Annotated in this window: 57 protein-coding genes, 3 tRNA genes, 1 pseudogene and 1 CRISPR repeat array (1 of these 62 cut by a window edge); of the genes and pseudogenes, 38 read left to right on the top strand and 23 right to left on the bottom strand. The window is 57.2% G+C overall.

The genetic code is table 11. The annotated features are described in order from the left end of the window. Window positions 1-271, top strand: the 3' portion of a protein-coding gene (locus tag Q668_RS17360; protein WP_022987840.1) for a hypothetical protein. Its footprint begins 461 nt before the window's first position; the window shows 271 of its 732 coding nt (coding positions 462-732); its start codon lies beyond the left edge, outside the window; the stop codon is at window positions 269-271. Between the two features lie 327 nt (window positions 272-598). On the opposite strand, the gene Q668_RS01620 is transcribed toward Q668_RS17360, so the two are convergent. Beyond that, a tRNA-Leu gene (locus Q668_RS01620) sits at window positions 599-685 on the bottom strand. 253 nt (window positions 686-938) lie between these two features. On the opposite strand from Q668_RS01620, the gene rnr reads away from it, so the two are divergent. From rnr to alr, 8 genes are all read left to right on the top strand, one after another. Beyond that, a complete protein-coding gene (gene rnr, locus Q668_RS01615) occupies window positions 939-3392 on the top strand; it encodes a ribonuclease R (protein ID WP_022987839.1) in 2454 nt (817 codons plus the stop codon). Between the two features lie 25 nt (window positions 3393-3417). Continuing rightward, window positions 3418-4155, top strand: a complete 738-nt coding sequence (rlmB, locus tag Q668_RS01610; RefSeq protein ID WP_022987838.1) for a 23S rRNA (guanosine(2251)-2'-O)-methyltransferase RlmB — start codon at window positions 3418-3420, stop codon at window positions 4153-4155. Between the two features lie 241 nt (window positions 4156-4396). Further along, window positions 4397-4813: a 30S ribosomal protein S6 gene (gene rpsF, locus Q668_RS01605; protein WP_022987837.1), complete on the top strand. Its 417-nt coding sequence runs from the start codon at window positions 4397-4399 to the stop codon at window positions 4811-4813. A gap of 24 nt (window positions 4814-4837) precedes the next feature. Beyond that, window positions 4838-5068, top strand: a complete 231-nt coding sequence (gene rpsR / locus Q668_RS01600; protein ID WP_008937282.1) for a 30S ribosomal protein S18 — start codon at window positions 4838-4840, stop codon at window positions 5066-5068. 25 nt (window positions 5069-5093) lie between these two features. Beyond that, complete coding sequence (locus tag Q668_RS01595) at window positions 5094-5960, top strand: hypothetical protein (protein ID WP_022987836.1); 867 nt, start codon at window positions 5094-5096, stop codon at window positions 5958-5960. A gap of 20 nt (window positions 5961-5980) precedes the next feature. Next, window positions 5981-6427, top strand: coding sequence for a 50S ribosomal protein L9 (rplI, locus tag Q668_RS01590; protein WP_022987835.1), 447 nt, complete (start codon window positions 5981-5983; stop codon window positions 6425-6427). A gap of 146 nt (window positions 6428-6573) precedes the next feature. Then, window positions 6574-7980, top strand: a complete 1407-nt coding sequence (gene dnaB, locus Q668_RS01585; protein ID WP_036218876.1) for a replicative DNA helicase — start codon at window positions 6574-6576, stop codon at window positions 7978-7980. After that, window positions 7980-9053, top strand: coding sequence for an alanine racemase (gene alr, locus Q668_RS01580; protein ID WP_022987833.1), 1074 nt, complete (start codon window positions 7980-7982; stop codon window positions 9051-9053). Before dnaB ends, alr begins: the two co-directional genes overlap by 1 nt. On the opposite strand, the gene Q668_RS01575 is transcribed toward alr, so the two are convergent. Next, window positions 9028-9384 carry a hypothetical protein gene (locus Q668_RS01575; RefSeq protein WP_022987832.1) on the bottom strand — a complete coding sequence of 119 codons (357 nt, stop codon included), beginning with the start codon at window positions 9382-9384 and terminating at the stop codon, window positions 9028-9030. The genes alr and Q668_RS01575 overlap by 26 nt on opposite strands. Before the next feature lie 156 nt (window positions 9385-9540). Between Q668_RS01575 and Q668_RS01570 the strand changes: the two genes are divergently transcribed. After that, window positions 9541-10434, top strand: a complete 894-nt coding sequence (locus Q668_RS01570; protein WP_022987831.1) for a sugar nucleotide-binding protein — start codon at window positions 9541-9543, stop codon at window positions 10432-10434. A gap of 26 nt (window positions 10435-10460) precedes the next feature. Here the strand turns inward: Q668_RS01570 and fnr are convergent, their stop codons facing one another. Both fnr and ylqF read right to left on the bottom strand, forming a co-directional pair. After that, on the bottom strand, window positions 10461-11210 hold the full coding sequence (fnr, locus tag Q668_RS01565) for a fumarate/nitrate reduction transcriptional regulator Fnr (RefSeq protein ID WP_022987830.1): 750 nt from the start codon (window positions 11208-11210) through the stop codon (window positions 10461-10463). Window positions 11211-11295: 85 nt separating this feature from the next. Continuing rightward, entirely contained in the window at window positions 11296-12219 is a 924-nt protein-coding gene (gene ylqF / locus Q668_RS01560; RefSeq protein ID WP_022987829.1) for a ribosome biogenesis GTPase YlqF, read from the bottom strand. 235 nt (window positions 12220-12454) lie between these two features. Between ylqF and Q668_RS01555 the strand changes: the two genes are divergently transcribed. After that, window positions 12455-12895, top strand: a complete 441-nt coding sequence (locus Q668_RS01555; protein ID WP_022987828.1) for a Spy/CpxP family protein refolding chaperone — start codon at window positions 12455-12457, stop codon at window positions 12893-12895. A gap of 254 nt (window positions 12896-13149) precedes the next feature. After that, entirely contained in the window at window positions 13150-15201 is a 2052-nt protein-coding gene (locus Q668_RS01550; RefSeq protein ID WP_022987827.1) for a BCCT family transporter, read from the top strand. A 125-nt stretch (window positions 15202-15326) separates the two neighbouring features. On the opposite strand, the gene lipA is transcribed toward Q668_RS01550, so the two are convergent. From lipA to Q668_RS01515, 7 genes are all read right to left on the bottom strand, one after another. Next, window positions 15327-16373 (bottom strand): lipoyl synthase, encoded by a 1047-nt coding sequence (gene lipA, locus Q668_RS01545; RefSeq protein WP_022987826.1) that lies wholly within the window; start codon window positions 16371-16373, stop codon window positions 15327-15329. A gap of 131 nt (window positions 16374-16504) precedes the next feature. After that, a complete protein-coding gene (locus Q668_RS01540; protein ID WP_022987825.1) occupies window positions 16505-17782 on the bottom strand; it encodes an O-acetylhomoserine aminocarboxypropyltransferase/cysteine synthase family protein in 1278 nt (425 codons plus the stop codon). A 117-nt stretch (window positions 17783-17899) separates the two neighbouring features. Beyond that, a complete protein-coding gene (locus Q668_RS01535; protein WP_022987824.1) occupies window positions 17900-19111 on the bottom strand; it encodes a serine hydrolase domain-containing protein in 1212 nt (403 codons plus the stop codon). 25 nt (window positions 19112-19136) lie between these two features. Beyond that, a complete protein-coding gene (locus tag Q668_RS01530) occupies window positions 19137-19580 on the bottom strand; it encodes a PACE efflux transporter (RefSeq protein WP_022987823.1) in 444 nt (147 codons plus the stop codon). Window positions 19581-19971: 391 nt separating this feature from the next. Beyond that, window positions 19972-21039, bottom strand: a complete 1068-nt coding sequence (locus tag Q668_RS01525; protein WP_036218854.1) for a DUF262 domain-containing protein — start codon at window positions 21037-21039, stop codon at window positions 19972-19974. Then, on the bottom strand, window positions 21039-21626 hold the full coding sequence (locus tag Q668_RS01520; protein ID WP_022987821.1) for a hypothetical protein: 588 nt from the start codon (window positions 21624-21626) through the stop codon (window positions 21039-21041). The genes Q668_RS01525 and Q668_RS01520 overlap by 1 nt, the downstream gene beginning before the upstream one ends. Before the next feature lie 160 nt (window positions 21627-21786). Next, on the bottom strand, window positions 21787-22053 hold the full coding sequence (locus tag Q668_RS01515; protein WP_022987820.1) for a hypothetical protein: 267 nt from the start codon (window positions 22051-22053) through the stop codon (window positions 21787-21789). A 631-nt stretch (window positions 22054-22684) separates the two neighbouring features. On the opposite strand from Q668_RS01515, the gene Q668_RS01505 reads away from it, so the two are divergent. From Q668_RS01505 to Q668_RS17175, 7 genes and pseudogenes are all read left to right on the top strand, one after another. Continuing rightward, window positions 22685-22894, top strand: coding sequence for a hypothetical protein (locus tag Q668_RS01505; RefSeq protein WP_022987818.1), 210 nt, complete (start codon window positions 22685-22687; stop codon window positions 22892-22894). A 2-nt stretch (window positions 22895-22896) separates the two neighbouring features. Beyond that, window positions 22897-23175 carry a hypothetical protein gene (locus Q668_RS01500; RefSeq protein WP_036218870.1) on the top strand — a complete coding sequence of 93 codons (279 nt, stop codon included), beginning with the start codon at window positions 22897-22899 and terminating at the stop codon, window positions 23173-23175. Continuing rightward, a complete protein-coding gene (locus Q668_RS01495; protein WP_022987816.1) occupies window positions 23172-23435 on the top strand; it encodes a hypothetical protein in 264 nt (87 codons plus the stop codon). Before Q668_RS01500 ends, Q668_RS01495 begins: the two co-directional genes overlap by 4 nt. After that, window positions 23432-23782 (top strand): hypothetical protein, encoded by a 351-nt coding sequence (locus tag Q668_RS01490; protein ID WP_022987815.1) that lies wholly within the window; start codon window positions 23432-23434, stop codon window positions 23780-23782. The genes Q668_RS01495 and Q668_RS01490 overlap by 4 nt, the downstream gene beginning before the upstream one ends. Further along, window positions 23779-24045: a hypothetical protein gene (locus Q668_RS01485; RefSeq protein WP_022987814.1), complete on the top strand. Its 267-nt coding sequence runs from the start codon at window positions 23779-23781 to the stop codon at window positions 24043-24045. Before Q668_RS01490 ends, Q668_RS01485 begins: the two co-directional genes overlap by 4 nt. A gap of 134 nt (window positions 24046-24179) precedes the next feature. Beyond that, window positions 24180-24677, top strand: a pseudogene (locus Q668_RS01480) (integrase); the annotation flags it as partial. A gap of 68 nt (window positions 24678-24745) precedes the next feature. Continuing rightward, window positions 24746-24907: a hypothetical protein gene (locus Q668_RS17175; protein WP_161628520.1), complete on the top strand. Its 162-nt coding sequence runs from the start codon at window positions 24746-24748 to the stop codon at window positions 24905-24907. Between the two features lie 91 nt (window positions 24908-24998). Here the strand turns inward: Q668_RS17175 and Q668_RS01475 are convergent. The 9 genes from Q668_RS01475 to Q668_RS01435 all read right to left on the bottom strand — a co-directional run bounded on the left by Q668_RS01475 (window position 24999) and on the right by Q668_RS01435 (window position 32091). Continuing rightward, window positions 24999-25075, bottom strand: a tRNA-Met gene (locus Q668_RS01475). A 91-nt stretch (window positions 25076-25166) separates the two neighbouring features. Beyond that, window positions 25167-26258 carry a redox-regulated ATPase YchF gene (gene ychF / locus Q668_RS01470; RefSeq protein WP_022987812.1) on the bottom strand — a complete coding sequence of 364 codons (1092 nt, stop codon included), beginning with the start codon at window positions 26256-26258 and terminating at the stop codon, window positions 25167-25169. Window positions 26259-26342: 84 nt separating this feature from the next. Next, on the bottom strand, window positions 26343-26933 hold the full coding sequence (gene pth / locus Q668_RS01465; protein WP_022987811.1) for an aminoacyl-tRNA hydrolase: 591 nt from the start codon (window positions 26931-26933) through the stop codon (window positions 26343-26345). 21 nt (window positions 26934-26954) lie between these two features. Next, window positions 26955-27593, bottom strand: a complete 639-nt coding sequence (locus tag Q668_RS01460; RefSeq protein ID WP_022987810.1) for a 50S ribosomal protein L25/general stress protein Ctc — start codon at window positions 27591-27593, stop codon at window positions 26955-26957. A gap of 164 nt (window positions 27594-27757) precedes the next feature. Next, window positions 27758-28708, bottom strand: coding sequence for a ribose-phosphate diphosphokinase (locus Q668_RS01455; RefSeq protein WP_022987809.1), 951 nt, complete (start codon window positions 28706-28708; stop codon window positions 27758-27760). A gap of 52 nt (window positions 28709-28760) precedes the next feature. Continuing rightward, window positions 28761-28835 (bottom strand) — tRNA-Gln (locus Q668_RS01450). Between the two features lie 22 nt (window positions 28836-28857). Beyond that, complete coding sequence (gene ispE / locus Q668_RS01445) at window positions 28858-29718, bottom strand: 4-(cytidine 5'-diphospho)-2-C-methyl-D-erythritol kinase (RefSeq protein ID WP_022987808.1); 861 nt, start codon at window positions 29716-29718, stop codon at window positions 28858-28860. 4 nt (window positions 29719-29722) lie between these two features. Next, window positions 29723-30349: a lipoprotein insertase outer membrane protein LolB gene (gene lolB, locus Q668_RS01440; protein ID WP_022987807.1), complete on the bottom strand. Its 627-nt coding sequence runs from the start codon at window positions 30347-30349 to the stop codon at window positions 29723-29725. Then, on the bottom strand, window positions 30346-32091 hold the full coding sequence (locus tag Q668_RS01435) for a tetratricopeptide repeat protein (RefSeq protein ID WP_022987806.1): 1746 nt from the start codon (window positions 32089-32091) through the stop codon (window positions 30346-30348). The genes lolB and Q668_RS01435 overlap by 4 nt, the downstream gene beginning before the upstream one ends. A gap of 236 nt (window positions 32092-32327) precedes the next feature. Here Q668_RS01435 and hemA point away from each other — a divergent pair, with 236 nt between their 5' ends. From hemA to Q668_RS01415, 4 genes are read left to right on the top strand one after another with little or no spacing between them, the layout of a single operon-like run. Beyond that, on the top strand, window positions 32328-33617 hold the full coding sequence (gene hemA / locus Q668_RS01430; RefSeq protein ID WP_022987805.1) for a glutamyl-tRNA reductase: 1290 nt from the start codon (window positions 32328-32330) through the stop codon (window positions 33615-33617). Then, on the top strand, window positions 33614-34702 hold the full coding sequence (gene prfA / locus Q668_RS01425; RefSeq protein WP_022987804.1) for a peptide chain release factor 1: 1089 nt from the start codon (window positions 33614-33616) through the stop codon (window positions 34700-34702). Before hemA ends, prfA begins: the two co-directional genes overlap by 4 nt. After that, on the top strand, window positions 34692-35546 hold the full coding sequence (gene prmC / locus Q668_RS01420; protein WP_022987803.1) for a peptide chain release factor N(5)-glutamine methyltransferase: 855 nt from the start codon (window positions 34692-34694) through the stop codon (window positions 35544-35546). The genes prfA and prmC overlap by 11 nt, the downstream gene beginning before the upstream one ends. Window positions 35547-35557: 11 nt before the next feature. After that, entirely contained in the window at window positions 35558-36301 is a 744-nt protein-coding gene (locus Q668_RS01415; protein ID WP_022987802.1) for a HesA/MoeB/ThiF family protein, read from the top strand. 149 nt (window positions 36302-36450) lie between these two features. Here the strand turns inward: Q668_RS01415 and phrB are convergent, their stop codons facing one another. Continuing rightward, complete coding sequence (gene phrB, locus Q668_RS01410) at window positions 36451-37842, bottom strand: deoxyribodipyrimidine photo-lyase (RefSeq protein WP_022987801.1); 1392 nt, start codon at window positions 37840-37842, stop codon at window positions 36451-36453. A 138-nt stretch (window positions 37843-37980) separates the two neighbouring features. Between phrB and Q668_RS01405 the strand changes: the two genes are divergently transcribed. Genes Q668_RS01405 through astD form a run of 6 tightly spaced genes read left to right on the top strand, consistent with a single transcriptional unit; the run spans window position 37981 to window position 43664 of the window. Then, on the top strand, window positions 37981-38799 hold the full coding sequence (locus tag Q668_RS01405; protein WP_022987800.1) for a hypothetical protein: 819 nt from the start codon (window positions 37981-37983) through the stop codon (window positions 38797-38799). Window positions 38800-38822: 23 nt separating this feature from the next. Then, on the top strand, window positions 38823-39710 hold the full coding sequence (locus tag Q668_RS01400; protein WP_022987799.1) for a mechanosensitive ion channel family protein: 888 nt from the start codon (window positions 38823-38825) through the stop codon (window positions 39708-39710). Further along, entirely contained in the window at window positions 39691-40182 is a 492-nt protein-coding gene (locus tag Q668_RS01395; RefSeq protein ID WP_022987798.1) for an ATP-dependent zinc protease, read from the top strand. The genes Q668_RS01400 and Q668_RS01395 overlap by 20 nt, the downstream gene beginning before the upstream one ends. Window positions 40183-40184: 2 nt before the next feature. Next, on the top strand, window positions 40185-41090 hold the full coding sequence (gene rimK, locus Q668_RS01390) for a 30S ribosomal protein S6--L-glutamate ligase (protein ID WP_022987797.1): 906 nt from the start codon (window positions 40185-40187) through the stop codon (window positions 41088-41090). Between the two features lie 6 nt (window positions 41091-41096). Next, a complete protein-coding gene (locus tag Q668_RS01385; protein WP_022987796.1) occupies window positions 41097-42164 on the top strand; it encodes a succinylglutamate desuccinylase/aspartoacylase family protein in 1068 nt (355 codons plus the stop codon). A 30-nt stretch (window positions 42165-42194) separates the two neighbouring features. After that, a complete protein-coding gene (gene astD / locus Q668_RS01380; RefSeq protein WP_022987795.1) occupies window positions 42195-43664 on the top strand; it encodes a succinylglutamate-semialdehyde dehydrogenase in 1470 nt (489 codons plus the stop codon). Between the two features lie 6 nt (window positions 43665-43670). On the opposite strand, the gene Q668_RS01375 is transcribed toward astD, so the two are convergent. After that, the gene (locus tag Q668_RS01375; RefSeq protein WP_022987794.1) at window positions 43671-44624 is read right to left on the bottom strand and encodes a biotin-dependent carboxyltransferase family protein; all 954 of its coding nucleotides are present in this window, start codon (window positions 44622-44624) and stop codon (window positions 43671-43673) included. Next, on the bottom strand, window positions 44621-45310 hold the full coding sequence (pxpB, locus tag Q668_RS01370; protein WP_022987793.1) for a 5-oxoprolinase subunit PxpB: 690 nt from the start codon (window positions 45308-45310) through the stop codon (window positions 44621-44623). The genes Q668_RS01375 and pxpB overlap by 4 nt, the downstream gene beginning before the upstream one ends. A gap of 177 nt (window positions 45311-45487) precedes the next feature. On the opposite strand from pxpB, the gene Q668_RS01365 reads away from it, so the two are divergent. The 9 genes from Q668_RS01365 (at window position 45488) to cas2 (ending at window position 54411) form a co-directional block, all read left to right on the top strand. Next, window positions 45488-46447: a helix-turn-helix transcriptional regulator gene (locus tag Q668_RS01365; RefSeq protein ID WP_022987792.1), complete on the top strand. Its 960-nt coding sequence runs from the start codon at window positions 45488-45490 to the stop codon at window positions 46445-46447. 84 nt (window positions 46448-46531) lie between these two features. Beyond that, window positions 46532-48811, top strand: coding sequence for a CRISPR-associated helicase/endonuclease Cas3 (locus Q668_RS01360; protein WP_022987791.1), 2280 nt, complete (start codon window positions 46532-46534; stop codon window positions 48809-48811). 8 nt (window positions 48812-48819) lie between these two features. Further along, window positions 48820-49479 carry a type I-C CRISPR-associated protein Cas5c gene (cas5c, locus tag Q668_RS01355; protein WP_022987790.1) on the top strand — a complete coding sequence of 220 codons (660 nt, stop codon included), beginning with the start codon at window positions 48820-48822 and terminating at the stop codon, window positions 49477-49479. Continuing rightward, the gene (gene cas8c, locus Q668_RS01350) at window positions 49476-51263 is read left to right on the top strand and encodes a type I-C CRISPR-associated protein Cas8c/Csd1 (RefSeq protein WP_022987789.1); all 1788 of its coding nucleotides are present in this window, start codon (window positions 49476-49478) and stop codon (window positions 51261-51263) included. Before cas5c ends, cas8c begins: the two co-directional genes overlap by 4 nt. After that, the gene (cas7c, locus tag Q668_RS01345) at window positions 51260-52132 is read left to right on the top strand and encodes a type I-C CRISPR-associated protein Cas7/Csd2 (RefSeq protein WP_022987788.1); all 873 of its coding nucleotides are present in this window, start codon (window positions 51260-51262) and stop codon (window positions 52130-52132) included. The genes cas8c and cas7c overlap by 4 nt, the downstream gene beginning before the upstream one ends. Window positions 52133-52219: 87 nt before the next feature. Continuing rightward, complete coding sequence (locus Q668_RS01340) at window positions 52220-52444, top strand: type II toxin-antitoxin system MqsA family antitoxin (protein WP_022987787.1); 225 nt, start codon at window positions 52220-52222, stop codon at window positions 52442-52444. A gap of 18 nt (window positions 52445-52462) precedes the next feature. Next, window positions 52463-53089 (top strand): CRISPR-associated protein Cas4, encoded by a 627-nt coding sequence (cas4, locus tag Q668_RS01335; protein ID WP_022987786.1) that lies wholly within the window; start codon window positions 52463-52465, stop codon window positions 53087-53089. Continuing rightward, window positions 53086-54105, top strand: a complete 1020-nt coding sequence (gene cas1c, locus Q668_RS01330; protein ID WP_022987785.1) for a type I-C CRISPR-associated endonuclease Cas1c — start codon at window positions 53086-53088, stop codon at window positions 54103-54105. Before cas4 ends, cas1c begins: the two co-directional genes overlap by 4 nt. Window positions 54106-54117: 12 nt before the next feature. Further along, window positions 54118-54411 (top strand): CRISPR-associated endonuclease Cas2, encoded by a 294-nt coding sequence (gene cas2, locus Q668_RS01325; protein ID WP_022987784.1) that lies wholly within the window; start codon window positions 54118-54120, stop codon window positions 54409-54411. 178 nt (window positions 54412-54589) lie between these two features. After that, a CRISPR array of direct repeats spans window positions 54590-56279; the repeat unit is 32 nt; unit sequence GTCGCGCCCCTCGCGGGCGCGTGGATTGAAAC. Between the last annotated feature and the right edge of the window lie 53 nt (window positions 56280-56332).

The following is a 56332-nucleotide window of genomic DNA, read 5'->3' as shown; positions in this document are numbered from 1 at the left end:
GGAGATCTACAAGAAGTACTTAGATGACTTGAGCGTATCAAGAGTTGAACTCCTGAAGGCTGAAATTTATGTGTCACTCCAAATGGTCTATGAGGACGGAGAGGCGCCTAGCTGGAGTAACGTCGGTGCCTACCTCTCGGAGGATTTGCACAAACGGTTTTCGATGGCGGAAATGGCACGAGTTCGAACGGAGGCGATTCCAGATGTGTTCTCTGGCAGATACCAAGAGAGTGTCCAGAAGGTAAAGAGGAAGAAGGGGTTGGTGCAGTGAGGATTTTGGAGGCGCGTTTCTACGGATTTCTCTGCAGATAAAAGCTTGAGCTTATAAGGTGGGGTGTGATGAACTTTTGGGTTCAGTCCGTGAACTATAAAATTTCCTCAGTTGTTGATAATTGAGGGTTGCAGGTGTCGAGCCCATAACCTTTCCGTAACGGAATAAGTTCTGTAAGTCGATGAATCTGATAGGCATTCGATGCGCTGCGAGCGATGAGATAGTAGTTCGTAGTCAGACGGATGAAGTTGTTTGAGAACAATAAAGCTTCAAATAAGGAAAGGTTACGGTTCAGATGACAATCTTGCCATTTCCTGGGGGAGGAAATGGTGCCGAGGAGAGGACTTGAACCTCCACGGGGTTGCCCCCACTAGCACCTGAAGCTAGCGTGTCTACCAATTTCACCACCTCGGCAGGTGATTTGCAGATTCGCTGTTAGTTTGTTGAAAACTTAGCGTTTCTGCCAGCCCGGTGAGGTGTTCCCCTCAACCGATGGCGCGTACTTTAATGATTCCGTTCGGGGCTGTCAAACATTTTTTCAAAAAAAGTTTTCGCCGTATTTGTGCCTATTAATTGTCCCCTGGTTAGGCAGGTTCGACATACCAACGTTATACTGCAGGGATAATGAATTCCGCCGCAGTATCGCGGCCAGATAGCAAGGATCCGAATGGTTTCCAGGAAGAAAGAACACAAAGACCCTCACGCCAGTCGCGAGGCTCAGAAATACGAAAACCCCATCCAGAGCCGGGAGTTTATTCTCCAGCACCTGAAAGAGCGGGGGGCACCGGCCACCCATGAGACTCTGTGCCAGGAGCTTGAGCAAACTTCCGAGGAAGGTATAGAAGCCCTTCGCCGCCGGCTGATTGCCATGTGCCGCGACGGGCAGCTGATTTGTAACCGCCGGGATGCGTTCCTGCCTATAGAAGAAGCAGACCTGGTAACCGGCCGGGTGGTCGGGCATCGGGACGGCTTCGGTTTCCTGATTCCTGATGATGGCGGTTCCGACCTGTTTCTCACCGCGCGCCAGATGCGCCAGGTGTTTCACGGTGACCGTGTAGCTGCGCGGGTTGACCAGGTGGATGACCGTGGTCGCCGGGAAGGCAAGATTGTTGAAGTGCTCGAGCACCGTACCGAACAGATCGTTGGCCGCTTCTTCAAGGAAAGCGGTATTACCTTCGTGGTGCCCGAGAATGCCCGTATCAACCAGGAAATCCTGGTTCCGGACGAGCACGTAGGCAAGGCGGTGCATGGTCAGTATGTAGTCGTACAGATTCTGCGTCAGCCGACAATCCGTACCCAGCCGACAGGGCAGGTTGTCGAAATCCTGGGTGAGCACATGGCGCCCGGGATGGAAATTGATGTAGCCATCCGTTCCTACGAGATTCCCCACAGCTGGCCGTCCGCCGTGGGTGAGCAGGCAGCAGCGATTCCTGCCGAAGTGGCAGAGAAGGACAAAGCCAACCGGGTGGATATCCGCAATATGCGGCTGGTGACCATCGACGACGAAAGCGCCCGGGATTTCGATGACGCCATCTATTGCGAGCCGCGCCCCCGTGGCGGCTACCGCCTGGTAGTGGCGATTGCCGACGTATCCCACTATGTGCGTCCGGGTTCCCCGCTCGACGAAGAAGCCATTCAGCGTGGCAACTCGGTGTACTTCCCGGATCATGTCGTGCCCATGCTGCCGGAGAAGCTCTCCAATGGCCTGTGCTCCCTGAATCCGGGCGTGGATCGCCTGTGTATGGTGGCGGATATGACCATCAGTGCCGCTGGTAATATCAGTGGTTACACCTTCTACCAGGCGGTGATGCGCAGCCATGCCCGGCTGACCTACAACAAGGTCAGTGCCATGCTGGAGCATCCGGATACCGAGCAGGGCTACAAGCTCAGCAGCCATTACGCTGATTTGTTGCCGCACCTGCATAACCTGTATGAACTGTACAAGCTGCTGCGCCGTGCCCGCACCGAGCGGGGCGCCATCGATTTCGAAACCACCGAAACCAAGATTGTGTTCGATCCCGAGCGCAAGATTGAGGAAATCGTTCCGGTGCACAGGAACGATGCCCACAAGATTGTGGAAGAGTGCATGCTTTGCGCCAACGTGGCGACGGCGCGGTTCCTGAAAAAACACAAGATGCCGGCGCTTTACCGGGTACACGATGGCCCGTCGGAAGAGCGTCTGGGTAACCTGCGCCTGTTCCTGGGCGAGCTGGGTTTGCAGCTGGGTGGTGGTGACAAGCCCACCTCCGGTGATTACCAGCAGTTGCTGGAGCAGGTGGCGGATCGCCCGGATGCCAACGTCATCCAGATGGTGATGCTGCGTTCCCTGAGCCAGGCGGTCTACAGCCCGGAAGAAGCGGGCCACTTCGGCCTGGGCTTCCCCAGCTATACCCACTTTACGTCGCCGATTCGCCGCTACCCGGATTTGATTGTGCATCGGGCTATCAAGTCCCGCATCCATAATCCGGAAGTGACCAAGGATGTGGTGTCACCCAAGGTGGCGGATCCGCAGCTGGCAGAGTACCCCTACGACCTCGCCAAAATGGAACAGCTCGGTGAGCATTGTTCCATGACCGAGCGCCGGGCCGATGACGCCACCCGGGATGTGATGGCGTGGCTGAAGTGCGAATTCCTGCGTGACCACGTGGGCGAGGAGTACAACGGTGTGATTGCCGCCGTGGTGCCTTTCGGTTTCTTTGTGGAACTGTCTGATATCTACATTGAAGGCCTGGTGCACGTTTCCACCCTCAGTGGTGACTACTTCCACCACGATGCCGCCAAGCATCGCCTGATCGGCGAGCGCACGGCAGTCAGCTTCCGCCTGGGTGATGAGGTGCGTGTGAAGGTGGTGCGGGTCGACCTGGAAGATCGCAAGATTGACCTGGAGCTGGTCAGCACCCCGAAGAAGCGCACGGCAGACCGCGATGCCCTGGATATGTCCAAGCGTGAGTCCCGTGGTCGGGGCGATCGTGCAGGCAAGGGTGGTAAAGGCGGTAAGCGTACCGGCAAGCCGGCCAGTGCCAAGGAAAAGCTGGCGGCTGAAGCGGCCAGGGACGCAGCGCGCAAAGGTGGCAAGGGCAAATCTCCGGCGGCAGGCAAGAAGCGCAAGCCCCGCAAGTAACCAGTTACACAGGAATTGATCGTTAGTGTCTCAGGAATATGTATTTGGCTGGCACGCCGTGGATGCGGTGCTGAAGCGGGAGCCGGAACGGCTTCGGCAGGTATGGATCCAGACCGGACGGCAGGACAAGCGCGTAAAATCGGTGACCGATGCCCTGGATGGCCTGGGTGTGCGCTGGAAAGTAGTGCACCGCCGGGAGCTGGATGAACGCGTGTCCGGCGTCCACCAGGGTATTGTGGCGGCCGTGGCGGAAAGCCGTGAATGGACGGAAGATGACCTGCTGGCCCAGCTGTCCAATAGCGACAAGCCGCCGTTTTTGCTGGTCCTTGATGGCGTAACCGATCCGCACAATCTCGGTGCCTGCATGCGCACCGCAGATGCGGTTGGTGTCCAGGCCGTTATTGTGCCCAAGGACAAGTCCGCCTCGCTCACACCGGTGGCCCGTAAAGTGGCCTGCGGTGCGGCAGAAACCGTGCCCTTTGTACGGGTCACCAACCTGGCCCGCTTCCTGCGGGAGCTGAAGGACCTGGGGGTGTGGCTGATCGGCACCGCCGGTGAAGCCGATGCCGGCCTGTACCAGGCTGATTTCAAGGGGCCGGTCGCGCTGGTGATGGGGGCTGAAGGCAAGGGCATGCGCCGGCTGACCCGGGAACACTGCGACCAGCTTATCAATATCCCCATGCAGGGCCATGTCGACAGCCTGAACGTGTCGGTGGCTACCGGCGTTTGCCTGTATGAGGCCCTGCGCCAGCGACTCGGTTAATCCTTGCACTGCAGGCCCCTTGGGCCTAGAATACGTGACCCCTTTTTTAAGGGGCGGTTTTGTATTGCCTGTATTCCGGGCTGCAAAACGCCGCTTTTGATCTGGCCTTACCCGTAAGTGCCTAGTTGATAAAGCAAAAAAGAAGCCGGCAGCTTTGCTGTCACCTCCTTGCTTTCACGCTGGGTCGCGGTCCGGAAGGATCGCCGAAAGAAGAAAGCTGTTTAACCCGTAGGGAGAACTCATGCGTCACTACGAAATCGTTTTCATGGTACATCCGGATCAGAGCGAGCAGGTGCCCGCGATGATCGAGCGTTATACCAGCGTCATCACTGAAGATGGCGGTAAGGTACATCGCCTGGAAGATTGGGGCCGTCGTCACCTGGCTTACCCGATCAACAAGATTCACAAGGCTCACTACGTGCTGATGAACGTTGAATGTTCACAGGCCGCTATGGACGAGCTGACTCATAACTTCCGGTTCAACGATGCCATCATCCGTGACCTGATTCTGCGTCGCGACGAGGCTGTTACCGACATGTCTCCGATGAAAGCCGCTGAGTCCCGCGAGGACCGTCGTTCCGGCGGAGACGATCGTCCGCGTCGTTCAGCTGATTCTGACGACCGTCAGAGCAGCGCATCCCAGGACGAAGAAGAGTAATTAACCGGAGTTAGGAGTTACGTTATGGCTCGTTTTTTCAGACGTCGTAAGTTCTGTCGTTTCACGGCAGAAGGTGTTAAAGAGATCGATTACAAAGATCTGGACACCCTGAAAGGCTACATCACTGAAACCGGCAAAATCGTGCCCAGCCGCATCACCGGCACCAAAGCACGTTATCAGCGTCAGCTGGCTACCGCTATCAAGCGTGCCCGCTACCTGGCACTGCTGCCGTATACGGACAGCCACGATCACTAAGCACAGATAGACAGGACCCGGGACCATGCGTGCACTGGCACAGTATGTAATGCGCGGTCCCATGCAGGCCGGCGGGGTTGCGGCAGTTGCGACTGCATTACCCTTGCTGTTCTGGATTGGCGCAGCAGTTATCGGCCTGGTCATTTTACGACTGGGCATCCGGCAGGGGCTGAACATCGGTCTCTGGGCAGTACTACCCGCACTGGGTTGGGCCACCTTCGGGCAGGATCCGACCGCGTTGGTGGTGCTGTTGCAGGTGATGCTGATGGCGTCGATTCTCAGAACATCGCTGTCCTGGGAGAGAGCGCTGCTGTCGGGCGCCTTTCTGATGATACTGACAGGGCTGATGATGCCCTTGATGTATCCGGCACTGCTGGACGAACTGGTCCAGGCCGGTGTCGGGTTTTACGAGCAATACAACGCCGAGGTGGCGCGGTCACTGGGCAGCGAACTTGAGCTGATCATCCGCAACACCATGAACGCCAGTATGGCGGGCACCTATTTCGCCACGGCCATTGGTATGACAATGCTGGCGAGGGCATGGCAGGCGGGGCTGTATAACCCCGGAGGTTTCCGCAAGGAATTCCATGCCCTGAGGTTGTCGCCGGCCATTGCGGTTGTGTGCGCTGTCACCATGGTGATAGGCCCGCTACTGGGGCTCAATTCCATGCTGCTGGCATGGGCTGCGGGAACACCGCTGTTCATCGCTTCGCTGGCACTGGTGCACGGGTTTGTTGGTCGTAAACAGTGGGGCGGGCAGGCATTGGTAGCATTCTACGTGCTACTGGTTCTGCTGGGTCCGAGTCTGATGATGCTTTTGTTGGTTCTGGCTTTTGTGGATAGCTGGCTGGATATCCGGGGGCGAATAAAACCCGCCGGGCCGGCTGAATAAAGCACGAAGAGGTTAACGAGATGGAAGTTATTCTGCTCGAGAAAGTAGCAAACCTTGGCTCCCTGGGTGACAAGGTAAAGGTTAAGGCCGGTTACGGTCGTAATTTCCTGCTGCCGTATGGCAAGGCTGTTCCTGCCACGGCTGCAAACGTACAGGCGTTCGAAGAGCGTCGTGCCGAGCTGGAAAAAGCTGCCGCTGAGAAGCTGGCCGCTGCCCAGGCCCGTGCCGAGGCTCTGGAAGGTGCGTCCTTCACCATCAGCTCCAAGGCTGGTGAAGAAGGCAAGCTGTTCGGTTCTATCGGTGTTCGTGACATCGCAGAAGCTGTTTCTGCCGGTGGCACTGAAGTCGAGAAGAGCGAAGTTCGTCTGCCAGAAGGTCCGCTCCGGACTGTCGGCGAGTTCGACATCGAACTGCAGCTGCACACTGATGTTGAAGTTACTATCAAGCTGGCGGTTGTTGCCGAGTAATCGGTAGCCGCTACAGGTAGCTTCAAAGGAGCTGAAACCCCGGGTTTCAGTTTCCCCAGACGGGCCCGAACCGGAGACGGTTTCGGGCCCGTTGCTTTCTGGTATTCTTGTACTCCCGTATTCCCATTTCAATGTTGTCGGTATTTATGGCCAATCCCACTCTGAAACCTGCGTCGATGGATCCCGAAACCAGCCGGATCAAGGTTCCCCCTCATTCGGTCGAGGCAGAACAGGCTGTTCTCGGTGGTTTGATGCTGGATAACCGCCGTTTTGACGAAATCTCCGAAGTTATTTCTGCCTCCGACTTTTACCGGCAGGATCATCGGCTGATCTTCGGTGCGGTGGAACGGCTGGCCAGCGAAAGCGAGCCGCTGGATGTGGTTACCCTGGCCGAGTTCCTGGAGCGGGCCGGCGACATTGAAGATGCCGGCGGCTTGTCGTACCTGGCCGAGCTGGCCGAGAAAACCCCGGGCGCGGCAAATATTCGCGCCTACGCTGACATTGTCCGCGAGCGTTCGATCCTGAGGAAACTGGTGGAAGTTTCCGGCCAGATTTCCGACTCGGCCTTTAACCCGCAGGGTCGCAAAAGCAGCGAGATTCTGGACGAAGCCGAGCGCAGCGTGTTCCAGATTGCAGAATCCCGCAGCAAGGAGGGCTCTGGTCCCAAGGCCATCAACCCGATCCTGGCCACCACCCTGAGCCGTATTGAAGAGCTGTTCGAATCCGGCGAGCAGACCACCGGCCTGACCACCGGTTTCCGGGACCTGGACGACCAGACCTCCGGAATGCAGCCGGCAGACCTGATTATCGTGGCGGGGCGGCCCTCGATGGGTAAGACCACCTTCGCCATGAACATTGTTGAAAACGCACTGATCAGCACCGGCACCCCCATCCTGGTGTTCAGTATGGAAATGCCCGCCGATGCACTGGCCATGCGTATGCTGTCTTCACTGGGCCGGATCGACCAGACCAAGGTACGAAGCGGCAAGCTGGAAGAAGACGACTGGCCGCGGTTGACCTCGGCGGTCAGCCTGCTGAAAGACAAGCCCCTGTACATAGATGACACCCCGGGCCTGAGCCCCACGGAAATGCGTTCCCGTGCGCGCCGTATTGCCCGGGAAAACGGCGGCAAGATCGGCCTGATCATGGTCGACTACCTGCAGCTGATGCGGGTGCCCGGTAACACCGAGGGCCGTACCGCCGAGATCTCGGAAATCTCCCGCTCCCTGAAGGGCATTGCCAAGGAGCTGAGCTGCCCGGTGGTTGCACTGTCGCAGCTGAACCGGAGCCTGGAGCAGCGGCCCAACAAGCGCCCGGTGAACTCGGACTTGCGGGAATCCGGTGCGATCGAGCAGGACGCCGACGTCATTATGTTTGTATACCGGGACGAGGTGTACAACGAAGACACCCAGGATAAAGGCATTGCCGAGATCATCATCGGTAAGCAGCGGAACGGCCCCATCGGCACCATTCGCCTGGCGTTTATCGGCAAGTACACCAAGTTTGAGGACCTCGCCCACGGGGATTACGGTGACTACGGTGGTGATTACTGATGCCACGCCCCACCGTTGCCCGTATCGACCTTGAGGCGATCAGGTTCAACTATCGACTGGCTCAGCAGAAGGCTGGCAACGCCCGGGCCATGGCTGTGGTCAAGGCCGACGGTTATGGCCATGGCATCCAGGCGGTGGCCGGTGCCCTGGACGGGCTGGCCGGGAAATACGCCGTAGCTTGCCTTGAAGAAGCGGAAGCCGTCCGTGAGGCGGGCCTGCAGCAACCTGTGGTGTTGTTGCAGGGCGTGCACGAAGCGAGAGACCTGGCCAGTTGTGCAGCCATGGACTTCGAGCCGGTGTTGCACTGCCGGCAGCAGCTGGACTGGCTGTCTGAAGCCTCGGTGCCGAGCTTCTGGCTGAAGGTAAATACCGGTATGAACCGGCTGGGTTTCCGGCCCCGGGAGTTACCGGAGGTAGTGGCCGGCCTGGAGTCCATGGGCGCCCGAACCCGGTTACAGGGCTTTGTCACCCACTTTTCCTGTGCGGATGACCTGGCCAGTGATTTCACCGGCCAGCAAACCCGCAGCTTTGAAGCGGCGGTCGCGCCCTGGCCGGATCTGATGCGCAGTGTCGGTAACTCGGCGGCCCATTTCCGGCCCAACCAACCCCTCTACGAATGGAGCCGGCCCGGCATTATGCTGTACGGTGCCTCACCGATGATTGGCAAAACCGGGCTGGAGCTCGGGCTGAAGCCGGTGATGACTCTGGAAGCACCGCTGATAACCACCCGTACCGTGCGTGCCGGCGAAGCCATCGGCTATGGTTGCAGCTGGGTAGCCGACCGGGACACCCGCATGGGTATGGTGGCGATCGGCTATGGCGACGGCTATCCGCGCCATGCCGGCACCGGTACGCCGGCGGCCATCAATGGCCAGCGCATTCGGCTGTTGGGCCGGGTATCCATGGATATGCTGGCGGTGGACCTGGGCAATGCGCCACAGGCCCGGGAGGGGGACAGGGTGGAACTGTGGGGCCCCACCGTCAGCGTTGACGAAGTGGCGGACTGTGCCGGCACCATCGGCTATGAGTTACTGACCGGGGTTTCTGCTAGGGTGCCTCGGGTTCATGAATGATTTCCTCGATGAAATCGAGGATGGCGGCCAGGCTGCGGTCGTCCAGTTTTTTCAGAACCTTGTGAATCACCATCTTGCTGCCTTTGAGCATGCTGCTGATGCCCATTCTGGCCATGCCCATCATCATGCTGCCGGCTTTCAGGCGGCGCAGCGGTTCGATGAAGAAAAAGTCCAGCCCGGCTTCGGTCAGTTCGTTGATCAGGTCGTACAGTTGTTCGATGGCCTGCTTGTCGGCCTTGCCGCGGCTTTTCAGCTCGCTTACCGTGTACAGCGCGCGGGTGCGGAGTTCATCGGGAATCGGGGCAACAATATGGCTCTGTTGTTTCAGCATAGAGTGTCCTGTTGTTGTATGCTCGCAAGTGGGACTTTAATTAACACCGGCGTTCCAGGTTGCAGGAATAGTGCAGCAACCGTCCGCTACGGCCATTGGCCTGAGTGGTTCCTTACAGCCGTCATATCAGTGATATTCCGGAGGCGTTGATTCCCTGTGCATGTACTTGTTGTTCACGACTACGGCCCCCTGGGAAAAGTGCTTCTGGAGCGCTTGCGTAAAACCCATCTGCGGGTGAGCCCGCTGCTGGTCAGCGATCCGGCCAATGCCGACCTGAAAGCGCTGGAAAGCTGGATTCCGGAAGATGCAGACCTGATTGTGAATGCGCTCTGGCTGGCAGACCCGGAGAAAGCCGAGGCCAACCGGGAAGCAGCCCACGATGCGGCCTTTTCGTTGCCCTTGTGCCTGGCGGAACATGCCCGGGACAAAGGCATGGCGTTGCTGCAGTTGTCGTCGTGCTATGTCTTTGACGGTCGCAAGCAGGGCGCCTACCTGGCGTCTAACCCGGGCCAGCCGATCAACGAGCTGGGGCGCTGGCAATGGGAGTGCGAGCAGGCGCTGCGCACCTTGTTGCCGCGGCATATCCTGCTGCGTGCCGGCTGGTGCCTGGGGCGTTTCATTCGTAAGCTTTACCACAGTACCGGGCACTCAGACACCCTGTCGCTGCCTGGCCGCTGTCAGGGCCAGCCGGTGGCGGTGCAGGATCTTGCCCGGGTAATAACGGCTATCGTGCTGCAGATAGACTGTGGTGCGGAAGTCTGGGGCACATACCAGTACGCCGGCTCCGAGGAGATTGACCTGTACGAACTGGGCCTGGCCATTGCTGGTATGCCGGGTATTCCTGAAGGCATTCACGTGGTGGACGGGGTGCCGGAGTGGGGCCACCTGGAGCCGGTGAACACCACCATGGTGTGTACCAAGATCAAGCATACCTTCGGTATCAAGCAGCTGCCCTGGCGTACATGGCTTAACGAGGAGGTTGCGATGATCAAGGAGCCGGAGGGCAAAGAGGAAAAGCCGGAACAGAAAGCCGAGCCGACGGGTTTGTAACCCGCCGGCCCTTGATTAAGATAGGGTTACTGGCAGCCCTGTCGGGCGAAGTCCCGGGTGACCAGCTGCAGGGCTTCAACGTCCAGCAGCTCCACTTCCCGGCCACGGGCCCGGATGATGCCCTGGTTCTGGAAGCGGGTGAACACCCGGCTGACGGTTTCCACAGCCAGGCCCAGGAAGTTAGCAATGTCATTCCGTGCCATGGGCAGGCTGAAATTGGTCGGCGACATGCGACGGCGACGGAAGCGGCTGGACAGTGACAGCAGCAGGGCGGCAATGCGCTCTTCTGCGGTGTTCTTGCTCAGAAGCATAGCCAGCTGGTGGCTGTTCTGGATTTCCTGGCTCAGCAAGTGGTACATGTGATGCTGAAGCTCGGGCAGTTTGCCGGTGAGCTCTTCCAGCTTTTCGATCGGGAACTCACACACACTGGTGCGTTCCAGGGCCTTGGCCGTACAGGCGTAGGTGTCGCTGCTCATGCTGTCGAGCCCGACCAGCTCGCCGGGCATAAAGAAGCCGGTCACCTGCTCGTCACCGCCTTCGGTAATGATCGAGGTCTTCACTGACCCGCTTTTCACTGCAAAGCAGGACCGCATCGGGGTGCTCTGGTCAAAGATGTGCTCGCCCCGGTTGTAGATTTTGCCCTGTTGGACAATGTCTTCCAGCCGCTCGAGATCGTTCTCTTCAACGGCAAGGGGAAGGCAGAGGTTGCTCAGGCTACACTGCTGGCATGAGGCTTTGAGCGGAGATACTTGGTGGAGATGAATTGCCTGGGCCATAATTGATAAACCATCCGGGTTGATCCAAATCAAGCATAGCAGAATGGTAGCCTGATAGGTAACTCTTGAACAGCGGCTGAGCGACTCAGCGTTTCTTTCGTTTGCGCTGTTCGGCTTTGAGGGCTTTTTCCTTCGCTTCCTGTTCTTCCGTGATGCGCGCTTCGGCCAGTTCCCGTTCAACCATGTCAGGTGTTTCCAGGGAAATCTGCCCCAGTGTGCCGGCCCGGAATTCGTTCAGCAACACCTCGGAGACCTTGTGCAGGTCTGGTACGCCGCCGCGGCCCAGGAAGCGCCGCTTTTCCGCAATCGCGTCCATCAGCGCCAGCCCGTCCCGAGGCTTCTGGTCGAGGCCGTAGCGTGCCATGACCAGTTCAGGGTAGGCCTGCACCAGGTAGTCGGCTTCGAACATCGCAACATCTTCAAAATCCAGTACCGCGCTTCGGATGGCGCCGGTGACCGCCAGCCGGTAGCCGCACTGCTCCGGTGACAGCTTGGGCCAGAGAAAGCCCGGGGTGTCGTACAACAGCACGTTATCCGGCAGCTTGATGGCTTGCTGGGCCCGGGTAACCGCCGGCTCGTTGCCGGTCTTGGCGGCGGGGCGGCCGGCCAGGGTGTTGATCAGCGTAGACTTGCCGACGTTGGGGATGCCTAGAATTATCACCCGCAGGGCGCTTTTCTCCCGGTTGTGGGTCGGGGTCATTTCCCCGGCCAGCTTCAGGATGCCCAGGGCTTCCTGGCGCTGGTTGTGGGTGAGGGTGATGGCCCGCACTCCGCGTTCCTTTTCAATCCAGGCTAGCCATTGTTCGGTGATCGCCGGGTCTGCCAGGTCTCGCTTATTCAAAACCTTGATCAGCGGCGTGTCGCCACGCAGCGACGGCACCAGCGGGTTCTCGCTGCTGAACGGGATTCTGGCGTCTACCACCTCGATGATCAGGTCCATCTGGGGCATGACCTGTTTGATCTCCTTGCGAGCCTTGTGCATATGCCCGGGAAACCAGTTAATCGCCATCGGTGTTGCTCCGCCTTTTGCTGAAAGGCGCCATTATGCAGGGGAATGACTAAACTTTCACATTTATCGGAAGCCCCGTGATGTCTGGGCTGGCAACGGTTTTTCTGTGTGCTGTGTACAGAAACGCGGGATATCGGGATGAAATCCGGTGTGTGATTGTTTTAGGGTGTGGGGTCTCAAACGTTAAGCCAATAAACGGCGGCTCTGGTAATGGCCGTCTGCGATGGAGAAAATTATGCAGCAAGTTGTAAAAGTTATCGGTTCTGCCCTGATTGCCCTGAGCCTTTCGGCCACCGCATTCGCCCAACAGGCCAGCCAGCCGGACCAGGTTGCCCAGCTTGCCGAGATGGTGGGCCTGTCTGACGATCAGCAGAGCGAAATCCGCAGCATTATTGATGATATGCAGGGCGAGATCGGCGAGTTGCGCCAGAGTGCCCAGAACCTGCAACAGAAGCTGCAGGGTGAAATCAAGCCGGACTACAACGAATCCGCTATCCGCGACAACGCCGAAGAGCTGGGTGATGTAACCGGTGAAATTGCGGCGCTTTCAGCGCTGATGCAAGCGAAGGTGGATGCCGTTTTCACTGAGGAGCAGCGCGCAGAGCTGGACCGCCAGATGCAGGAGATGCAGCGTCAGATGCAGCAACAGCGCCAGATGATGCAGCCGGGCCAGTAACCCGCTCCGTTGTATCCTGACCGCGCCTGCCGATGCCGCAGGTGCGGTTTATTGCCGCTCCGGTTACCCCTTTTCGGTTCCGCCCTTTCTCCGCAACACCTTCGGCACAATGGCCTTGACCCGTCTATAAGTTTATCTCACGGTTACAGTGTTTCGTGTCATCCAAATAATGCATTTGATCTTATACTTAAGGTAATGATCGAAGGGGCCCGCAAGAAGCCCTGCAAAACTCACTCATAACATGGATGGACTCTATGGCTTCAGATACGAAAGCTATCCGTTCCACTATCCTCGTACCGGTCTTTATTCCGGCCGTTGTTGTTGCACTGTTGCTGGTGATCGGAACCATCAGCAACCCTGAACTGGCCGGAGAGGCGTTCAGCGCGACCCTGGCCTGGATTACCGATACCTTCGGCTGGTTCTACATGCTGTCGGTTGCCATCTTCCTGGTCTTTATTGTCTCTGTGGGGGCATCCAAGTGGGGCAATATCAAACTGGGGCCGGATCATGCGGAAGCCCAGTACTCCTTCCCGGAATGGTTTGCCATGCTGTTCTCGGCCGGCTACGGCATCGCGCTGTTGTTCTTCGGTGTGGCCGAACCTGTGCTGCATTACGCCACGCCGCCCGCCGGCGCTGCTGAAACCGTCGATGCGGCCAAGCAGGCCATGCAGATTGCTTTCTTCCACTGGGGCTTCCATATCTGGGCTATCTACGGCCTGGTAGGCCTGGTGCTGGCGTACTTTGCGTTCCGCCATGGTCTGCCGCTGTCTATCCGCTCCGCGCTCTACCCGCTGATTGGCGAGAAGATCTACGGCCCCATCGGCCATGCAGTGGATATCTTCGCCATTCTGGGCACCATGTTTGGTATTGCCACTACGCTGGGGCTGTCGGTCACCCAGATCAACGCAGGTATCAATTATCTCTGGCCCTCGGTGCCCATCAGTACCACGGTGCAGATTATTGCCATTGCGGTGATTACCGCGGCGGCGACCGTGTCGGTGGTGGCAGGTATGGATAAGGGCGTAAAGCGTCTGTCCATTCTCAATATGGTGCTGGCGGTATCCCTGATGCTGTTTGTGTTTGTGGTCGGGCCCACCATCCACATCCTGGAAACCTTCCTGCAGAACACCGGCAGCTACCTGAGCGGTATTGTCGAGCGTACCTTCAACCTGCAGGCCTACACCCGCAGTGACTGGATCGGTAACTGGACGCTGTTCATCTTCGGCTGGACCATTGCCTGGGCGCCGTTTGTGGGCATGTTTATCGCCAAGATCAGCCGCGGCCGTACCATCCGCCAGTTTGTGTTCGGTGTGATGCTGGTGCCGTCGGTGTTCACCTTCCTGTGGTTCTCGGTATTCGGCGACACCGCCCTGAACCTAATCATGAACGAAGGCCTGGATACGCTGATTGCTGACGTACAGGCTGACCACGCGGTTGCCCTGTTCAAGCTGTTCGACGTGCTGCCCTGGTCGTTCTTTATTTCCCTGCTGACGGTGTTGCTGATCATCACCTTCTTTGTCACCTCGTCTGACTCAGGCTCGCTGGTGATTGACTCCCTGGCTTCCGGTGGCGTGATCAATACCCCGGCATGGCAGCGGGTGTTCTGGGCCGTGCTGGAAGGTGCGGTTGCAGCGGTGCTGCTGCTGGCAGGCGGGCTGAGTGCCTTGCAGACCATGACCATTGCCAGCGCCTTGCCATTTGCCATCATCATGCTGATTGCCGCCGTTGGTATGTGGCGGGCCCTGGTGATTGAAGGGCACCGTGAAACCAGCCTGCAGGCGCACATGATGAGCAGCCGGCACATGACCGGCTCCCAATGGAAGCATCGCCTGGCGGCGATTGTGGAATTCCCGGGCAAGCACGAAGTGGAAATGTTCATCAAGAACACTGCCATGAATGCCATGCGGGAAGTGGAGCAGGAACTGAAGGCCAAAGGCTGGGATGCAACCGCCGAGTTCGATGCCGAGAACCTGCGTTCACACCTGCAGGTGCACCGTGAGCACCATGTCGACTTCATCTACGATGTGCGGCTGACCGAGCACCCGATGCCGGGCTTTGTCTACGGCGAGCTCAAGCGTGACCCGGACGAGCCTGAAGCCTATTACCGGGCAGAAGTCTATCTGCGCCGGGGCGGTCGTTCCTACGACGTGTTCGGCTACGATGAGCATGACATCATCAAGGACATTCTTGACCAGTTCGAGAACTACCTGCACTTCCTCAATATCTCGCCGGGCAAGCTGCCGTGGGATATGAATGAGCATGATGACATGATCAACACCGACGACCCGGAGCCAGGCAAGGCCTGATCCGGTAACTACAAAAACCCCGCCCGAGCCATGCTCCGGCGGGGTTTTTATTATGGGGCAGGGAAAGACTTGAGCAGGACAACCAGCCGGGGCAGTAGGCTCCGGCCCGGGAATCTGTGAACGGATCAGTCGACGGCTTTCACCGGAATCTGCATGGCCTGGTCTGGCGTGGGCACTTCCGGCACGGCCAGCCCCAGGTTGTTCTTGTCGAACACCCGGTCAGCGCGGTAGCTGGAGCGCACCATGGGGCCGGAGGGCACTTCCATAAAGCCCTTTTCGAGGCCGATTTCACGGTAGCGGTTGAACTCTTCCGGAGTCACATAGCGTTCCACCGGCAGGTGGTTCGGGGTGGGGCGCAGGTACTGGCCGATGGTGAGGATGTCTACGCCGATGGCGCGCAGGTCATCCATGGTTTCCAGGATTTCTTCTTCGGTTTCACCCAGGCCGACCATCAGGCTGGTCTTGGTGAGCACGTCTGGCCGGTGTTTCTTGGCGTGGGCCAGGACGCTCAGGGTTTTCTCGTATCCGGCGCGGGGGTCGCGGACACGGCTGGTCAGGCGTTTGACGGTTTCCACGTTCTGGGCGAATACATCCAGGCCGGAATCCACGACTTTTTCCACATCGCTCATCACCGCATCAAAGTCCGGAGTCAGGGCTTCAACGGCCACTTCCGGGGTGCGCTGTTTGATGGCAGATACGCAGGCGGCGTAGTGAGCCGCGCCGCCGTCGTCCAGGTCATCCCGGTCGACCGAGGTCAGCACGATGTAACGCAGGCCCATCAGCTCAACAGACTTGGCGGTGTTCTCCGGCTCTTCCGGGTCCAGCCAGCCTTTCGGGTTGCCGGTATCCACTGCGCAGAATTTGCAGGCGCGGGTGCACACAGAACCCATCACCATGATGGTGGCAGTGCCGTTGGTCCAGCATTCACCGATGTTGGGGCAGTGGGATTCCTGGCACACTGTGCTCAGGCGATGTTCCGAGACGTTGCGGCGCACCGCGTCATAGCGCTCGCCACCGGGCATACGCGCCCGCAGCCATTTCGGCTTGCGCTCCAGGGGCTTGTCTTCCGTGTTTGAAGAGGAACGTTTTACGCCGTCCTTGATGGCGGAAAAGCCGTGTTCGTTACGGAATTTGGAACCACTGGTAATGCGGGACTTTGCGCTGTCGCTCATGGGGCCGGAAACTCTCGGGTCAACGTATGGAGAACCTTAAAGAATAATCCTGAGGCAAGGCAGTTACAAGGCGGGTAGGGGGAATCACGGGGTAACCGGGCACGACATTGGTCGTACCCGGTTGATCAATATCAGGCCTGGGATTTGTCCAGGGCCTGGGTGATGTCGGCGATGATGTCGTCGGCGTCTTCAATGCCGATGGAGAGCCGCACCAGGTCCTCGCTGACCCCGGCACTTTTCAGCTCGTCAGCGTTGAGCTGGCGGTGGGTAGTGGTGGCCGGGTGGCACGCCAGGGACTTGGCATCGCCGATGTTCACCAGGCGCAGGATCAGATCCAGGGCGTCGATGAACTTCGCGCCGGCCTCGCGGCCACCCTTGATGCCGAAGCTCAGAATGCCGGAGGCCTTGCCGCCACAGATCTTGTCGCAGGTGGCCTTGTAGGGGCTGTTGGCCAGGCCGGCGTAGTTCACCCACTCAACAGCCGGGTGATCCTGCAGGAACTGGGCAACCTTCTGGGCATTATCGCAGTGGCGTTCCATGCGCAGGGCCAGGGTTTCCAGCCCCTGCATGATCAGGAACGAGTTAAACGGCGACAGGGCAGAGCCGGTGTTACGCAGCGGCACAACGCGGCAGCGGCCGATGAAGGCAGCTGCGCCCAGAGCTTCGGTGTAAACCACTCCGTGGTAGGAGGGGTCCGGCTGGTTCATCATCGGGAATTTATCGGCGTTGGCTTTCCAGTCGAACTTGCCGGAATCCACTACGATACCAGCCACCGTGGTGCCGTGACCGCCGATGTACTTGGTCAGCGAGTGAATGACGATATCTGCGCCATGCTCGAATGGACGGCACAGGAAGGGCGTGGCTACAGTGTTATCAACAATCAGCGGAATGCCGTGCCTGTGGGCGATTTCGGCCCATTTCTGAATATCCACCACGTTGCCGGCGGGGTTGCCGATGGATTCGCAGAACAGGGCGCGGGTCTGGTCGTCGATGGCGTTCTCGACTGCCTCGAAATCATCGTGGCGCACCATCTTGCACTCGATGCCCTGGTTCGGCAGCGAGTGGGCAAACAGGTTGTAGGTGCCGCCATAAAGTTGACTGGTACTGACAATGTTATTGCCGACCTTGCAGATGGTTTGCAGGGCATAGGTGATGGCGGCCATGCCCGAAGCCACCGCCAGGGCGCCAACGCCGCCTTCCAGCGCAGTCATTCGCTCTTCCAGCACATTGTTGGTCGGGTTCATGATGCGGGTGTAAATGTTGCCCTGAACTTTCAGATCAAACAGATCGGCACCGTGCTGGGTGTCATCAAAGGTGTAGGACGTGGTCTGGTAAATAGGAGTGGTAGCGGCCTTGGTGGTCGGGTCGCTCTTGAAGCCGGCGTGCAGCGCGAGAGTTGCTGGTTTCATCACAACATTCCTTGCGGGTGGATTGTTCATTATTGGTTTGAGAAACCGAGTATGCCACAGGCTATTGCGGTTCGGCACGGTACCAGCAGTTATAGCCTTATAAAGCAGATGGCGGTATCAGTTCAGGGCTCCGTACACCAGTGCCCGGAGGTCCTGGCGGATGGGGTAGGAGGAAGATGGCATCAGCTGGGTCATGAAAATCACCACCATGTCTTCCACAGGATCCACAAAGAAGCTGGTGCTGGCCAGTCCGCCCCAGCCGAATTCGCCTTCCGAGCCGATGGTGGCAGAACTGGCAACATCGGTTTTCACCGAAAAGCCCAGCCCGAAGCCGCTGCCGGCATAGGGTGTTTCGCTGAAGCCGCCAATAGAGAGCCCCGGCAGGTCCTTGCCGCCGGGCAGGTGGTTCAGGCGCATGAATTCCAGGGTTTTGCGCCCGATGATGCGCTGGCCCTGATACGCTCCACCCTGGCAGAGGGCCTGGGCGAACCTGAAATAGTCATCAATGGTGGACACCAGTCCACCTCCGCCAGACAGGAACTTTGGCTCCTTCAGGTAGCGGGAGCGCTCCGGGTCGTCCTGCAGCTTCATGGTGTCGCCGGGTTGGTACAGGTAGCAGGCAGCGAAACGTTCCTGCTGGTCCTGCCGGACCTGAAAGCCGGTGTCGGCCATGCCCAGTGGTTCGAAAATGTGCTCACGGAAATACGCATCCAGTGGCTTGCCGGATAACAGCTCAACCAGGTAACCCAGTACATCGGTGGATACGGAATAGTTCCACGCGGTGCCCGGTGAGAACTCCAGCGGCAGTTCCGCAAGGCGATCCACCAGCTTGTCCAGGGTCAGGATGGAGCTGCCATCCAGCTTCAGCTGGCGGTAGGCGGCATCGACTTCTGTTCGCTCGGTGAAACCGTAGGTCAGCCCGGAGGTGTGAGTCATCAGGTCCCGGATAGTCATGGTGGTGGTTGCCGGTTCAGTTTCGAAATCCGGGTAGCGGCCACCCTTGTACACCTGAAGGTTTCGCCAGGATGGGATGTACTTGTGTACCGGGTCGTTCAGCAGAAATTTGCCTTGCTCATACAGCTGCATCATGGCGATGGAGGTGATGGGCTTGGTCATGGAGTAGATGCGGAACACTGTATCCCGTTCCATGGGCAGGTTGCGTTCGACATCTCTCAGGCCCTGGGCTTCACACCAGAGAACCTTGCCATGCCGGGCCACCAGCGTGACCGCCCCCGGGATCTTGCCGGGTTGAATGTAGTTATGGTCAAAGTGGCGGGTAATACGCTTCAGGCGATCCAGGGAAACGCCGGAGGTGATTGATTCCTGCATGGCAGCGGGCAGCCTTTTGTTCGGTTTAACGGATCTGGTTGGCAGATGCCGGGCCGGCATCGTTATCGGGAAACACGGTATCGTAGCACCAGGTAAACACAAAGGCGTAAACCAGGTAAAACACCACAAAGGCGATATCTACGATCAGCGCCTCCAGCAAGCCGATATCGAGCCACCAGGCGATCACTGGCAGGAATGCCAGCATTAGCCCGAACTCGAAACTGATGGCATGCAGGAAGCGCAGCTTGAGGGTTTTCCGGGTAGTGCCGGTGAACCGCTTCAGGCCGTGATCGAACATCAGGTTGAAGATATAGTTCCACAGGGTGGCCATGGTGGCGCCGATGGCGGCAAGTACACCAGTTTCCCCAAGATCCAGGCCAAAGACAAAGGCGGCCAGGGGAGTTGATATGAGCAGGCCGATCACTTCAAAGGAAATGGCCTGGCGGATTCGGTCTTTTGTGGTTCGCATGGTGTTGGGAGTAGCGTAGGCGGGTCGTCCCGCGTCCTGTTCCCGGGAAGGGTGGGGTCGTCCCCAGAACTGAAAAAGCCCGGTTCTTTCGAACCGGGCTTTCAGAATACTGGTAGCAAGGGGCGGAGTCGAACCGCCGACCCCAGCATTATGAGACCTGTGCGAGCCGTTCATTAAAGGGCACAGGCGTTCAAAATCAGCTGCTTGCGTATCAAGTCCGGTCGTTAACGGGCACTAAGGTACACGGCGGTAGGCAAGTGGGCAACTGGCATCATTCTTATTCTGGTTATGCACTACCGCACGCTGGTTCCTCGGTTTTGTATAACACCATCTCAGACACGAGCAGTTCCTGTTCCAATGTTGTCCCACATGCCTCTACGTTGGGTTCTTTCTATATTTTTGCAGTCTCAAGGATTTTATCTATATATTGGTTCCTCAGCTGTCGTGCTCTTGTGCTGTTAACCGCTTCTGTTGCTGCCAATTTGAAATCTTCCGGAATATTGTTCTCAAACTTTTCGAGTTCTTTCGTCAAAATACCTTCGTCAAATCTTTCGCCCTCTTTTATCCGACTAGCTATAGCGACAATTAAAGAAAACACGTTGGCTTTGTTGTAGAAGTATGATTTCGATCGCAACTTAAGACGACCAATGATTTCGGCTGCTTTCTCAAGTTGTTCGATAATTTCATCACGCTCTTCAAATATCTCTGCGTAGTCATTTAAGTTTTCAGTTACTTTTTCGTTTCTATTGTAAAAGCCAACCAATAGTGTAGAAATTATGTTTAGTACATGCATTAGAGGTACTTTTCTGGCTATCTCTCTTGGCGTGAAAATGCCCTTTTTTGTTATTAGTGTATTGAATTTTTTAACATTTTTCTTTTCTGCCCAATCATAAAACTCTTGTGGAATGTTCGGGTCTTCTTTAAAGTCATCATCATTATTTGACTTGATCGAGATTTGGTCTGAAAGTAGCTTCGCAACTAGCATAAAGTATGATGTTGAGTATTCTGACGCCATTTTTTCTATTACTGTCAGCGAGTTCGATGTTCTATTAATTCGCTGAAATATTTCTTTTACTTTTGGGTCATCGTTTTCTAAATCTAGCTCTATTACTGCAATTTCATACTTTAAAAATTCGGCCTTTTTAGAATCGCTTAGGTCGGAGTAATAGTTTCCGTCCACTTGAAATTTGTTATTGATGAACTCTGCAATTGCATTAGTCCTCTGTTGGCCGTCAACAATACATGAAATGGTGGACATTGTTTTGACATCTACCTTTCCTTTAGATATGAATATTTGTGGGAATGGATATCCAAGTAGTATCGTTTTTATAAAGTCAATTTTGTGAATATCCCTCCATACTAGGTTTCTTTGAAAATAGGCGTCAGGGATCAGTCTTTCTGATTTTATGTCATTCACTAGATTCAGTAGCGAAACAGATCTTACTCTATATTCAATCATCAGATGCCCTCTCTCTCACGATAGACTTTAAGTGCTGACAGCTGTTTAACCTCAAAAAACTCTTCAGATAAATAGATGACAGCATTTATATGTTTGAAGATGTTTGAATGCTTTTTCGATAACATTCCAAAAAATTTATTCCATTGCTTTCTAGTTTCACCTGAGGGCATAGCTTTAGCGTTAAAAATGCCTCGTGAAAGATATGAGATAAACTCATCTGCCCTGGAGACTCCGTCTTTATTTAGCGGAAAACGTGATCTGTTGGAGTACGCTCTCGTCTCTGAGAATATCTTTTCCATATATTTAACAAATAGATTTTGATCTATGATTGCAATGTCTAGGTCTGACTGTCCTTGGTTGAACTCACGATCCTTATGTAAGCTATATCCAATTTTTGCTGACCCCGCTATTTGTATCGAGCTAATTGGAATTTCGAAGTTTTTACTTATTTCCTTGAGTATCTCATACTGTTGGTTTTCATATCCGAGAAGAGCTGCGGCAGGATAGGTTAAATATGTCTTTCTGATCAGATCCTTTGGTGTAACGCTGTTTTGAAGATCTTGTTTTATAAATTGCAGGTAGTTCATTCTGCCTATTTCCAGCCTTGCTTTTGTCTTCGGGAATTATCTTCGAGCATCTTACTTAACGTAATATTTCTCAAAAATGCTATGATTTTTCCTTTTGTAGAGCCCCTACCCATGACTTTACTCAGTTTCTTGTGCTTTAGTCCGACTGTCGAGCTTTGATTCATTCATTTCCGCAATACTCATTGATCTTGGAGGTAGTTTTCTCACCAGGTTTCTGCTGCTTCCAAAAATCGCACATTTGCTGATTCATCGTGTGTTCTTTTGCAGCTTTTTGCCCTTGAACCTTCGCAGTTTCAATTTCCCGCTGATAGCTCTTCTGCAACTTTACCGATTCCTTTACTGCAATCGGTTTCCACCGTTCCCTCTCCGGCCCTTTCATCGCCCATAGCGGTACGCCTTGCGGATTAACGTAACAATTGGCGTACATCCGCAACGCTTCTGGTCTTGCGCACCGCGTTTACCACATATTTGTCTCTATCTGTTTGCTTAGAGTTGTGGTGAGTCCGCGAACTGCGTCATTGACGGGGTCTGCCTGAGCCGTGCCTAGGACAAAAAGCGAGAGTGATACTGCGCAAATTCCTTTCATTACTACTTCCCTCAGTCGTGCCGATCCTGGAACCACCTTTCAATGACTGCTTTGGTTACTGCTATCCCTCGGCTGGACTGTCTAACTTTGAGTTAATCGCATCGTATTGGGGGCTTGTTTGCCCGATCTCAGGAGCAATCTCGCCGCTAATTAGCCATAGGCGATATTGAGGAAATTCCTGCTGAAGTACCTCAAGTTCTTCTGTGCTCATTCGCACGTTCTTGTATGTGACGCTAGACCATCTGCTTGCGGGTATTTCGCTTTTTTTAGCGAAATAGTCTGTACCCATCATCTTCACGACAGTTCTAGCTCTACTGAGTATTGATTCCATATTGTTCTAAAAAGCCAAGAAAAATATGAACTCAATAGTTAAGCCAAGGCCTGTTATCGGCTATATTTCAATTATTGAGCTCAATATGTGAGCTAAAATTCTTAGTTAAGCCCTGTTTTTCGGGCCGGACACTTGAAGACCATGATAGACGAACAACTAGCAGAGCGCATCAAAGACCTGAACTGGCCACCCCTTATGGATTGGCGCGAGTTCGCTGACTGGGTTCGTGTAGAGCCTGGAGTGGTAGAGGGCTGGATAAAACGCGCTTACATACCGACCCACAAGGTCGGTCGTCATCGCATGGTCAACATCGTTCGTTTGCTCCAACAGATGGAAGAAGAGGAGGTATGACCATGACACTGGACGTTCGCAACCAGAAGAAAACCATCATGCGCCTGCGCTTCCAGCAAGCCTGTGAAGCTCATGAGGCCGGCGATTACGAGCTTGCCGCCCTGCGCATCAGCCAGATTTCCCAGATGTCCGCCTCTTATATAGGTGTTGATTCCGACCTTCACTCGTACGGCCTGCGCCTCACCATCGCCTGGGCCGAATTCTTCATCCAGGACGACACCCGCGATTTCAACACCTGGGCAGTAGGGCAGGCCTGCACTGCACTGAGGGCCGCCGCATGACATCCGCCATCCGCGAACTCAAAAAGCACCAAATCCGCACGTTGTTCAACGTTGCCATCCAGCTCCTGGACAACGGCGACCGGGAAACTGCCTTCGAATGCCTGATCAAGATCCAGGGCATGATGGCCGCCTTCGACCAGCTGGACAGCGTCCTCTGTGCCTACGCCAAACTGGCCGAATCCGCCTTCATTACCTACGTGCAGTCCAGGGCGATCAGCCCGTTCATGCACACCGTCCGGATGGAGGCCAGCATCCAATGATCAAACGCAGATACGAGAAACCAGGGCAGGGCATGACCCTGTCACCGGCCATCAAGGCCGCCAGTTTCGCCTTCCAGAGCCCACGCCTGTCCTCTGCGCTCACCCCTGACGCTCTGGAAGGCCTTTTTGACACCCTCCTGCAGCGCCTCAACCACCTGCAGGAAGTGCGCACCGACTACCCGTGCGACTACCTGGCCCGCTGCAAAGCCGGCTTCACCGATGCCCTGATCCAAACACTGGAAGCCCGCGGCCACCACAGCCCCGCGTTTGACCGCCTCATCCAACTGAGGGACGCCTGGGACTGCGGCCAACTGGACCTCCCCAACGTCACGGAGAACGACCAATGAGCACCATCCCCCCGAGACAAGACCAGGTCGAAGACAAAGAGCGCCGTTTCTACGTCAGCGCCCCGTCTTCCATTTACCTGCAACTGCAGCAAGAAGCCATCCACCGGGGAACGGATCTCTGGACCCTCGGCGGTTCCGTCCTGCGCGCCTGGCTAGAAGCCGGCTGCCCGAACTTTGGCACTCAGGCCAAACACCCTGAAAAGCCCTCGAGTCCGCCCCCGTCATCGTCACCACTCGCGCACGATCAGGGGGCCAGTCAGTGAGCGCTGCAAGGCTGGCGCGCAGCGCCAGGGCCGCAGGCCCCCTGGCCTTGTGGCGGTCACTGAGTGGTCCACAGTGCGCACACAGAGTGGTGAGGATGTCGGGGGAGGACGGCCGCCCCTTGATTCCGAACCATGAGCAATGCAACCAGCTCCTGCAGGAATGCCGGCAAAGTTCAAATCAGTTTGTCTGGTCGGTTGCCATGATTTGCCTTGCGACGGGGGCCAGGTGGATAGAAGCTGAGACCCTCAAAAACTCCGGCTTTGTCTCCGGCAAGGTCATATTCAGGGACACGAAGAACGGAAAGAGCAGGGCAGTACCGATAGACCCTAAGATCCAGGAGCAGATCCTGGAACACGCATTACCTGGTCCAGGACGATTGTTTGGCCCTTGCCGGTCGGCGTTCAGGTCAGCGTATGAACGGTGTGGATACTCGACGCCTCAACAGCTGACGCACATCCTCCGGCACACTTTCGCCAGTCACTACATGATGAACGGGGGCGACATTCTCACGCTTCAGCGCATTCTTGGTCACGGAAACATCACCATGACTATGAAGTATGCCCACCTTTCACCTGATCACCTGGAGTCAGCTGTTAGATTGTCGCCAGCATCAGGCCTTTACGTCCCGTAGTGTTCCAATGCGATGTCGTTAAAGGCTAGACTCCGAAGCTTATTGAGAGCATTCCCGGGGAAAACTTTGTGAGCGATCGTGATAAAGAATCTATTTCATTTCTTATCAAAGATAGTTTGATTGGTGGTATTGGCGGTGCATTGGCTGGCGTGGTCATAATTACTATCCTATGCCTGCCCTATTTTGCTGTTTTCGCCTTTGTGTTTTGGTTGTTCTTGAAGTTCTATTAACCGATATCGCGGAAGGCTTGCCCCCTCGGGGGACAAAAAGGGGACAACCATAAAAAAAGGGTTACCGCGTAAACGGTAACCCTTTGAATCTTGGTAGCAAGGGGCGGAGTCGAACCGCCGACCCCAGCATTATGAGTGCTGTGCTCTAACCAACTGAGCTACCTTGCCATTTCGCTTCAGGGCATGCCCCAAACGAGGCGCGTATTTTCGGTATTTGAGCTCAGAGTGTCAAGGCCTTGAGCCCAAAATTCCGGAAAAATTACACGTTAAAGCGGAAGTGGATAACGTCGCCGTCTTTGACGATGTATTCCTTGCCTTCCAGGCGCCACTTGCCGGCATCCTTGGCGCCGGCTTCGCCGTTGTACTGTACGAAATCGTCATAGCCGATAACTTCGGCGCGGATGAAGCCCCGCTCGAAATCGGTGTGGATAACTGCGGCGGCCTGGGGGGCGGTGGCGCCGATTTTTACGGTCCAGGCGCGGACTTCCTTAACCCCGGCGGTGAAGTAGGTCTGCAGGCCCAGCAGGCCGTAGCCGGCGCGGATGACGCGATCCAGGCCCGGCTCTTCCATGCCCATTTCATCCAGGAACATGGATTTCTCTTCGTCTTCCAGTTCCGAGATTTCTGCTTCCAGTTTGTTGCAGATAGGCACGACCACCGCATTTTCGGACTCGGCGATTTTGCGCACAGTGTCCAGGTGCGGGTTGTTCTCGAAGCCGTCTTCGTTCACGTTGGCGATGTACATAGTGGGCTTGACGGTAAGCAGGCACAGTTCACGGATCAGTGCCATCTGGTCTTTGTCCAGGCCCATGCCGCGAACGGGTTTGCCTTCGTTCAGCACCGGCAACAGCTTTTCAAACATTTCCAGCTGGGCCTTGGCTTCCTTGTCGCCACTCTTGGCGACGCGCTGTACTCGCTTGATCGCTTTCTCGACGGTGTCCAGATCAGCCAGTGCCAGTTCGGTGTTGATCACTTCGATGTCCGAGGCCGGGTCTACCTTGTTGGCTACGTGAATCACGTTGCCGTCTTCAAAGCAGCGCACCACGTGGGCGATGGCGTCGGTCTGGCGGATGTTGGCCAGGAACTGGTTGCCCAGGCCTTCACCCTTGGATGCACCGGCAACCAGGCCGGCGATGTCCACGAATTCCATGGTGGTGGGAACCACGCGCTCAGGCTTTACGATTTCCGCCAGCTTGGTCAGGCGGGGGTCCGGCATGGCCACCACGCCGGCGTTCGGCTCGATGGTGCAGAAGGGGAAGTTTTCCGCGCCGATGCCGGCTTTGGTCAGTGCGTTGAACAGGGTGGATTTGCCGACGTTGGGAAGGCCGACGATGCCGCAGTTAAATCCCATGGAATGCCTCTGCTGGAACTGAAAAATTTGGGCGGATTATACCGGTGTATCGGTAAGGGTGCGAGTAAGGGGTTGTGCCCCTGCTCAGGGAGTCGGTTTGAAGCTGTGCAGGCGGTTCATGGCCGCGGCCAGTTTTCCGCTGGCAGCATCGGGCAGTACCCGCATCACTTCGTCGAAGACGGCATGGAGCTGTTCGGTTTCCTGCTTGCCCAGGCGGCCCAGTACGTAACCGGTTACCTTGCGGCTGTCGCCGGGGTGGCCGATGCCAAGGCGTAAACGCTGGAAGTCGTTGGTGCTCAGGTGGGCAATGGTGTCCCGAAGACCGTTGTGGCCGCCGTGACCGCCGCCTTTCTTGAGCTTGGCCGTGCCGGGAGGCAGGTCGAGTTCATCGTGGGCGACAAGGATCTGTTCGGGGGAAATCTTGAAAAAGTCCGCCAGGGCTTTGATTGCGGTGCCGCTGCGGTTCATAAAGGTGCTGGGGTTCAGCAAGTGCAGGTCGAGGCCCTGCCACTGAATGCGGGCATACAGCCCGTGGTACTTCTTTTCGGGGCGCAGCGTCTGGCCCGCATCGCGGGCCAGCGCTTCGACGAACAGGGCACCGGCGTTGTGGCGGGTATTCTCGTAGTCGGCACCGGGGTTCCCCAGTCCAACCACCATGACAATATCCTGTGCCATTCGCCTTTGCCCCCGGAGTGATTACTCCTCGCCGCCTTCCTCGCCTTCGGCTTCCTCGGCGTCGTCCGCCTTGGCACCCTTCGGCTTGTGGATAGAGGCAACCGGCTGGTCGTGGTCTTCGCCCTGCAGCAGGGCAGCAACCTGAACGCCCTTCGGCAGTTTCAGATCGCTCAGGTGAACAACCTGGTCCATCTCTACTTCGTTCAGGTCTACTTCGATGAACTCGGGCAGATCCTGCGGCAGACAGATAACTTCCACTTCAGTCATGGTGTGGGAAACAACGCCACCCTGCAGTTTTACGGCCGGTGCGGTGTCTTCGTTGATGAAGTGCAGCGGTACGTTAACGTGGATCTCGTGGTCCTTGTCAACGCGCAGGAAGTCGGCGTGGGTCAGTAGCAGCTTGTACGGGTGGCGCTGCAGATCCTTCAGGATCACGCTTTCTTTCTTGCCCTGGATGTCGATAGTCAGGATGTGAGAGAAGAAGGCTTCGTTTTCGAGGGCCTTTTTCAGCTCGTTGTGCCAGATGGCTACCGGAGTTGCGTCTTTGCCGCCACCGTAGATGATGGCCGGGATTTTACGCTCTTCGCGACGCAGGCGGCGGCTCGCACCTTTCCCCTGATCGTCACGAGGAAATGCTTCAATTACGAATTCCTGAGACATGCTATGTACCTCGTTATCCATCTGAGCGGCCCGCGACCAGGCTCTGAACAGATGAGTTTTCAAAGAGACCGGAGTTTTCCGGTCGACGAAAAGAGTCGGGAGCCCCGTTGGACTCCCGACCCGGAAACTGCCTTTAATATCTGAATGTTACGGCTGATGCCGGTTCAGACATTCTCGAACATGGCGCTGATGGACTCTTCGTTGCTCACGCGGCGAATGGATTCGGCGAGCAGCCCGGCCATGCTGAGGGGGCGGATTTTATCACAATTTTTTGCTTTGTCACCCAGTGGGATGGTGTCACACACCACCAGTTCGTCCAGCTCCGAGTTGCTGATGTTCTCGATGGCCGGGCCGGAAAGTACCGGGTGGGTAATGTAGGCAACCACGCGGGAAGCGCCGTGCTCTTTCAGGGCATTGGCGGCTTTGCACAGCGTGCCGGCAGTATCGACAATGTCGTCTACCAGGATACAGGTCTTGTCTCGTACATCACCGATGATGTGCATCACCTGGGACACGTTGGCCTTGGGGCGACGCTTGTCGATGATGGCCAGGTCGGCATCATCCAGACGCTTGGCTACGGCGCGGGCGCGGACAACGCCGCCGACGTCCGGAGAGACAACCACAAAGTTTTCGAAACGCTGCTTCTCGATGTCTTCGAGCAGAACCGGCGTGGCATAGATATTGTCTACCGGGATGTCGAAGAAGCCCTGAATCTGGTCTGCGTGCAGGTCTACAGTCAGTACACGATCCACGCCGATGCTGGAAATCATGTCGGCTACTACCTTGGCGCTGATGGCAACCCGGGTAGAGCGAACGCGACGGTCCTGACGGGCGTATCCGTAATAGGGGATAACGGCGGTGATCCGTGTGGCTGAAGCGCGGCGCAGGGCGTCGGCCATCACGATCAGTTCCATCAGGTTGTCGTTGGTCGGGTAGCAGGTGGGCTGGATGATAAAGACATCGTGGCCGCGCACATTTTCGTTGATCTCAACGGTGGTTTCACCATCGCTGAAACGACCAACAGTGGCCTGACCCATGGGAATATGAAGTTTCTTGGCAATATCCTGAGCGAGTTCAGGATTGGCGTTGCCGGCGAAGATCATCAATTTGGACACGACAGTATCCTTCTCAGTATCGGCGTTTGATTCAGAAGAAGCGGGAGAAAGGTGGCTGGGGTGGCAGGATTCGAACCTGCGCATGACGGGATCAAAACCCGTTGCCTTACCACTTGGCGACACCCCAATATCATCGTGCTTTCTTGGCATCATTTCAGCTCTGTTAGCTTTTGGTGTAGAGGCGAAATGTTCACCCCTTTAGCTACGAACCCCGTGATGCCGGAGGGTTTGCTTTCCCAGATAATCCGGGCTGCGGATTCTGTAGGGAAACGTCCAAAAATGCAAGCCCCGGTTCCGGTTAATCTTGCAGGTCCGAATTGTGAAAGCCATTCCAGGCTCTGGTTAACCTCCGGATACAGTTTACGAACTACATCCTCACAGTCGTTTCGGTACCTCGAGGCGTCTCCCTCAAAAGCGGGGCGTATTTTGATTTTTGGTGTGTCCCTTGTCAACCCTTGTTCTGAAAAAATCTTTCCGGTGTTTATTTCGCACTCAGGTTTCAGGACAACAAACCAGTCTTCCGGCGGGTTTACGGGGGTCAGTTTTTCGCCGACACCCTCTCCAAAGGCGGCGTGGCCGCGCACAAATACCGGTACGTCGGCGCCCAGGCCAAGGCCGATTTCTGTCAGCTGGTCTTCATTCAGGTGCAGCTGCCACAGGTGGTTCATGGCCAGCAGGGTGGTTGCGGCATTGGAGCTGCCGCCACCCAGACCGCCGCCCATGGGCAGGCGTTTGTGCAGGTGAATGGTTACGCCGGGCAGGGGGGCTTTGCTGAGCTCTAACAGTGCCAGGGCAGCCCGCACCACCAGGTTGTCGCTGTCGGGCACGCCGGGAATCGGGTCAGCCAGGCGTACACCGGGTTCATCCGGGGTCAGGGTAAAGCTGAGCTCGTCCCCGTAATCGAGAAACTGGAACAGGGTCTGCAGCTCGTGATAGCCGTCAGGCCGGCGGCCGACAATGTGCAGGAACAGGTTGAGCTTGGCGGGCGAGGGCAGGGTCAGGTCGGCCACAGGTTTAGTCCTCCCGGCGCCAGTCAGCAATCACCACACGAACCCGCTTGTCTTCTTTCAGGGCGGTGATACGGGCTGGCAGCGAAGGCAGGTCTTCGATAAAGCCGTGCCAGCGGTCGTAGCGTATTTCCCAGCCGTCCTGCCTGATGATGGCCAGCTGGCTTTGTTCGTCGAACAGCAGGCGGAAGTCGCCATCCGGTGATGGCAGCCCGCGAATCCACCAGCTCAGGCTGTCGATGGGCAGCTGCCAGCCGGTCGCGGCATTCACCAGGGTTTCCGGGTCGGAAGACTGGTAAACGTCGCCATTGGCCAGGGTGAGCTCGATAAAGCCCGGAACGCCCTGGAGCCGGGTCGTGCCCATGCCCAGAAATGATGACGACAGGGACAGATCGTATTGCTCGCCATTCTGGAGCCAGCGATTGATCACGGCGGTGCCGCTGTCTGAGGGCTGCTTGACGGCAAGCTTGCCGGACAGGTGCCAGTGGTCAAAGCGGCCCAGGTTCCGGCTGCGCTCTGTCCAGTCTGCCGGTGGCTGGTCTGTCATGCCGTCCGGCAGCGGTTCCAGTGCAATGGTGGTGCAGCCGCTGAAGGCCAGTGCGGCAAGCAGTATCAGGGGGAGCCTGGCCGTCATTGGTTGCCCCCGTTCCGGGTCAGGCGCTCGATGGTTTCGTTCAGGATGTCATGGTTCGGGTCTTCGTCCAGGGCTTGGTCCCAAACCACGCGGGCCTGCTCTTCGTTGCCGGTTACCCAAAGCACTTCGCCATAGTGGGCGGCTACTTCAGGGTCCGGGTAGGTGGCCCAGGCCCGGGACAGGTATTCCAGTGCGCCTTGGTTGTCTCCCTGCCGGAACAGGACCCAGCCCATGCTGTCGAGAATGGCCGGATTTTCAGGGTCCAGGCTCAGGGCTTTCTCGATGTGTGCGCGCGCCTCGTCCAGCTGATCGGTACGCACGGTCAGGATATAGCCCAGGGCATTCAGGGCAACGGCATTCTCCGGCTGGGTGTCGATAATGGCACGCAGGTCTGAAATGGCCTGGTCGGTATCGCCCATGGTGTCTTGCAACATGGCCCGGGCATAGCGGATTTCGATGCTTTCCGGATGGGTCTCCAGGGCCAGGTTGGCAGCCTCCAGGGCCTGCTGTTCCCGCTCCTGATCCAGCAGCAGGTTCACTTCCAGTAACCAGAAGCGTTCGGCCTGTTCCGGGTTGCTGTCCCGGAGCTGCCGGATGTTGTCCAGGGCGTTGTCCAGCTCTCCAATCTCTGCCTGTAACTGGCTGGCGCGGGCCAGGGCGGGGAAGAAATAATTGCCTTGTTCCACGCTCTGGTAGTAGCCGATGGCCTGTGCGGTGTTTCCGGCCTGCTCTTCTATCTGGCCCAGGTAGTAATTGGCTTCGTCGGTGTGGTGGCCTTGTTCGGTCAGGCGGGTGAGCTCTTCCCTGGCCAGGTCCGGTTGCTGGTTTTCAAGGGCTACCAGGGCGTGGGACAGCCGCAGCCCAGGGGTGTCCGGATAGCGTTTTACCAGGCGGGCGAATTCGTCCTGGGCGGCCTGCAGCTCGCCTTCGTTGATCAGCATGCGGCCGTACAGGGTGCCCATCTGCCGGTTGGCAGGGAAGCGCCGGGTGGCGGCGGTCATGTGGTTCAGGGCGTCCTGCTTCTGCCCGGTCTGATACAGCAGGTCACCTTTCAGGATGATCGCCGGCTGAAAGTTCGGCTCCCGGTTGAGCAGGGTGTTCAGCTGTGCCAGGGCGGTCTCCGGCTGGCCGGTAATCTTCTGGAGCAAGGCAATGCTGTATTCCAGTTCAGGCGTTTCCGGGTGGCGTTCGGCCAGGTTCTGGTACAGCGCCAGCAGTTCCTGTTGCTGGGCCGGTGGCAGTCGGGCGGCCATGGCGGCCAGGCTGTCGAAGTCGGCATCTTCACCCTGATCCATAATCTGCTCCATATGGAACAGGGCGGTTTCCAGGTTCTGGCGCTTTACTGCCTGAATGGCCGCTACCCGGTGTGCCTGCAGGTTGTCCGGATCAATATCCAGCCAGAGCGTGGCCAGCTGCTGCTGGGCGTTGTCGGCGTTGAGGGTCTGGGCAATCCGCATGGCCCGGTCGATCACTCCGGGGTCTTCCGAGGTCTTGGCCGCTTGCAGGTAATTCACCAGGGTTACGTCATAGCGGCCACGCTGTGCGGCTATTTCTGCGGTAAGCAGCTGGTACAGCACTTCCGGTTCAAAGTCGGCGTACCGGATTTCTTCCGTTTCAGCCTGCTCGGCCTGAACCGGAGGTGCCGGTTCTTCGGCGGTTCCGGAAAAACTGGCGCAGCCCGGCAGGACAGCTACGGTAAAACCCAGCAGGCAGGTAACCAGGTACGGTGCGGATTTGTGCATGCAATTTCCTGTGTGTTTCAGGCGATTTTTCAGGAAAGACCATCTTTTCGCCCCGTTTATTGAGGCAAATCGGATTGCGGTCGTGGCCGAAACCCTATAATGGCATAAGCGTCTTATCTTGCCCAACCTGTCCGCAGTTCCCGAAGCGCCGGTGTTTTCGGGTGGCAGGCGGGGCCTTGCGCCGGTAGAATGCTGTTTGAATATCCACGACTGGAACAGGGTTATCTGACCATAAAATGGCGTTGCTGACACTGGGAATCAATCACCGAACCGCACCCGTAGAAATTCGCGAGCGTGTAGCGTTCACTCCGGAGCGGATGGCGGAAGCCTTTTCCGAACTGCGTGCTGCTTCCGGTGCCGGTGAGGCTGCCATTCTGTCTACCTGTAACCGTACCGAGCTGTACCTGGCCGGTGACGACGACTGCGCGCCCGCCGTGCTGCGCTGGCTGGCGGGCTTCCATGACCTGGACGCAGCAGACCTGGAGAACGTGCTTTACCTGCACCGGGATTCCGATGCCGTTCGCCACATGATGCGCGTTGCCTCCGGCCTGGACTCCATGGTGCTGGGCGAGCCGCAGATTTTCGGTCAGCTGAAAGATGCCTATTCCCTGGCCCGGGAACACGGTGCCACCGGTTCCTTCCTGACTCGGTTGTTCGAACACACTTTCTCGGTTGCCAAGCGGGTGCGAACCCAGACTGCTATCGGCGAAAACCCGGTATCTGTGGCCTATGCCTCGGTCAGCATGGCGCACCATATCTTTGCGGATATGTCCCGCAACAAGGCCTTGCTGATTGGCGCCGGTAAAACCATCGAACTGGTTGCCCAGCACCTGGCGGAAGCCGGCGTGCGCCAGTTCCTGATTGCCAACCGCACCCTCGAGCGGGCCCAGTCCCTGGCCGAGGCCCACGGCGGCAAGGGCATTCTGCTGTCCGAGATTCCGGACCACCTGGCGGATGTCGATATTGTCATTTCCTCCACCGCCAGCCCGCTGCCCATTCTGGGCAAGGGTGCCGTTGAGCGGGCCCTGAAAAAGCGCAAACACCGTCCGTATTTTATGGTGGATATCGCTGTCCCCCGGGATATCGAACCGGAAGTTGCCTCACTGGCAGACGTCTACCTGTATACCGTTGATGACCTCAAGCAGGTAATCGAAGAAAATATCCGCTCCCGGGAAGGCGCAGCCCGTGAGGCCGAAAACCTGATCAGCAGTGGCGTCCAGGATTTCCTGGAGCAGCTGCGGGCCCTGGATGCGGTTTCTACCCTGAAAGTCTTCCGTCAGCGGGCAGAAGTGATGCGCGATGCGGAAACCGAAAAAGCCCTGCGCGCCCTGCGCAACGGCGCAGACCCCGAGACAGTGTTGCGAAGCATGGCCCGGGGCCTGACCAACAAACTGCTGCACCAGCCTTCCATTCAGGTTCGCAAGGCCATGGCCGAGGGCCGGACGGAAGTCACAGAATGTCTGAGGGAGCTCTACCAGCTGGATACGCTGGATGCTGATGAGCCCATCACCACGGAAAAACTATGAAGCCATCCATCCAGTCCCGCCTCGAACAGTTGGTAGAGCGGTTCGAGGAGGTGAACGCACTGCTGAGCGATGCCTCCGTTATCTCTAACCAGGACAAGTTCCGCGAATTATCCCGGGAGTTTGCCGAAATCGAGCCGGTGGTGAAGTGCTTCCAGGCCTGGCAACAGTCCCTCGATGACATCAGTGAAGCGAAAGAGCTGATGAGAGACGGCGATGCCGACATGCGCGCCATGGCCGAAGAAGAGCTGGCCGGCGCCGAAGCCCGCAGTGAAGAGCTGGATGAAGAACTGCAGCGCCTGATGCTGCCGAAAGACCCCAACGACACCAAGAACGTGTTCCTGGAAGTCCGGGCCGGTACTGGTGGCGATGAAGCTGCCATCTTTGCTGGCGATCTGTTCCGCATGTATTCCCGCTATGCCGAGAAACGCCGCTGGCAGGTAGAAGTGCTGAGCGAAAACGAAGGCGAACACGGCGGCTATAAGGAAGTGATTGCCCGGTTGTCCGGCGACGGCGTATACGGTGCCCTGAAGTTCGAGTCCGGCGCGCACCGGGTACAGCGAGTACCGGAAACCGAATCCCAGGGCCGTATTCACACCTCCGCCTGCACCGTGGCGGTGATCCCCGAGGCAGATGAAGCCGAAGCCATCGAAATCAACAAGGCCGACCTGCGGGTGGACACCTTCCGTTCCTCCGGCGCCGGTGGCCAGCACGTTAACAAGACCGACTCCGCCATTCGCATTACCCACCTGCCGACCGGCATTGTGGTGGAATGCCAGGAAGAGCGCTCCCAGCACAAGAACCGGGCCAAGGCCCTGAGCCTGCTGGCGTCACGCCTGCAGAATGCCGAGCTGGAAAAGCAGCAGAAAAGCATGGCGGAAACCCGTAAAAGCCTGGTGGGCAGCGGCGACCGCTCCGAGCGCATCCGTACCTACAACTTCCCCCAGGGCCGGGTAACCGACCACCGCATCAACCTGACCCTGTACAAGCTCGACGAAGTGATTGCCGGCGACCTGGACGCCGTGGTGGTGCCGCTGCAACAGGAACACCAGGCTGAACTGCTGGCTGAACTGGCCAATGAGCAGTGACGCCCCGCTAACCTGCGAAGCCCTCCTGAAAGCCGCCGCCGACCAGATTGGCGGCGACTCGCCCCGGCTGGATGCCGAGCTGCTGCTGAGCCATGTAACCGGCCTTGGCCGGACCAGCTTCCGGGCCTGGCCCGAGCGGGAAGTGCCGGCGGAAAAGGCAGAGCGGTTTATGGCCTTGGTGGCGCAGCGCGCCGGCGGCCAGCCGGTGGCTTACCTGCTGGGTGAGCAGGAATTCTGGTCATTACCCCTGAAAGTCAGTTCCTCAACACTGATTCCCCGGCCCGATACCGAGTGTGTGGTAGAGGCTGCGTTGTCACTGGAGCTGCCCGCTAACGCCCGGGTACTCGACCTTGGCACCGGCACCGGTGCCATTGCTCTGGCCCTGGCCAGCGAACAGCCGGGCTGGCAGATTATGGCGAGCGACCGGGTTGAAGAGGCAGTAGCCCTGGCCCGGGACAACAGCCAGCAACTGGGCTTGCCCATCACCGTGGTACAGAGCCACTGGTTCGACCAGATCCCGGCGGGAACCTTCGACCTTCTTATCTCCAATCCGCCCTACATACCGGCCAGCGACCACCATTTAAACGAAGGCGACGTACGCTTCGAGCCCGAGTCTGCCTTGGTGGCCGGAGCAGACGGCCTGGACGACATCCGCCTTCTGGTGACCGAAGGCCTTGGCTGGCTCAACCCCAATGGCTGGATGCTGCTGGAACACGGCTACGACCAGGGCAACGCCGTGCGTGATTTGTTTGCGGCCGCCGGATGGCGCAGCATAGAAACACGCAAAGACTACGGCGGCAACGATCGCATGACCCTGGCCCGTAAGCCCGCCAGCGACCAATAGCGAGAACAAACATGCTCAGCGACGAAGAACTGCTCCGCTACAGCCGGCAAATCCTGATGCCCCGGTTCGACATCGCCGGCCAGCAAAAACTCAAAGCCGCACACGTACTGGTCATCGGCGCCGGCGGCCTGGGCTGCCCCGTGGCACTGTACCTGGGCGCCGCCGGTGTGGGCCACCTGACCCTGGTGGACGACGACCAGATCGAACTGGCCAACCTGCAACGGCAAATCGCGTTTCAGCAAAGCTGGCTGGGTGACTCAAAAGCCGAGCGCTTGGCGGAGCGGGTTCGGGCCATCAACCCGGAAATCACCGTTAACGCCGTCAATCGCCGGGTGGATAGTGATGACCTCAAACAACTGGTTGGCGAATCCACCCTGGTGCTGGACTGCACCGACAACTTCAACACCCGCTTTGCCCTGAACCGGGCCTCTGTTTTATCCAAGGTTCCGTTGGTTTCCGGTGCTGCCATTCGTGGCGAAGGCCAACTCTCCGTTTACGATCCCCGCCAGCTTGAGAGCCCCTGTTATCACTGTTTGTATCCCGAACAAGGCAATGAAGATCTGACTTGCTCGGAAGCGGGTGTTATAGCGCCACTGGTAGGTATGATCGGCTCAGCCCAGGCCATGGAAGCCATAAAGGTTATCTCAGAAGTGGGTAAACCTTTGGTCGGTCGTTTGCTCATCCTGGATGCCTGGCAAATGGAATGGCGAGAAATGAAACTCGCAAAAGACCCAGACTGCCCGGTGTGCCGCTGACCTGGGCTGACTCCGGAGTGGGGCAGGGTTGGGTTCGCCTTTCCAAAAACCGCTCCTTACGGCACATCCCTGTGGCGCTTCTGCTCCGCCATCCATGGCTCCGCAAATTTTTGGAAAGGCGAACCCAACCCTGCCCGCCAGCTTCTGAGTTAGTCCTTTAGCGCCTGAAACCTTGCTATGGCTTCTTTTCGGGATTCTTTCAGATCGACAATTGGTCTGGGGTAGCCTTTAGGGATAACTCCCCCCTTGGATGGATCGTGAATCCGCTTGTTATCCAGTTTGGCCAACTCCGGCACCCACTGCCGGATAAACTCCCCCTTTGGATCAAATCGCTCACTTTGGGTCACCGGATTGAACACCCGAAAATAAGGCGCTGCATCGGTACCGGTTGAGGCACTCCACTGCCAGCCGCCATTGTTTGAAGCTAAAAATCCATCCACCAGATTCTGCATGAACCAGGCCTCGCCCAACCGCCAGTCTATGAACAGGTTCTTGGTCAGAAACATGGCGGTGATCATCCGTAAACGGTTATGCATCCAACCGGTGGTTTTGAGCTGACGCATGGCGGCGTCGACAATAGGAATGCCGGTGCGCCCTTCTTTCCAGGCTTCAAAGTTGTCACCGGGCTTGTTCCACAGCAGCGCTTCGGTTTCTTTCTTGAACGCCCTGCCCATACTTACCCTCGGGTAGTGGTAGAGGATGTTGATGTAGAAGTCCCGCCAGGCGATCTCGTTAATCCAGGTTTCGATGCCATCACCAGAAACACCGGCCTGCCGGGCGGCGATCAGGCACTGTCTGCCGGAAAGCACGCCGTTGGCCAGGTACGGCGATAGCTGGCTGGTGCCGTCCAGGGCCGGGAAGTCGCGGTTGTTTTTGTAGTCTTTGGCGCGCTCGGCCAGGAATGTGTCCAGCTGGTTGTGGGCGGCGTCTTCGCCGGTAGGCACCAGGGGGGGCGGGGCATTACTGAACGGTGCGGGCAGGGTGTCGATCTGTTCTGCCTGCATTTCCGGGCCCTGGGCAGGCGGTGCCGGGTACAGGCTGGGCTGGGTTTCTTCTATCCAGCTGCGCCAGCGCCGTGAAAACGGGGTGAACACCGAATAGGGCTCGTTTTGCTGGGTCAGTATCTGGCCCACCGGTGCCACGGTCTGGTCCCGGTATTTGTTGACCTTGATGTCTTGCGCGGCCAGCCGGTCGTGCAGTTGTTTGTCTCGGCGGCGTTCGTTGATGCCGTATTCTTCGTTGAAGTGCAGGGCGGTGATGCCGTGCTTCTGGCAGAAGCCTTCCAGCGTGCCGAGGCTGCCGGCGAAGGTGTCAGCGTTCAGGAAGGACAAGCTTATGCCCAGCTTTGCCAGTTCGCGGGCCAGACTGTTGGCATGCTCCAGCACAAACTGCACCCGGGCCGCCGACCAGTCGTGTTCCTGCCACTGCTGCGGGGTAACCATAAAGCAGGCCCGCACGGGGTGGCCGCTGCGGCAGGCGGCGGTCAGGGCGGGGTTGTCGGCAAGGCGAAGATCGTTGCGGAACCAGACCAGCTGTGTCATTGGAACATCCATTTTGGCCAGAGGGTGAATAAGGGTAATTACACTCTTAAATCATTGGCTTGTATATTCGCTGCCGGAGCGATACTGGATTATAGTTAAGCATCACAGCCTACCATGAAAAGGAGCATTTTCCGCAGCATGACTGTTTCTTCCGAAGGCCAGCGCGGCGGTGTCTGGGCACACCCTTACCAACTGACTTCCGGCCAGACCCAACAACACCAATTGGGGCATGTGCAGCTGTGGGTCACCCTGCTGGACCTGGAATGGCAGGTCCGGTTTGTAGTGCGGCAGCCTGAGTCAAACCAAGACCCGCTAACCTGGTTCGAGCGCCTTGGCCACAGCCTGCCGTCGTCGGACATCCCCGTACAGCGTTTCGTGCGTTCCGGTGATAACGGCGAGGTATGTTTTATTCCCGCCATGGCCAGCTTGCCCACGGTTATCCGCCCGTCCCAGCCTTTAACCGTGCCGGCCGGTGGCCAGTGCGTGCTCTATGTGGGTACCAACCTCTGGATGAAGGTGTGCGTGGGCGAGGGCCGCAGTGAACTCACAGAAGTGCCGCTGGCGGTGCCGTCACGAACCTGGCTGGGCCGGAATTCGATGGAGGGGGAAATCTGCTATGCCTCTTCCACCTACGGCCGGCTGGCACTGGAGGCCGTGCCCAAGCGGCCGTGGCGGGCGGTTACGCCGGTTACCATCATCAACCGCCGGGAAAAGCCTTTGTTACTTGAACGGTTCAGCCTGCCCACACCGCTGTTGTCGGTGTACCGTAACGGGCAAGGGCTGCTTTGGACGCCGGGGGTAATCGTAGAATGCGAAACCGATATGAACTCGGCCAGCCTGCGTATCGATCAGTCGCCCCCGAAAGCCGCCGGTGAATGCGACCTGCTGGCACCGGCCCGGGATAAACTCGCCAAGGGCCGGAGGCTGGTTCGTGCGTTTGATCATATATTCGGTTAATCACGGCACAGGGAGCCACGAAGGTGCTTGAAACGTTACAGACAACCATCGCACAGGTGATCGGCAGTATTGCCTGGGGCAAGTGGCTTTCCGCCGGCTTTATCCTGGTGTTGGGTATTATCCTGGCCACGTTTGTTGCCCGCAGTGCCGGCCGCCTGGTAGAAGCCCGCACCACTCGCCATCACCAGGTGATGATTCGGCGGGTGCTCTTCTACCTGATCTTCATCCTGTTTGCCATTGCGGCTCTCCGGGAGGCGGGTTTTTCGCTGGAAGTGGTGCTGGGCGCAGCGGGTATTCTTACCGTGGCGATCGGCTTTGCCTCCCAGACCTCGGCCTCGAACATTATCAGCGGCTTGTTCCTGGTCATGGAGAAGCCGTTCGAGATTGGCGATACCATCGAGGTAGACGCCACCATCGGCGAGGTGGTCGCCATCGACCTGCTGAGTGTAAAGCTGCGCACGCCCGACAACCTGTACGTGCGCATCCCCAATGAAACTCTGATCAAAACCCGGGTGGTGAACCGGTCCCGGTTTCCGATACGGCGGGTGGACCTGTTGGTGGGGATTGCCTATGCCGAAGACGTGGAAAAGGTGCGGGACCTGCTGCTGCGCCTGGCGCAGCAGAACCCGGTCTGCCTGGAAGAGCCCAAGCCCTTTGTGCTGGTAACCGGGTTTGGCGCGTCATCGGTGGATTTGCAGTTTTCGTTCTGGGTGCCTAAAGGCGAGTTTTTTGATGGCCGGGGTGGCATGATGATCGCAGTGAAAAAAGCCTTGGATGAGCACGGCATTGAAATACCTTTCCCCCATACCAGCGTGTATGCCGGTAGTCATTCCGAGCCCTTCCGGGTGCAATTGATGGCCCCGGAACAACAAAAAGATAAGGATTCCCCGGATGTCGACAGAAACGACTGAAGTGATCAAAACCACCCCGCCCACACCAGCAAAAAACAAGGTGGCACTAGGCTGGCGCGAATGGGTGGGCCTGCCGGACTTGGGTATTGGCCGGATCAAGGCCAAGGTAGACACAGGTGCACGCACCTCGTGCCTGCACACTTTCCGTACCGAACCCTACACCGAAAACGGCGAGCGCCGGGTGAAGTTCTGGGTACACCCGGTACAGAACGACCTGCATCACGTGGTGGAGTGCGATGCCCGGGTGCTGGATGAGCGCACCGTGTCGGATTCCGGCGGCCACAAAGAACAACGACTGGTGATTGAAACCACCCTGGTACTGGGCGGCCAGAGCTGGCCCATTGAAATGACCTTGACCAACCGGGACTCCATGCGGTTCCGGATGTTACTGGGGCGCACCGCCATGGCGGGGCGAACCACCATTTATCCCGAAGCTTCTTACCTTGCCGGCGAGCCGGCACCAAGGAACTGACTATGAAAATTGCGGTACTGTCGCGAAACCGCCACCTCTATTCCACCCGTCGCCTGGTGGAGGAGGGCATCAATCGTGGCCACGAAGTGAAGGTGATAGACGCGCTGCATTGCTCCATGAACATCACGTCTGCGAACCCGCTGATCCATTACCACGAAGAAGTGCTGGAAGACTTCGACGTGGTGATTCCCCGGATTGGCGCATCGGTTACCTTCTACGGTACGGCGGTGCTGCGCCAGTTCGAGATGATGGGCGTTTTCCCGTTGAATGAATCGGTGGCCATTACCCGCTCCCGTGACAAGCTGCGCTCCTTGCAATTGCTGGCCCGCAAGGGTGTGGGCATGCCGGTAACCGGGTTCGCCAACAAGCCGGACAACGTGCCGGAACTGCTGAAGATGGTGGGCGGTGCTCCGGTGGTGATCAAACTGCTGCAGGGCACCCAGGGCATCGGCGTGGTGCTGGCGGAAACCCGCAAGGCGGCGGAATCTGTGATTGAAGCCTTTATGGGCCTGAAGGCGGACATCCTGGTGCAGGAATTTATCAAGGAAGCCGGCGGTGCCGACATTCGCTGCTTTGTGATTGGCGACAAGGTAATTGCCGCCATGAAGCGTCAGGGCGCGGAGGGAGAATTCCGCTCAAACCTGCACCGGGGTGGTACTGCCTCGCTGGTGCGGATTACCCCGGAAGAGCGACGCACCGCCATCACCGCCGCCAAGGCCATGGGCCTGAATGTGGCCGGTGTGGATTTGCTGCGCTCAAGCCGTGGCCCGCTGGTGATGGAAGTAAACTCCTCGCCGGGCCTGGAAGGCATCGAAAATGCCACCGGCAAGAACGTGGCCGGCATGATCATCAACTGGACTGAAAAAAACTACAAACCCTGGAAAACCAAGACCCGGGGCAAAGGATAATCACGCATGGCAAGAGCACCGTTTGAGATTGCCGGAGTACAGGTAAAACCGGGTACCCGAGAAACTGTGGAAGTTCCGGTGGCCAAGCTTTACACCCACACGCCGCTGCACATCCCGGTGGAAGTGGTTCATGGCCGCCGCGAAGGCCCGGTATTGATGGTATGCGGCGCCATCCATGGCGACGAAATCAACGGTGTCGAAATCATCCGCCGGGTGCTGAAGAACGGTGCCTTGCGGCATCTCAGGGGCACCCTGGTGGCGGTGCCGATCGTCAACATTTTCGGCTTTGTGCAGCGCACCCGCTACCTGCCGGACCGGCGTGACCTGAACCGTTGCTTTCCGGGTAGCGAAAGTGGCTCGCTGGGTGGCCGCATTGCCTACCTGCTGCGCACCCAGGTCATGGAAAACGTGACCCATATTATCGACCTGCACACCGGGGCCATTCACCGGTTCAACCTGCCGCAGATCCGCGCCGAGCTGAAAAACCCGGAAACCTCCCGCATGGCCGAAGCCTTTGGCGCGCCCATTATTATCAATGCCGGTTTGCGGGAAGGTAGCCTGAGGGCCTACGCTGATTCACTGGATATTCCGGTGATCACCTTTGAAGGTGGCGAAGCCCTGCGCTTTGATGATGTGGTGATTGCCAGCGGCGTAAAAGGCATCATCCGGGTGATGCGCGAGCTGGAAATGGTGCCCGCCAAGAAAGGCCCGAAAGCGCCGAAAAAACGCTCGGAAACCGCTGCGAACTCACAGTGGGTGCGGGCAGATATGGACGGCATCATGCGCCCGGTGGCCAGCCTTGGCCAGAAAGTGCGTAAAGGCCAGAAACTGGCCATGGTGGCGGACCCCTTCGGCGAAACCGAAGTGGCGATTACCTCGCCCTGTTCCGGCATTGTGATCTGCGTGAATAACCTGCCACTGGTGAACGAAGGCGAAGCCATCTACCACATCGCCCGCTTTGACGAGCTGGGTGAGGCAGAAAAAGCCATGGACTATTTCCGAAGCTCGTTCGAGAGTGAAGTATCGGAAGACGCAGTGGTGCCCGTACACCCGTGGGATGAACTGCAGAAATAGTTGTGATGGCCGCCAAAAGGAGTGCCAGATATGACATTACCGGTTCTTATCAATAACCAGTGGCAAGAAGGCAACGGGTCTTCGCTGTCTTCCCTGAACCCGGCCACGGGAGAAGTGCTCTGGCAGGGTAATGCGGCTGATGAGGCTCAGGTGGCGAGTGCCGTAGAGGCCGCCTGGGCGGCCAGCACCGGTTGGTCACGGGCAGGATTCGAACAGCGGGTGGCCATAGCCCGCCGCTTTGGCGAACTGCTGGGCGAACATAAAGAAGCCATGGCCCGCTGCATCGCCTCGGAAACCGGAAAGCCCTTCTGGGAAGCCCTGACCGAAGTGGCGGCCATGATGGGCAAAGTCGAAATTTCGGTGAAAGCCTACAATGAGCGTACCGGCCAGCGCAGTACCGATATGCCGGGCGCAAAGGCCGTACTTCGGCACAAGCCCCACGGCGTGGTTGCGGTATTTGGCCCCTATAACTTCCCCGGCCACCTGCCCAACGGGCATATTGTTCCGGCCCTGATTGCCGGCAACGCCGTGGTGTTCAAGCCCAGCGAGCAGACGCCGGCCGTCGCCGGCAAAACAGCCGAGCTGTGGCTGGAAGCCGGGCTGCCCGCCGGAGTCCTGAACCTGGTGCAGGGCGCCAGGGAAACCGGCATCGCCCTGGCCAATCATCCGGATATTGATGGCCTGTTCTTTACCGGCAGCTCCCCGACCGGAGAAATTCTGCACCGGCAATTCGCGGGCAATCCGGGCAAAATCCTGGCCCTGGAAATGGGCGGCAACAACCCGCTGATCGTGGATGACACCGTAGACGTCACCGCCGCCGTGCACGAAACCATCCAGTCTGCCTACATTACCTCCGGCCAACGCTGCACCTGTGCCCGACGGCTGATGGTGCCGGCAGGAGAGTGGGGCGACAACTTCCTGGATACCCTGGCCCGTGCCGTGGAAGCGATCCAGGTGGGTGGCGCCTTTGACGAGCCAGCGCCGTTTATGGGCAGTGTTATTTCCGAGGCGGCTGCGCAGGGTGTGCTTGAGGCCCAGAGCCGGCTGCTGGAACTGGGCGGCCGTGCCCTGGTAGCGAGCCAGCACCTGAAACCCGGCACAGGCCTGCTGTCACCGGGGCTGATTGATGTCACCTCTGCCGTGAATGTGCCCGATGAAGAGATCTTCGGGCCGGTACTTCAGGTTTACCGCTACCAGGACTTTGACGAAGCGATTCGACAGGCCAGCAACACCCGTTTCGGGCTGTCTGCCGGTTTATTCAGTGAAAGCCGGGAGCGCTTTGAAGACTTCTACGACCGGATTCGGGCCGGCATCGTTAACTGGAACAAACAGCTGACCGGTGCCTCCAGTGCCGCGCCCTTCGGTGGCATCGGCGCCAGCGGCAACCACCGTGCCAGTGCTTACTACGCGGCAGACTACTGCTCGTATCCGGTGGCGGGTATTGAGGCAGACAAGCTGGCGTTGCCGGCCAGCCTGTCGCCCGGCCTTAAAATCACTTAAAAGGCTTTAGCGCCGGCTTCCGGTTGCGGTGAAGAAGGAGAGAAACTGTTTCTCCTCGATCTGCGCCTGGTGCAGCGTAACCGGCCGGAATCTGAGCGTTGTGCCCGGTGTTCGCTGGGCCAGGGCATCCAGGCTGCGGGGCGTAACGGCTCCGAGCTTTGGATAGCCACCGATGGTCTGGCGGTCATTGAGCAGCACGATGGGTTGCCCGTCGGCCGGAACCTGAATGGCGCCCAGGCTGGTGCCTTCCGATATCAAACGTTCTCCCAGCGGTTCCAGTGCCGGGCCTTGCAGGCGCGCGCCCATGCGGTCGGTTTGCCGGGTCAGGGTGTAGGGATTGTTGAAAAAGGTGTCGAGAACGGAGGCAGGAAAGCGGTCAACCTGGGCACAAGGAATCACCGAAAGCACCAGCTCTTCCTTATAGTCCGGCCGCCAGCGCTCCGAGACTTTTCGGTTCAGAACCCTGGCGATACCCGCGTGGCAGGGCAGGTGGTCGCCTTCCTGCAGTGGGCGACCATCCTGATTCAGGCCTCCGAGCCACTCTCGCGTAAACGTGGCACAGCTGTTACCCAGCCCCGGCGCTACCTGAAACCCGCCAAGCACTGCCAGATAGTTTCTTATCCCAACCTTCGGTGCACTAAGGGCAACTCTGTCGCCGGCCAGAATATTGATAACGCTCCAGAGCGGCCGGGACTCGCCGTTAACCCGGCATTGTACTTCTGCTCCGGTAATCGCGATCTGGGTAGCAAGGTGACTGGTGAACTCAACCCCGCCGAAGGTGATTTCCAGCGCGGGCGTGCCGAAGGGATTATCCAGCAACCGGTTGGCCCAGGCCCAGGCGTTGCGGTCCATGGCGCCGCCAGTCGCCAGCCCCAGGTGCATAACACCCCGACGCCCGCCATCCTGCAGCAAACTGAGAAAGCCGGGTTTTGTAAAAGTCAGGCCTGGCTGGGTGCTCATATCTGGCCTCCGAGTGCCAGGTATTCCTCCCGGCCGATGGGCCGAAAGCGAACCCGCTGGCCGGCTTGCAGCAGGGAAGGTTGGCCCCGGCCAGGATCAAACAGCGTCAGAGGCGTTCGGCCGATCAGGTTCCAGCCACCGGGGGACTGCAGCGGATAGATGGCGGTTTGGGTATCTGCAATGCCCAGGGTTCCGGCTGGTACCCTGGCGCGCGGCGTTGCCAGGCGAGGCGTTGCCAACTCCGCCGGTACTTCACCCAGATAGGCAAACCCGGGCGCAAAGCCGATGGCAAACACGTAGTACTCTTCAGCAGAATGCTTCTGGATGACCTGTTCCCTTGATAACCCGGCCCGGGCAGCAATGGCATCGAGGTCCGGCCCGGTGGAGGGATCATAGTAAACCGGAATCTCTACAACATCGCCTTTGGCCGCGTTGGTTTCAACCTCGGGAAGCGTTGCTAACGCGTCGGTGATATCCGCCACCAGCGAGGCCAGGTCATCTTCCAGCAAGTTGTAGCGCAGCAGCAGCGTGGTATAGGAAGGCACCATATCGATCAGCCGGGGCCCCAGCCTGTGCGAAAGTGCCTGGGCGGCCCGCTGGATCCGCTCGGTCAGCGCAATATCAATAGCCTCACCGAAGTGAAGCGTAATGGTATCAACGCCGGTTACTTCATATCGCCAGAACATTGCGGCTGTTCTCCGGGGGCTTTGGATGGTGGTAATCGCTGCAAGTTGAACAAACGTTCCCGGGAATGTCTACGGTGAGGCATCTGGGGAAACCAGCGCACTAAAATGGGCAAGAGTGGCAACCGAATGGATATGTAGCTAATCTTGCAGAAGAAGGGCCTTCAGCAAGGAGAGCAAGTGAGCCGCTTTTACCGCATATACCGGATCCATGAGTTACTGCGCAATGCCACAAAACCGGTTCCCATGCGCAAGTTTATGGAGGATCTGGAAGCCAGTCGCAACACCATAACCCGAGATTTTGAATACCTTCGTGACTCCTTGGGCGCTCCGATTGAGTATTCTCGGGAAGAGAACGGCCATCACTACCCTCCGGAAGCGCCAGTTTTTGAATTGCCTGGATTCTGGATGAATCCGGCAGAACTGTATGCATTGTTAGCCTGTGAACACTTGTTGGAGAACGTGCAACCGGGCCTTATTACTAACCGCCTTGCACCTCTCCGGTCCAGAATCCGTGACTTGCTGGGTGAATCCGGACACGATGCCGAGACCATCAGCGAGCGCATTCGCATCCAACCAATCCAGACCCGTTCAGCGGAGCACCAGACCTTTGATCCGGTAGCGGAAGCAACGCTTGCCGGCAAATGCCTGACCTTCCATTACCTCTCCAGAAGCAGCAGCACAGACAAACTAAGAACCGTACACCCTCAGCGGTTAGTCCATTACCGATCGAACTGGTATCTGCTGGCAATTTGTAACGAAGCCAATGCCCTTCGACTGTTTTCACTGGACAGAATGACATGCCCTTGCGTTTCTGCCGATCCATCCAGAAAAGCATCGACGGATGATCTGGATGCCTTTATCGGCTCCGGGTTCGGAATATTTGGGGGTGCTGCTACACAAACTGCCCACCTGAAGTTTTCCGAATACGCGGCCCGTTGGGTTGCTGAAGAAATCTGGCATGAAGGGCAGAAAAGTGAGTGGCAGGATGGCAGCTACCACCTACATGTTCCCTACTCCGATGAGCGTGAGTTGGTTATGGAGGTATTGCGGTATGGGCCGGATGCTGAGGTTGTTGCGCCGGAAAGCCTCAGAAGTGAGGTGGCAGATAGAGTTCGCAAAATGGCGAAAATTTACTGAGGATTTTTTCAGTGGTGCATTAGTTGGGGCAGCGGTTGATTTAGGCTGGTATCCGTATAACAAGTAAAGGTTTCGATGACTGGAATGAATAACCTCGATTATGTTGCCCATGTGAAGCAAGATGATTACTCAGGCGATTGGCATGAACCGCATCGCCTGGAGGAGCATTTGCGCAAAGTAGCAAAGCTCAGTGCATCAAAAGCGGGAACGTTTCAGTCTTCGGGCTGGGGCATGGCTGCCGGGCTTTGGCACGATCTCGGCAAGTATCGTGGTGCGTTCCAGAAATACATTCGTGATGCCTCCGGATATGAACGGGAAAATGCCCACGTAGAAAACCCACAACGGGTTACCCATTCAACGGCAGGTGCGATCCATGCGATCAATCAGTGGCCATCGGTGCCGGGCTACATCACTGCCTATCTGATTGCTGGGCATCACGCAGGATTGCCGGATTGGTCAGGCGATCGTGGCTCGCTGCAGTTCCGCCTGCAAGGGGCAGGGCCGGAATACTCTGAAGCCATGGAGGCAACAATCCCGGAAGACCTTTTGACTGCGATACAGCCGGATGTTCCGGAGCCTGCCAGGAACACAGATTCAATTAGTCTATGGATGCGGCTGTTGTTTTCATGCCTGGTGGATTCTGATTTTCTGGACACTGAAAGCTACATGGCACCTGAGCGGGTTAGCCAAAGAGGCCAATTGCCGAAATTGTCTGAACTTCAATCAGTGTTTTTTGAACATATGAATCAATTGCAGAAAGCGGCAGATGATACCCCGCTGAACCGTACTCGAAAGTCGATCTTTGAAACTTGCCAACGGAGTGCTGCCGAGCCGCCAGGGATATTCAGCCTGACGGTTCCCACTGGTGGTGGAAAGACGCTAGCCAGTCTGGGGTTTGCGCTGGAACATGCCAGAAAGCATGGTAAATCACGAGTGATCTACGCTATCCCCTTCACTAGCATCATAGAACAGAATGCTGCCGTATTTCGTGAGTTTCTGGGTGAGGAATCTGTGCTGGAACACCATAGCAGTCTGGATGTTGATCCCGGATCTGAGAATGCGGGATCAAGGCTGGCGGCAGAGAACTGGGACGCGCCATTGATTGTCACCACGAACGTCCAGTTGTTTGAATCTCTGTTTGCAAGCAGAACCAGTCGCTGTCGAAAACTGCACAATCTGGTGAACAGCATTGTGATTCTTGATGAGGCCCAGCAAATTCCCCGCGATTTTCACGAACCTATCACACGAGCAATGCAGCAGATGAGCGAGCATTTCGGGGTCACCTGGGTGCTCTGCACGGCTACGCAGCCGGATCTTGGGAAGCAGGTAGATGCTTTCGGCAGTGTTCTCCATACCGGTCTCGATAACGTTCGGGAAATAATCCAGGAGCCAGCCGCTCTAGCTGGTGAGTTGAAGCGCGTAAACATCGAGATGCCGTCCGATCCGGATGAAAAAATATCCTGGCAGGACTTGTCTCAGCAGTTGGTGAAAGAAGATTGCGTTCTGGTAGTGGTTAACAAGCGCCAGGATGCGAGAGCGCTTTATGAACTTCTGCCAGGCAGTGGCGACCTGTACCACTTGTCCGCAAATATGTGCGCAGAGCACCGCTCACGGATTCTGGCAGAGATTCGCCATAAGCTTTCTGAGCGGCGCGCTGGATCTGAGAGACCACTGCGAGTTGTCAGCACCCAACTGATTGAAGCCGGGGTAGATGTTGATTTTCCGGTGGTTTACCGGGCAATGGCTGGTCTGGACTCCATCGCGCAGGCAGCCGGTCGCTGCAATCGCGAAGGGCGGCTGCCCAATCACGGTCGTGTTGTGGTGTTTCAGCCAGAGCAATTGCCGCCTCCCGGTTTCCTCAGGCAAGCCGCACAGGTAACGCGCAAACTGCTCAGAAGTGGTCAGTTGAATGAACCTCTCAGCCCGGAAGCTATACAGGCTTTCTTTAGCGACCTTAACACGCAGGGTGATCGCGACAAGCATGCTATTTGCGGTTTACTGAAAGCGGAAAGTTCACCGGATGCACCGTTGGCGATCCAGTTCCGTGAGGCATCAGACAAGTTCCGACTGATCGATGACAAGGGTATAGGTGTGGTGGTTCCTTTCTGTCCGGAAGGGTATGAAGAAACACCTGTTGATCAGTGGCTTGCGATGCTGGAGCAGGATGGCTCCTGGAAATGGGTGCACAGGAAATTACAGAGGTACAGCGTCACATTGCCGGAGTCGCTCGCCAAGCAGTTGCATGGCATGGGGGCAATCTACGAACGTGCCGGTAAATTTGTTGTTGAATCCAGTCATTACCACCCGGTTTGGGGTGTCCAGGCACCGGATAGCCTGATCCCCGCCGAATCAACCGTTATATAGGAGGGCTCATGGGCTTTTGCCTGGATGTCAGTGGAGAGTTTGCCTGTTTCACCAGGCCTGAGATGAAGGTAGAGCGGGTGAGCTATGACGTGATTACCCCGTCGTCGGCCAGAGCTATTTTCGAGGCCATTCTGTGGAAACCCGCGATTCAGTGGCAGGTTACAAAGATCGAGGTGTTGAATCCGATCAAATGGATGAACCTGAGACGTAACGAAGTGGAGTCTATTGTATCCACTCGCACGGCCAAGTCGGCAATGACCAGCGGGGAGGGGCATCTGGGGATTTATGTTGACGAACAGCGCCAGCAGCGTGCGAGCCTGTTATTGAAAGATGTGCGATACCGGCTTCATGCCGAATTTCAAATGACGGATAAGGCCGGCCCGCAGGATTCAGCTGCCAAGTTTGCTGATATGTTCCGTCGCCGCGCCGAGAAGGGGCAGTGTTTTAACCAGCCGTACCTGGGATGCCGTGAGTTCAGTTGTGATTTCGAGTTAGTAGATGCAGACGATGGTCCTGACCCAATTCAGCGGTCGTCTGACCTTGGATTTATGCTGTACGACCTGGATTACGGTGATCCGGCCTATCCCCAGCCCTTATTTTTCCGAGCTCATATGCAGGATGGCGTAGTAGCCGTGCCTGAGCGCAACAGCCCGGAGGTGAGGGGATGATTCTTCAGGCATTGTGTGAGTATTACGACCGGAAGAAGACGGCGGGAAGCCCGCTGCCGCCCGTGGGATTCGAAGAGAAGGAAATTCCGTTTGTCATAGTCCTTAGTCCTGAAGGGAAGTTTGTTCAGTTAAAGGACACCCGAGAGTTTCAGGAGAAAGGTAAGGCTGTGGCCAAGTCATTTATCGTGCCACAAGGCGTAAAACGTCAAGGGTCCAAGTCGTACGAAACAGCCTATTGCCTCTGGGATCATTTCGGCTATGTGCTGGAACAGCCCAAGGTTTCCAAACCGGGTACAGAACCCAGTCCTAAAGAAGTCGACATGGCCGGGAAACAGCATCAGGCCTTCGTTGATCTGGTAGCCCGTCTTCGAACAGAGATACCGGATGACGAGGGCGTTCAGGCCGTTCATGCATTCCTTCACGACGAAGCCGAGAAAGCGAAAGTCCGGCAGGCACCGGAATTTCAGGAATGCCTGAAGATCTCGGGGTGCAATCTCACCTTCCAGTTGAGTTCTGACAACCATCTCATCTGTCAGTCACCTGCTGTTCGCCAATGGATCGCAGAGCAACCCCTGGACCATGAAAATCAGGATGGCATTTGCCTGGTTACTGGCGAAAAAACCAAGATTGCTCGCCTGCACCCTGCGGTAAAAGGTGTGTGGGGAGCCCAGATGGCCGGCGCGAACATTGTTTCTTTTAATATCGACTCGTTCAATTCCTGGGGCAAGGATAAAGGTAATAACGCGCCAGTAGGCGAGGAAGCCGCCTTCAAGTACACCACCGCTCTTAATCAACTGCTGCGTACCAGCAGTCCTCAGAGGCTACAGTTAAATGAGACATCGGTAGTTTGGTGGTCATCGGGAGAGAGTTTCCTCGAAGACAGCTTGCCAGCATTCTTCAACGATACCCCCAAGGATGACCCTGATAGGGGTGTCAGAGCGGTGAGGCAACTGTTCGAAAGTGTTCACTCCGGCGCATTTTTGGAAGGGGATGGTACGAATCGCTTTTACCTTCTCGGACTATCCCCCAACGCAGCTCGAATAGCCGTCCGGTTCTGGCAGGTTGGCACCGTGGCGGAATTCAGCAAGCAACTGGCCCAGTGGTTTCGCGATATTGAAGTCGTTAGCAGGAACGCGGAATACCCGCCTTTGAAACCACTGCTTCGATCAACGGCATTGTTGGGAAAAGATGAAAACTTGCCGCCACACTTGGTCGGCGAAACAGTACGCTCAATCCTCATGGGTTTGCCGCTGCCGACGAGTCTTATGCAGGGTGTCATCAAGCGAATCAAAGCAGAGCAGGGCGAGGTGACACCCTATCGTGCGAGATTGATCAAAGCCTTTCTGAACCGCTCTTATCGTCATCAGAACCTCACCAATAAGGAAGTGACCATGGCCTATAACCCTGAAGAAAAGCGGATTGGCTACCGCCTTGGCTGCCTGTTTGCCGTGCTCGAAAAGCTGCAATCGGATGCCAATCCGGGGCTGAACGCGGGTATCCGGGATCGTTATTACAGCAGCGCCAGCTGTAATCCAAAATCTGTTTTCGGAACGCTGATGCGTCTGCATGCGCATCACCTAAAGAAACTGTCACACCAGGGGCAGCGAGTCGTCACCGAGAAGCGCATTGCGGAGATTATGGGAGATATCAACGACTTCCCCGCACACCTCAATCTGGAGGATCAGGGGTTGTTCGCCATTGGTTACTACCATCAACGCCAGGCGTTATTTACCAAGCATTCAAAAGAGCCAGCGCATAATGAATCAGAAGGAGTCGAAGCATGAGTCTGAACAACCGTTATGAATTTGTGTACCTGTTCGATGTAAAGGACGGCAACCCTAATGGAGATCCTGATGCGGGCAATTTGCCACGGGTCGATGCTGAAACAGGACAAGGCCTTGTGACCGATGTTTGCCTCAAGCGCAAGGTCAGGAACTACGTTGGGATGGTGAAGGAGGAAACGCCTCCTTTCGAGATCTACATCAAAGAGAAGGCAGTGCTGAACAGGAACAATCTTCGGGCTTACGAGGCGCTGGAATTAAAACACGAGTCAAAAAAGCTGCCAAAAAAAGAAGATGATGCCAGAAGGGTGACGCAGTGGATGTGCCAGAACTTTTTTGATATTCGGACGTTCGGCGCGGTAATGTCGACGGACGTAAATACTGGCCAGGTCCGAGGTCCTGTCCAAATGAATTTTGCCCGAAGTATCGAGCCGGTTGTCAGCGCCGAACACAGTATCACCAGAATGGCCGTAACGACTGAAAAAGAAGCTGAGGCTCAAAGCGGTGACAACCGAACGATGGGGCGGAAGTTCACAATCCCGTATGGCTTGTACCGTTGCCACGGATTCATCTCGGCGAACCTGGCCAAACAGACAGGTTTCAGCGAAGAAGATCTGGAGCTGTTTTGGGATTCGTTGGTGAATATGCTTGACCATGACCGCTCAGCCAGCAGGGGCGAAATGTCACCTTGTGCACTGCTGGTATTCAAACACGATTCCGCGCTCGGTAATGCGCCGGCCAGGAAGTTGTTTGAGTTGGTTGACGTTAAGCGGAAATCTCAAGGGCCGGCCAGGGATTTCAGTGACTACGAAGTTACAGTCAAAGAGGACCAACTGCCCAAGGGTGTGCAGCTGATCAAGTATCTGGACTAGCCCGGCGCTGCTTGACTCATTCAGGATCGGTATAAAGGAGAGTGTTTCATGGATGAAACAACGTACCTCAAAACCAGGAGAAGCTGAGTGAAATGCGAAATCTGTAAAAACGGGGAAACACATCCCGGCACTAGCACCGTCACGATGACGCGAGGGGAGGCAACGATCGTTATTAAAAATGTACCAGCTGAGATTTGTGATAATTGCGGTGAGTACTACCTCGACGATGTGATCTCCGCAAGAGTTCATGGCATGGCGGAGGAAGCGATCAAGCAAAATCACGAGGTAGAAGTGATTCAGTTCGCTGCCTGAGGCAAGGGTTTCCTGACTATGCAGGATGAAAAACTCATTCCGCTTTCTGCGTTGCAGCACTACGCCTTTTGCCCCCGCCAATGCGCTCTGATTCACAACGAACAGGTGTGGGCAGAGAACTGGCTGACGGCACAAGGGCAAGTGTTGCATCAGCGGGTAGACCGGGGGGAGCCGGAAACCCGCAAGGGCATTCGCTATGAACGGGGTGTGTTGGTAAGCGCTGAGTCACTCGGGATCACCGGAAAGCTGGATCTCGTAGAAATCGAGCTTTCAACCGGCACTATGAAACCGGTCGAGTATAAAAGAGGCAAACCCAAGCGGGATAGCTGGGATCGGATTCAGCTGTGTGCCCAGGGGCTTTGCCTCGAGGAGATGCAGGGCGAACCTGTGCTTTCTGGCGCGCTATGGTATTGGCAAACTCGCCACCGGGATGAGGTGGCATTTACAGAAGACCTTAGGGAAGAGACGCGGGCTGTAATTGCTGAAGTACGCAATTTGCTCCGCAGCGGACAAACCCCTAAAGCAGTTTATGGGAAGAAGTGTGACTCGTGCTCGCTATACGATCTGTGCAACCCAAAACTACTTGGTAATGACCGAAGCACTCGATACGTGGACGAGCTGTTCGATGAGGTGGATCGATCGTGAAAAAGCTTCAGAACAGTCTTTATGTCACCCGGCAAGGTGCTTATGTGCACAAGGAGCGTGAGACCGTTGTTATAGAGCATGAGCGCAAGAAACTCATGCAGGTGCCCATTCACTCGGTCTCCGGTTTGTTTTGTTTTGGTAACGTGCTGGTCTCTCCGGCCTTGATGGGGTTTTGCGGGGAGAAAGGCGTTAATCTGGCTTTTTTTACGGAGTATGGTCGCTTTTATGGGCGTCTACAGGGAAAGAAATCAGGCAATGTGCTCCTCAGGCGGGCTCAGTACAATGCTGATCAATCAACGAGTCTCGAAATTGCCCGTTCCGTAGTCGCTGCAAAGTTGGTTGGTTGCCGGAATGTACTGCTCAGGCAACAGCGCAATCATGGGGAAACAGCATTTCTGGGCAGGGCGGTGAAGCATCTTGCCGCTTCAATCCGGTTGGCAAAGTATGTGGATAATCTCGACTCCCTGAGAGGCATTGAAGGGGACGCTGCTGCACAATATTTTGCTGTATTTGAGGAATTGATTAACAAGAGTGCCCGTGAAGAATTTGCTTTCTCAGGCAGAAATCGAAGGCCGCCACGTGACCCGGTTAATGCGTTGTTGTCATTTGTCTACTCGATCCTTGGCCAGGATATCAGTGCTGCACTTAGCGGAGTGGGCCTGGATCCGCAAGTAGGTTATTTGCATGCCGATCGGCCAGGTCGTGACAGTCTTGCACAGGACCTGCTTGAGGAATTTCGGCCATGGCTGGCGGACAGGCTCGTACTGAGCTTGATAAACCGGAAACAACTGAAAGCGACGGATTTCGTCACTGAGTCCTCCGGCGCGGTCAGGATGTCAGACGATGCCAGGAAAACGCTGCTTGTGAGCTATCAGGAACGCAAGCAGCAGGAAGTGATGCACCCCTTCCTCAAAGAGAAGGTGCCGATAGGAATCATTCCGCATATTCAGGCGATGCTGCTTGCCCGTCACCTCAGAAATGATCTTGAAAGATACCCGCCCTGTGTCTTCCGATAGGAGAGATCTGCCATGATGGTACTGGTTACATACGACATTTCGATGGAGGACCCGCAGGGTCCAGCGCGGTTGAGGCGAGTGGCAAAAGCGTGTCTCGATTATGGGGTGCGTGTTCAGTATTCGGTGTTCGAATGTGAGGTTGATCCGGCTCAGTGGACCTTTTTCAGGGACGAATTACTGGGTCTTTATGATGAAGAGAAGGATAGTCTGAGATTCTACAAACTCGGTAAAAACTGGAAAAATCGAATTGAACACCATGGAGCGAAGCCAGCTCCGGATATTTTCCGGGATGCGATGATTTTGTAAGCGCTAACCGGTAGTGCTCATTAAAAAGCCGGGACGTTAGCGAAAGGGCAGGGCCTGTGTGGTGCCTGGCCTTTCTGTATTTGGTCATTCAATGTACATCCATAAATTTATGTTGTGTGCTTATGTTAGCGGAATCAGAGTAGTGGTTGCTTTGGATTCAGTGGGTTAGGATAGAGCAGTCGCGCCCCTCGCGGGCGCGTGGATTGAAACAGGCAAAGCTAACCGAGTATCCAGCAGCCCAGGTGTCGCGCCCCTCGCGGGCGCGTGGATTGAAACATTCGTAGTTAACCTCTCCGGCAACACCCAGTCGTCGCGCCCCTCGCGGGCGCGTGGATTGAAACCGGCTGGAATCGAGATCAAACTGCCTCCGGTACCGTCGCGCCCCTCGCGGGCGCGTGGATTGAAACGCCCGAGGGCTGGACGATGGCAGAGGAATAGATGCGTCGCGCCCCTCGCGGGCGCGTGGATTGAAACTGGCCTGCATCAAGTACTAAGGAGCGGACATGGGTCGCGCCCCTCGCGGGCGCGTGGATTGAAACATCTATGTGCTGCCTAGTTCATCTCCTGAAGAGGCGTCGCGCCCCTCGCGGGCGCGTGGATTGAAACCTGAAGCGCCTGAGCAGCCTGTTACGGTCGAGGGTGTCGCGCCCCTCGCGGGCGCGTGGATTGAAACACTTGTGGACCGGATCGATCCCCTGGGCGCTGAGTCGCGCCCCTCGCGGGCGCGTGGATTGAAACAGCCTGGTGTTTGAGTCTATCTCCGATGCCGTGGGTCGCGCCCCTCGCGGGCGCGTGGATTGAAACGAGCTGGCACAGTCAGACCTCAGCCGTGCGCTTGGGTCGCGCCCCTCGCGGGCGCGTGGATTGAAACCGGTACGGCGACGGATTACTGGAGCCTTGACCCGCGTCGCGCCCCTCGCGGGCGCGTGGATTGAAACCGGATCGTTGCCGGATTCGCCGCCGGTTTCCTCGGGTCGCGCCCCTCGCGGGCGCGTGGATTGAAACTGCCAGCCGGTCAGGTTATCGCCGGTCTTCACGCGTCGCGCCCCTCGCGGGCGCGTGGATTGAAACCGGCGACTGACCGGACCCGAGTCGGCACCCCGAGTCGCGCCCCTCGCGGGCGCGTGGATTGAAACAGCGTGCTGGGTTTTGTATGGAGGGGCCGGTACGTCGCGCCCCTCGCGGGCGCGTGGATTGAAACTCTGCCTCAGACCTGGAGCTGATTGCGGATCGCGGTCGCGCCCCTCGCGGGCGCGTGGATTGAAACGCCGCCAGAGACCATTCGGGCTGCCTGGGCGGCGAGTCGCGCCCCTCGCGGGCGCGTGGATTGAAACAACGACGAGCCCGCCTGGCAGACCGATGCTGTGGTCGCGCCCCTCGCGGGCGCGTGGATTGAAACGGCATTGATGGCGGTTTCAACTGCGGCCAGCGTCGTCGCGCCCCTCGCGGGCGCGTGGATTGAAACACCATCAGAAGACCGATGGCTGAAGCGATCAGAAAGTCGCGCCCCTCGCGGGCGCGTGGATTGAAACCGGGTCGGCTGCCACGCTGCCCGCCTAACGGATTGGTCGCGCCCCTCGCGGGCGCGTGGATTGAAACCAGTCACTGACCTCTTCGCCCAGCGCGTCCTTGATGTCGCGCCCCTCGCGGGCGCGTGGATTGAAACGAACGATGGCCCGCTAAACCCTGCAACGCCCATTGACGTCGCGCCCCTCGCGGGCGCGTGGATTGAAACAGCCTGGTGCGGAAGGGGCCGATTTATTCAGAGTGGTCGCGCCCCTCGCGGGCGCGTGGATTGAAACCGATATCCGGGGAACCCACCGAACCACTGTGGAGGTCGCGCCCCTCGCGGGCGCGTGGATTGAAACATCACGAACGGCAATTGGTACTGGGTCTCAATCGTCGCGCCCCTCGCGGGCGC

The organism is Marinobacter sp. ES-1 (assembly GCF_000475255.1).
In the GTDB taxonomy this organism is placed as follows: Bacteria; Pseudomonadota; Gammaproteobacteria; order Pseudomonadales; family Oleiphilaceae; genus Marinobacter; species Marinobacter vinifirmus.
This window is presented reverse-complemented; position numbering and strand designations above follow the sequence as displayed.

Coding starts and splice junctions, on each gene's coding strand:
- pxpB (WP_022987793.1), bottom strand. CDS start 45,310: ATGTTCTGGCGATATGAAGTAACCGGCGTTGATACCATTACGCTTCAC.
- Q668_RS01505 (WP_022987818.1), top strand. CDS start 22,685: ATGATAGACGAACAACTAGCAGAGCGCATCAAAGACCTGAACTGGCCA.
- Q668_RS01515 (WP_022987820.1), bottom strand. CDS start 22,053: ATGTACGCCAATTGTTACGTTAATCCGCAAGGCGTACCGCTATGGGCG.
- rimK (WP_022987797.1), top strand. CDS start 40,185: ATGAAAATTGCGGTACTGTCGCGAAACCGCCACCTCTATTCCACCCGT.
- Q668_RS01525 (WP_036218854.1), bottom strand. CDS start 21,039: ATGATTGAATATAGAGTAAGATCTGTTTCGCTACTGAATCTAGTGAAT.
- rplI (WP_022987835.1), top strand. CDS start 5,981: ATGGAAGTTATTCTGCTCGAGAAAGTAGCAAACCTTGGCTCCCTGGGT.
- pth (WP_022987811.1), bottom strand. CDS start 26,933: ATGGCACAGGATATTGTCATGGTGGTTGGACTGGGGAACCCCGGTGCC.
- ychF (WP_022987812.1), bottom strand. CDS start 26,258: ATGGGATTTAACTGCGGCATCGTCGGCCTTCCCAACGTCGGCAAATCC.
- Q668_RS01460 (WP_022987810.1), bottom strand. CDS start 27,593: ATGTCTCAGGAATTCGTAATTGAAGCATTTCCTCGTGACGATCAGGGG.
- Q668_RS01575 (WP_022987832.1), bottom strand. CDS start 9,384: ATGCTGAAACAACAGAGCCATATTGTTGCCCCGATTCCCGATGAACTC.
- rpsF (WP_022987837.1), top strand. CDS start 4,397: ATGCGTCACTACGAAATCGTTTTCATGGTACATCCGGATCAGAGCGAG.
- prfA (WP_022987804.1), top strand. CDS start 33,614: ATGAAGCCATCCATCCAGTCCCGCCTCGAACAGTTGGTAGAGCGGTTC.
- Q668_RS01395 (WP_022987798.1), top strand. CDS start 39,691: ATGTCGACAGAAACGACTGAAGTGATCAAAACCACCCCGCCCACACCA.
- Q668_RS01555 (WP_022987828.1), top strand. CDS start 12,455: ATGCAGCAAGTTGTAAAAGTTATCGGTTCTGCCCTGATTGCCCTGAGC.
- Q668_RS01435 (WP_022987806.1), bottom strand. CDS start 32,091: ATGCACAAATCCGCACCGTACCTGGTTACCTGCCTGCTGGGTTTTACC.
- hemA (WP_022987805.1), top strand. CDS start 32,328: ATGGCGTTGCTGACACTGGGAATCAATCACCGAACCGCACCCGTAGAA.
- Q668_RS01550 (WP_022987827.1), top strand. CDS start 13,150: ATGGCTTCAGATACGAAAGCTATCCGTTCCACTATCCTCGTACCGGTC.
- ylqF (WP_022987829.1), bottom strand. CDS start 12,219: ATGGCGATTAACTGGTTTCCCGGGCATATGCACAAGGCTCGCAAGGAG.
- Q668_RS01530 (WP_022987823.1), bottom strand. CDS start 19,580: ATGCGAACCACAAAAGACCGAATCCGCCAGGCCATTTCCTTTGAAGTG.
- Q668_RS01375 (WP_022987794.1), bottom strand. CDS start 44,624: ATGAGCACCCAGCCAGGCCTGACTTTTACAAAACCCGGCTTTCTCAGT.
- Q668_RS01405 (WP_022987800.1), top strand. CDS start 37,981: ATGACTGTTTCTTCCGAAGGCCAGCGCGGCGGTGTCTGGGCACACCCT.
- phrB (WP_022987801.1), bottom strand. CDS start 37,842: ATGACACAGCTGGTCTGGTTCCGCAACGATCTTCGCCTTGCCGACAAC.
- Q668_RS01535 (WP_022987824.1), bottom strand. CDS start 19,111: ATGCAGGAATCAATCACCTCCGGCGTTTCCCTGGATCGCCTGAAGCGT.
- cas7c (WP_022987788.1), top strand. CDS start 51,260: ATGAGTCTGAACAACCGTTATGAATTTGTGTACCTGTTCGATGTAAAG.
- alr (WP_022987833.1), top strand. CDS start 7,980: ATGCCACGCCCCACCGTTGCCCGTATCGACCTTGAGGCGATCAGGTTC.
- Q668_RS01415 (WP_022987802.1), top strand. CDS start 35,558: ATGCTCAGCGACGAAGAACTGCTCCGCTACAGCCGGCAAATCCTGATG.
- cas2 (WP_022987784.1), top strand. CDS start 54,118: ATGATGGTACTGGTTACATACGACATTTCGATGGAGGACCCGCAGGGT.
- fnr (WP_022987830.1), bottom strand. CDS start 11,210: ATGGCCCAGGCAATTCATCTCCACCAAGTATCTCCGCTCAAAGCCTCA.
- prmC (WP_022987803.1), top strand. CDS start 34,692: ATGAGCAGTGACGCCCCGCTAACCTGCGAAGCCCTCCTGAAAGCCGCC.
- lipA (WP_022987826.1), bottom strand. CDS start 16,373: ATGAGCGACAGCGCAAAGTCCCGCATTACCAGTGGTTCCAAATTCCGT.
- Q668_RS01490 (WP_022987815.1), top strand. CDS start 23,432: ATGATCAAACGCAGATACGAGAAACCAGGGCAGGGCATGACCCTGTCA.
- dnaB (WP_036218876.1), top strand. CDS start 6,574: ATGGCCAATCCCACTCTGAAACCTGCGTCGATGGATCCCGAAACCAGC.
- lolB (WP_022987807.1), bottom strand. CDS start 30,349: ATGACGGCCAGGCTCCCCCTGATACTGCTTGCCGCACTGGCCTTCAGC.
- Q668_RS01385 (WP_022987796.1), top strand. CDS start 41,097: ATGGCAAGAGCACCGTTTGAGATTGCCGGAGTACAGGTAAAACCGGGT.
- Q668_RS01500 (WP_036218870.1), top strand. CDS start 22,897: ATGACACTGGACGTTCGCAACCAGAAGAAAACCATCATGCGCCTGCGC.
- astD (WP_022987795.1), top strand. CDS start 42,195: ATGACATTACCGGTTCTTATCAATAACCAGTGGCAAGAAGGCAACGGG.
- Q668_RS01360 (WP_022987791.1), top strand. CDS start 46,532: ATGAATAACCTCGATTATGTTGCCCATGTGAAGCAAGATGATTACTCA.
- cas5c (WP_022987790.1), top strand. CDS start 48,820: ATGGGCTTTTGCCTGGATGTCAGTGGAGAGTTTGCCTGTTTCACCAGG.
- Q668_RS01495 (WP_022987816.1), top strand. CDS start 23,172: ATGACATCCGCCATCCGCGAACTCAAAAAGCACCAAATCCGCACGTTG.
- rpsR (WP_008937282.1), top strand. CDS start 4,838: ATGGCTCGTTTTTTCAGACGTCGTAAGTTCTGTCGTTTCACGGCAGAA.
- cas4 (WP_022987786.1), top strand. CDS start 52,463: ATGCAGGATGAAAAACTCATTCCGCTTTCTGCGTTGCAGCACTACGCC.
- Q668_RS01520 (WP_022987821.1), bottom strand. CDS start 21,626: ATGAACTACCTGCAATTTATAAAACAAGATCTTCAAAACAGCGTTACA.
- Q668_RS01485 (WP_022987814.1), top strand. CDS start 23,779: ATGAGCACCATCCCCCCGAGACAAGACCAGGTCGAAGACAAAGAGCGC.
- rnr (WP_022987839.1), top strand. CDS start 939: ATGGTTTCCAGGAAGAAAGAACACAAAGACCCTCACGCCAGTCGCGAG.
- Q668_RS01540 (WP_022987825.1), bottom strand. CDS start 17,782: ATGAAACCAGCAACTCTCGCGCTGCACGCCGGCTTCAAGAGCGACCCG.
- Q668_RS01595 (WP_022987836.1), top strand. CDS start 5,094: ATGCGTGCACTGGCACAGTATGTAATGCGCGGTCCCATGCAGGCCGGC.
- cas8c (WP_022987789.1), top strand. CDS start 49,476: ATGATTCTTCAGGCATTGTGTGAGTATTACGACCGGAAGAAGACGGCG.